Source organism: Bradyrhizobium sp. GCM10028915 (assembly GCF_042666195.1).
GTDB lineage: Bacteria > Pseudomonadota > Alphaproteobacteria > Rhizobiales > Xanthobacteraceae > Bradyrhizobium > Bradyrhizobium canariense_D.
Map to the genome: position 1 here is coordinate 664988 of NZ_JBHTFN010000044.1, position 51083 is coordinate 716070.

The following is a 51083-nucleotide window of genomic DNA, read 5'->3' on the forward strand; positions in this document are numbered from 1 at the left end:
GCTTGCCGGCCTGTTCGTGCCGGCCGCGATTTTCGTGGCTGCGATCCCGTTGGCCGGGATGTACGTCGCCTCGGCCCTGTACATCTTCGCGGTGCTGGCGATCCCCCGACAACAATCCGTGCCGCGCGCGCTTGGCATGGCGGCGGCGACAGCGCTTGCGCTCTACGTCGTGTTCGAGCGCCTGTTCCAGGTGAGCTTGCCGCACGGCGCGCTCGCCGCGGCGTTCGGCTTCTGACGGAGAGGCCGATGGACAATCTCGGAGAACTCCTTCACGGCTTCAGCATCGCGATCACGCTGCCGCATCTGGCGCTGATGGTGATCGGCGTGCTGCTCGGCATTCTCGTCGGCGTGCTGCCTGGGCTGGGTGCTCCGAACGGGGTGTCGCTGCTGCTGCCGCTGACCTTCGGCATGCAGCCGGTCTCTGCCATCATCCTGCTCTCCAGCATGTATTGGGGCGCGTTGTTCGGGGGATCCGTGACCTCGATCCTGTTCAACATCCCGGGCGAGCCGTCGTCTGTCGCCACCACCTTCGACGGCTACCCGATGGCGCGCGATGGACGGCCGACGACGGCGCTCGCCACCGCCTTCGGCTCGGCGGCATTCGGCGCGCTGATCGGCGTCATCCTGATCACCTTCCTCGCATCATGGGTGGCGCAAGTCGCACTCGCCTTCGGGCCGGCGGAATATTTTGCGGTCTATTTTCTTGCCTTCGCCAGCTTCGTCGGCATGGGCGGGGCTGCTCCGATCAAGACTGTCGTCGCGCTGGCGATCGGCTTTGCCATCGCCGCCATCGGCATCGACACCGTCTCCGGCAGCGTGCGCCTCACCATGGGCGTCGACGAGCTGGTCAAGGGCGTCAACTTCGTCGTCGCGGTGATGGGCCTGTTCGGCATCGGCGAGCTGCTCGTGGCCGTCGAAGAGGAGTTTCATGCCCGCGCGGTCTCGTCGAAGATAGAGTGGCGCGAGGTGTTTCGCGCGATCGGTCGCCTGCCGCGGCATAGCGTTGCGCTGTTGCGCAGCGCGGCGATCGGATGCTGGATGGGGATCACGCCCGGTGGCCCGACTGCGGCATCGTTCATGAGCTACGGCATCGCCCGGCGCTTCTCGCGCCGTGGCAGATATTTCGGCACCGGGGAGCTTGAAGGCATCATCTCGCCGGAGACGGCCGATCATGCGGCTGGCACCAGCGCGCTTCTGCCCATGCTCTCGCTCGGCATTCCCGGCTCGGCCACTGCGGCCGTCATGATGGGCGGGCTGATGATCTGGGGCCTCAATCCCGGGCCGATGCTGTTCGTCGACCAGAAGGACTTTGTCTGGGGCCTGATTGCCTCGATGTATGTCGGCAACATCGTCGCCGTCGCACTCGTGCTGCTGACCGTTCCGGTCTTCGCGGCCCTGATGCGGATTCCCTTCGTGATCATCGCGCCGCTGATCGTGATCATCTGCGTCGTCGGCGCCTATTCGGTATCGAACTCCTATCTCGATGTCGTCATGATGCTCGGCTTCGGCATCGTCGGCTATCTCTTCAAGAAGCTGTTCTATCCGCTGGCGCCGCTCGTGCTCGCGATCGTCATCGGGGACAAGGCCGAGGACGCGTTCCGGCAGTCGATGCTGATGTCCAAGGGATCGCTCGGGATCTTCTTCGCCAACAAGCTGGTGACATGCCTGATCGTGGCCGGCATCGCACTTTTGCTGCTTCCGCTCGTGCTGCAGCTTGCGCGCCTGCTGCGCAAGCCTGCGCCGTCCACCGACGAGACGACAGCCCAAGAGAGAACGCAAGAGAGAGCTCAAGAGACCGCTCAAGAGACCGCTCGGGAGAAAGTGATCATATGACCGCAAAGCCGCTCATTGCATTGGCAATGGGAGATCCCGCCGGCATCAGCCCGGAATTGACCGCAAAGCTCGTGGTGCAGGACGATATCCGCGCCCGCAGCCAGATTGTCGTGATCGGCGACCGCCGCATCTTCGACGCGGGCGCGCGCGTTGCCGGCGTCGAGCCGGAGCTGACAACAGTGGAGCAGGGGGCCGATCTGCGCGCGGCGGAGGGCGAGACTCTGTTCGTCGACCTCGGCCATCTCGATCCCGGCGACATCCAGCAGGGGATCGCGAGCCTTGCCGGCGGCAGGTTCGCGCTTGCCAACTACAAGCACGCGCTCGAGCTCGGCCGCGACGGCCGGGTCGATGCCGTCTGCTTCACGCCGTTCAACAAGCAGGCGATGCGGCTGGCCCGCGCCGAGTATGACGACGAGATCGCATTCTCCGCCGAAGTGGTCGGACTCAAAACCCCCGCAAGCGAGTTCAATGTGCTGGACCGGCTGTGGAACGCCCGCGTGACGTCCCACATCCCGCTCAAGGACGTCGCCGCGCGACTGTCCGGCGAACGCATCCATAGCGCGCTGAAGCTGACCGATGCCTGCATGCGCAACGCCGGCTTCGCACGGCCGCGCATCGCGGTCGCCGGTCTCAATCCGCATGCCGGTGACGGCGGCAATTTCGGCCGCGAAGAGATCGACATCATTGCGCCCGTGGTCGCCGCCGGCCAGCGCGATGGTATTGCCGCGGAAGGGCCATTTCCCGCTGACACCGTATTCCTGCGCGCCAAGGGCGGCGCCTTCGATGCGGTGCTGACGATGTATCACGACCAGGGCCAGATCGCGATGAAGCTGATGGGTTTTGATCGTGGCGTGACTTTGCTTGGCGGCTTCCCGTTCCCGATCTGCACGCCCGCGCACGGCACCGCGTACGACATTGCCGGGCAGGGCATTGCATCAATCGGGGCCAGCCGCGCCGCGCTGCTGCTAGCCGGAGAGATGGCGGCTCGTCGCGTCGCCTGATTTCTCCGAGGGCGCCTGCTTGTGCCCGCGGTGGCCGTGCGCAGCTTCGGGCCTCCGGGAAAAAGTGGAAACTTCCGCCGTCGTAACGAGTTGCTGTCCCATGAACGTCTCCATCTCGGAGTTGGAACATGGTAGACGACGACCCGCTGCGAACGGCGGTGGATATTGCTTGGTCCGTTTACCGCGCCCGGCATCGCCACGTCGATGCCGCAGATTGCCGTCGCTGCCTGCTCGAGCGTCATCTGCAAGGGAGATGGGAAGCGCGCGGGAGCGATGCCGAAGAACTCACGGGATTCGGGATTGCCTACCTCGATCGGCTTCCCGAGGACGAATGTTAAGGCTCGTGGAAGGGCTCGTCTGCCGGGTCGCGGCCGCAAGTGCCAGGCCGAATTGGACGCTGCTCGCGATTTCGAACCTTCTGTCCGCCGCGATCGTGCTGATCGTGCGTGCGGCGGCTTGACGGGTAGCCTGCCATGCGCATCGCTCAGCTTGCTCCCCTGGCCGAAAGCGTCCCTCCGAAGCTCTACGGGGGCACCGAGCGGGTGGTGGCCTGGCTGGTGGATGGGCTGGTCGAGCTCGGCCACGAAGTCACGCTGTTTGCGAGCGGCGATTCCAGGACGAATGGTGCGCTTCATCCTGTCTGGCCCCGCGCGCTGCGGCTCGGACAAAAGGGGGCGGACCCGACCGCCGCAGGCGCGATGCTGATGGAGGCAATCGCAAGGCGTGCGAAAGAATTCGACGTAATCCACGCGCATGTCGACTGGCTGTCCCTGCCGTTGCTCAGTCGTCTCGGCGTGCCGTTCCTCACGACCATGCACGGCCGCCTCGACTTGCCCGGACTACCCGACGTCGTCAGGCACTTCCCTGAAGCATGTTTCGTGTCGATTTCCGATCATCAGCGGCTGCCGCTTCCGGATGCGAAATGGATCGGAACCATCCAGCACGGGCTGCCGCCCGATCTGTTTCGGCCGTCCTACGAACAGGGGTCCTATTTGGCGTTTCTCGGGCGGCTCACCGCAGACAAGGGTCCGCAGGACGCGATCCGTATCGCGCGCGCAGTCCAGATGCCCCTCCATATCGCCGCGAAGGTCCCGCGCGCCGAGACGGCCTACTTCAGGAACCACATCGAGCCGAACGTCGACGGCAAGGATATCCGGCTTGTTGGTGAAGTCGATGACGCAAAGAAACAGCCCTTCCTTGCCGAAGCCGCTGCTCTGCTGTTTCCGATCGATTGGCCGGAGCCGTTTGGGCTGGTCATGATCGAAGCGATGGCATGCGGAACGCCCGTGATCGCCTATCGCTCCGGCTCCGTCCCCGAAGTCGTCGAGCATGGATTGACCGGCTTCATCGTCGAGAACGAGGAGCAGGCCGTCAAGGCGATCGGCGAACTGGGAAAACTGGATCGAAGGAAGGTGCGCGCCCGCTTCGAGGAGCGCTTCTCTGCGAGCCGAATGGCGAGGCAGTACGAACACCAATACCGCAAGCTCGCTAGCGCCGCGGCTCGGGAGTTGATCACTGAACCGTCGGAAACGTGAAAGGACCCGGCGATGTCGCTCGGAAAAGCGGGGCAGATTTGCATCTTTCTGGTCTTCGCTCTGGCTGCGCCGCCGGCGTTCGCCGCGGAGATCAACGCCGCTGCCATCAACGTCGCCGAGCCGTCGAAGAAAACCCTGTCGAACGATAAGCCGACCGCGGCCGGGGTCCGGTTGCAGGTCCTGCTGGACCGCGCGCACTTCTCGCCCGGCGCGATCGACGGCAGATTCGGCGAGAACGCCAAAAAGGCGTTGCGGGCCTATGCCGAAGCACGGCAGCTGCCGGTTTCGGACGCCGTGACGGACGATGTCTGGACCGCGTTACGGGCGGACGACCGGCCGGTGACGATGACCTATGCCATCACCGAGCAGGACGTGGCGGGTCCTTTCCTGAAAAAGCTGCCGTCGAAGATGGAGGACATGAAGGAGCTTACAAAGCTCGGCTTCACCAGTGCGCGCGAGGCCCTGGCCGAGAAATTTCACATGAGCGAGCAGCTCCTGGCCGCGCTCAACTCCGGGCGCCATTTCGATCGCGCCGGCGACACCATCGTCGTGGTGGACACATCAGGCGCAGGCGAGGGCATCCCCACCAAGGCCGAGAGGATCGAGGTCGACAAGGTCAGGCAGACCGTAAAACTGTTCGACAAAACGAATGCGCTGATCGGATTTTATCCCGCGACGGTCGGCAGCGAGGAGAAGCCGTCGCCCTCAGGCACGCTCAAGGTCACGGAAGTCAGCCGAAATCCGTACTATCGCTACAATCCCGCTTATCGCTTCAAGGGCGTCCATTCCCGCAAGCCCTTCACCATCAAGCCCGGCCCGAACAATCCGGTCGGCACGGTCTGGATCAACCTGTCTGCCGAGGGCTACGGCATTCACGGCACGCCCTCGCCGGAGAAGATTTCCAAGGCGGAATCTCACGGCTGCGTGCGTCTGACCAATTGGGATGCCGAGCGCGTCGCCGGGCGTGTCTCGAAAGGCACGCCGGTGGCATTCGTAGGCAGCCCCGGATGAAATCAACGCCTCGAGGTGGCAATGCCGCTCGCCGATTGTGCGCTATTTCGGGATCGGCATAGTCAGCTCCTTGTCGGCCGTATCCACCACGAAGACGGCCAGCAATTTTGCGGGTTCGGTCTCGCTGGCATTGGCGCTGACGGCATGGCGGTCGCCGGGCTTTTCGGAGAAGTTCTCGCCCTTGTGAAAGACCTTGACCGGGCCGTCATTGACCTGACTGCGGATCGCTCCTTCCAGGACGGTGGCGTAGATGAAAGCCGAGGGCGCGTGGATGTGGGCCGGCGAGGAGCCTCCGGGACCATACTCGACCAGCACGCCCTTCATGCTCTTGCCCGGGACATTGGGCAGCGCCTGGTCGAACACGACCGTCACCTTGGCCGTGGGCGTCGCCGTCTCGGCGGCATGGGCTGTCAGGAATGATGCGGCATAAACAGCGGTTGCGATCAGCAATCTGCGCATGGGGGTCTCCTCAAAGTCTCGCGAGCCATGTTGCGAGCGGCGTCGTGCCAAGCCGCGCCTCGCCAAGAGGGTTCAGCGATGTGTCGTCGATGGGAGCGCCGTAGTACGGCGCCTTTGGGTCTCCCACCACCGGTCGGGGGTCGCCGGACGCCTTCAGGCGGCGTGCGATGAATTCATTAAAGGGCGCCTTCTCAGGTCCTGCGATATCGATCGTGCCGTTAAGCGGCGGGCTAATCGCGACTTCTGCGAGGCGATCGGCCACGTCCTCGGCCGCGATGGGCTGAAACAATGCCGAGGGAACAACGATCCCACCCTCGGCCGCACCCATCTCGGCAATGGCGCTGAGGAATTCGAAGAACTGGGTGGCGCGGACGATCGAGTAGGGGACCGGCGAAGACTTGATGATAGTCTCCTGCGCCAGCTTGGCGCGAAAATAGGAGTTATCGGGCGAGCGCTCGGTTCCGACGATCGAGAGCGCCACATGATGCTTCACGGCCGCTGCGGCCTCAGTCGCAGCGAGGTTTTTGCTCGAACGCTCGAAGAATTCCAGCACGGCCGCGGGCTCCCAGGACGGCGCGTTGGCAACGTCGACGACGACATCGGTGCCCGCCAGCACTGCTGCGAGACCTTCCCCGGTCACCGCGTTCACGCCCGACTTCGGCGAAGCCGCGACCGCGTCGTGGCCTTGCTGCTTGAGCTTCGCCACCAGCTTGGATCCGATCAATCCGGTCCCGCCGATCACGACGATCTTCATGGCCTATCTCCTCGGCACGTTGCGGGCGCGAGCGTTTCAGGGTCGACGGCGCGCGCGTCGCGATGCGATGAGGCGACTCTTACCGGGGAAATGGGGCAGGCTCTTGCCTGTAACCGGCCCGCCTTGTCCAAAAATGATGAAGATGTTTATCGATCGCCGATAGATAAGTTGCATATCGAAATAGCCCGACGCGCGGAGCGCACCGCTGGCGCCAGCCACCACCAGCGGCGCGCGCTAGATTGCAGCACGTCCTTCGTGTCGGCGTTCGGTTACAGACGGCAATCGCACTACGCAGCGGAACCCGACATGGCTGGTCGAGGTATCGACCGGCTCGGCGTGCCGCGCGGCCGGGCGGTATCGGCGGCAATAGTTCGGCGCGCAGAGGTGCGAGCCGCCCTTGAGGACCTTGAGCGGAATCTGGATGTCGGGGAGGCGAGGGTCGTAGCTTGTGTGCTCACCGCCGCCGCGGGGATTTTTGGGGATGCAGCAGGGTTTTGCGGCGTCGGCGGCGTGTTTTGACGACCACCAGTCGGAGGTCCACTCCCAGACATTGCCGATCATGTCGTAGAGACCGTAGCCGTTCGGCGGGAAGGCCATGACCGGCGAGGTACGCTCGTACCCATCCTCGCCGAGATTCTGGACGGGGAAGTTGCCCTGCCAGATATTGGCCATGTGTTTGCCGCCCGGCATCAGCGCATCGCCCCAGGCGTATTCCTCCGCCTCGAGGCCGCCACGCGCCGCAAATTCCCATTCCGCCTCCGTCGGCAGGCCCTTGCCGGCCCAGTGGGCATAGGCTGCCGCATCGCTAAAGGAGACGTGGACGACGGGATGATCGTCGAGATCCTTGATGTTGCTGCCAGGACCATAGGGATGACGCCAGTTGGCGTCGCGCAGGAAAGTCCACCACTGGCTCCAGTCGGTGAGATCGGTGATGCGCGGCAGCGGTGAGAACACCCGCGATCCCGCGTAGAGCATCTCTGCCAGCGCGCCCGGATAGTCCTTCGGATCCGGAACGATCTGCGCCTCGGTGACATGGCCGGTTGCGTCGACGAACTGCTTGAACTGCCGGTTGGTCACGGGCGTGCGGTCTATCCAGAAGCCGTCGACAGGAACGCGATGGCTCGGCGCTTCCTCGGGATAATGATGGTCGGATCCCATGCGAAAGGTTCCGCCGGGAATGAAGACCATCTCGCCGGTCTTCAAATCATCCGGCAACCACTCGCAGTGATCCAGATCCGCTCGCAACATGGTGGAAGCTCCGATGCTCGTAGTCCACCTGATGCTACTGCGCCAACTCTGGCAGACGTCGACGATAGCTCTCTCCTCGGCCCATTAGACGCATTGTCTCGTCCCCATTTTTTGGCGCTCAGGGGAGAGGAGGACGCTGCATTGCGTCAACATCTCTTTCTTTTGCACGCACGTTTTCGACCACGCGGCAAATCCATGCCGCGTGCGCTCTGCCATCCCCAAAGCGCGTCCGCTCAATATCGCTAAGGTTGCAAACGGTACCCGAAGATTGGACGGCTGTGATGTGCAGTTTGTGCCAGTCTGCGGGGGAGTTGGTGAGGCCTCGCGTGCCGCAGAATTGTCGCGCTTCAGTAACACGGTACAGCCATGGGGCAAGTCCTCCTGGTTGATTCGCGCAAGCTGGACGGTTTCGAAGGACTTCAGCAGGCCGTCCACGGCTCGCATGTCGATGTGATGCAACTCGGCCGCGGTCGGTTGCGCGGAACGTTGTCCCATGTCGGCATCGGCGACTTCTCGCTCAGCATTGGTGCGTTCAACGTCGGCATGCGCACGCAGCGGGTTTCCAGCGACGACAAGCTGATCATCGGGATGCTGCTCGCGGCCGAAGAGCGCGTCGCCCACTGGTCGTTCGACATGCAGCTCAACGATGTGCTCGTCATTCCGCCGCTGCTCGAACATGACGGTGTTTTTCACGGCGGCTCCGCTTACGCCGCCATGCGGTTCGACCTCAACGAGGTCGCGACGCTGTTCGCCGGAAAAGCACGGCTGAGTGATCCTGACACCTGGCGCAGCCGCGGTCATTTCCGCGCGGACATCGAGAGCGGCGCGATCGCCTCGCGCCGCCTGGTCCGGATCATGTCGCACCTGCGCGACAACAAATACGGACTGACGCCATCAACAGCCGATTTCTGGAAACGATCGATCGCCGAATGCATGGCTGCCAACGTCGCGTCGTCGCTGCCACCCGACGGCAATGGCTGGCTCCCTTCCGCGCGACGGCTGATCCGCAAGGTCGAGGAGTTTCTCGACGACGCCGGCACCCGTCCGATGCACGTGTCGGAAATTTGCGCGGCGCTCGGCGTATCGCGGCGCACCCTACACCGCGCGTTTCAGGAGGTATTCGGTCTCGGCCCGGTCAGCTTCCTCAGGCACAAGCGTCTTTGCGCTGTTCATTCGATCCTGCACCAGAGCGCACCCGGCTCGACCACCGTGACAGCGGTCGCCATGCAGCAGGGCTTTTACGAACTCGGCCGGTTCTCGCAATACTACCTGGCAATGTTCGGAGAGCGTCCGTCGCAAACGCTCGGAATCGCGGCGGTGCAGGCCGCCGAAGACGAGATCGCCAGAGCCTCGCGCTTTGAGCCTGGACCGCGAACGACGCCATGATGGCATGCATGCCAGTGTTTTGCAGGCGTCAAACGGCGAAAAAACTGTCATGAAAACAACCGGATGGCTACCGTGTATGGGGTTGTTTTCACGGTTTTGAGTTGGATAGGCGAGCCGCCTCCAGCTTCAGGCCCCGCAGACGATCACGCCGTACCAGCCCAGGCCGCGATAGGTCTCGTAGCCGGGCGTCGCATGGAACGCGACCAGCGTGCCCGAGCCGTCCTGGTAGAAGCCGGAACGCTGGCCGTTGAGCGACAGCGAGATGCGTTCGCTGAGAATGCCTTGTCCGTCGGAAGCGGCGATCACGCGAAGATTGGAGTCGACCAGCAGCACGCGCGCCTTGTCGCTGTCGCCAACGCGCACGCCTTGCACGATGGCGCGGGCCTGCGCCTCCCAGTCGAAATGGATGGCGAGCACCCCGATCGGCGCGCCGTTGGCCTGGCCGCCGGCGCGGACGCTGGCGCAATAGGTCGCGACCTGGGCATTGCCGAGCAGCGGCTGGTTCTCGACGTCGCCGGCGACATAGTCGTCGCCGGAGCGCAGGGTCTTGGCCTCGCGAAACCATTTGGTGTGGGCGACGTTCTGGCCGACAGCGCGAAAGCGGTCGGCGCGGCCGTTGGCGATGACGTTGCCGTCGAGATCGCAGAGCCAGAGGTCGAGATAGACGGTGTAGGCTCCTAGGATCACACCGAGACGCTGCGAGGCATGGGACACGGCCGCGGCGTCGGGCGAGGCCGCGCAATCGACCAGCGCGGAATCGGTCGCCCACCAGCGCACGTCGCAGGTCCGTTCATAGAGGTTGCGGTCGATCAGCTCGATGGCGTTGAGCGAGAGGTCGACCATGCGCTCGCCGCGCGAGCGCTGGCTCATGCGGTCGATCGAGGCGACGAGGTCGCCGGTGCGCTTGGTCAGCTGGCTTTCGAGTTCGCGGGCGATAGTCTCGACCTGCTGGCCGACGCCGCGGACCTCCTGCGCCACCACCGCGAAGCCCGCGCCCTGCGCGCCGGCGCGCGAGCTTTCGATCAACGCGTTCAGCGCCAGCATCTTCATCTGGTTGGTGATCTGCTGGATCGCCTTGGTCTTGTCGACCGCGATCTGGTTGACCTCCGCCGTGAGGCGGTTGATCAGCGCGGAGATGTCGGAATCATCATCAGCGGGTTCATTGGCGATCGGCTTGGCTTTGAAACCCAGCGCAGCAGACATCGGGGGCTTCCCTTGGCAATGAGGTCTGATCTGCAACGAACCCGGAACAATCACTGACAGATCGAATACGATTCTTTTTCGGAGATTCCGCCTAACGCCTGCTTAATTTGCTGTTTTGCGGAATGCTCAAATGATAGTCAGTCCGGGTAGCAAAGCGGCAATCCACCGCTTTGTACCGCGCAGACGTTGCAAATCCCGAGGGATTGCGGGCCAATCGTCCGTCGGCCGGGCGATGCAATCCCTCCGGCTCCCAGGTTCCTCAAACCGACAGCTGTTCATGACGCCGCCCGCTACCGCCTTGCCCGTTGAAGCGCCCCAGGCGTTCCTGGGAGTGGCGCGCTCGCTCACCGACAAGCTTTGGCGCGACCGGCTGGATGCCCGCGGGGCGGCGAAAGCGCTTGCCATCGTGCAGCGCCAGCAACTGCCCGAGCTCCTGGCGCGGGTGCTGGCAGGCCGCGGCGTCGACAGCGACGCCGTCGCAGATTTCCTCGATCCCACCATCCGCAAGCTTCTGCCGGACCCGTTCACGGTGACGGAGATGGAGGCCGCCGCGAAGCGGATCGCGGATGCCGCAGCGAACGGCGAGAAGGTCGCGATCTTCGGAGACTACGATGTCGACGGCGCGACCTCGGCGGCGCTGCTGACCTGGCATCTGCGGCATTGCGGGCTCGATCCGCTGATCCACATTCCCGACCGCATCTTCGAGGGCTACGGGCCCAACACGGAAGCCGTGCGCGCGCTGGCCGAAAAGGGCGCCACGCTGCTCGTCACCGTCGATTGCGGCACCACCAGCATCGAGCCGCTCGCCGAAGCAAAACGTATCGGCATGTCCGTCGTCGTGATCGACCATCATCAGGCCGGCACGGAGCTGCCGGAGGTCGACGCGCTGGTCAATCCGAACCGGCTCGACGATCTCTCCGGCCTCGGCCATCTCGCCGCCGTCGGCCTCGTGCTGGTGACGCTGGTCGCGGTCAATCGTGAATTACGCCAGCGCGGCTTCTGGAATGCGGAGATGCCCGAGCCGGATCTGCTCGGCATGCTGCATCACGTCGCGCTCGGCACGGTTGCTGATGTCGCGCCGCTGATCGGTCTCAACCGCGCGTTCGTCGCCAAGGGCCTGATCGCGATGCGGCGGCGCGACCATGTCGGCCACACAGCGCTGATGGACGTGGCGCGGCTCAACGGCCCGCCGGAGGCCTGGCATCTCGGCTTCATGCTGGGGCCGCGCATCAATGCCGGCGGTCGCATCGGCCGCGCCGATCTCGGCGTGCGCCTGCTTTTGGAGGGTGACAGCGTCGAGGCCGCGCGGATCGCCGCCGAACTCGACCGCCTCAACAGCGAGCGCCGGGTCATCGAGCAGGCGGCCGAAGCGCAGGCCGAAGCCGAGGCGCTCGCCTCGATCGGGCTCGAGGACAAGATCGGCGTGATCGTCACGGCCTCCGAAGGCTGGCATCCCGGCGTGGTCGGTCTCGTTGCGTCCCGGTTGAAGGAGAAGTTCTCGCGGCCCGCCTTTGCGATCGCGCTGGAGCCCGGCGGCATCGGCACCGGCTCCGGCCGTTCGATTGCCGGCGTCGATATCGGCAAGGCCGTGCGGCAGGCGGTCGCCGATGGCATTCTGCTGAAGGGGGGCGGCCACGCGATGGCTGCGGGGGTCACGCTACGGAAGGAAAAACTCGCCGAGTTTCGCGCCTACCTCGAGAATGCGTTGGGGCGCGACGTTGCCGAGGCGCGCCACGTCAACGAGCTCTACATCGACGGCGCGGTCTCCGCGCGCGCGGTGACGACCGAGCTTGCAGCGACGCTCAACCGCGCGGGTCCCTTCGGCAGCGGCAATCCGGAAGTCGTGTTGGCGCTGCCGGCGCACCAGCTCGTCTATGCCGACGAGGTGGGACAGGCACATTTGAGGCTACGCTTCAAGTCGGGCGACGGCGCCATCGTCAACGGCATCGCGTTCCGTTCGATCGGACAGAAGCTCGGCAACGCGCTCGTTGCCAATCGCGGCCAGCAATTGCATGTCGCGGGATCATTGTCGGTCGATCGCTATCAGGGCGCCGAGCGTGTGCAATTCCGCGTCATCGACGTCGCGCTACCCGATCAGGGACCATCCATGATTAGATAGGCCCGGCAAACAACAAAAAAGCTAACAGCAAAACTGGGAGTGAACATGGCAGGGCAGGTTGAGGGTAAAGTGGCGCTGGTGACGGGCGGCGCCTCCGGCATCGGCGAAGCCGTCGTCGAGCTATTCGCGCGCGAGGGCGCCACCGTCATTGCCACCGACATCGACGAGCTGCGCGGCCCCGAGCTCGCCAATCGCATCACCAAGGCCGACGGCAAGGCGATTTTCCTGGAGCAGGACGTCACCAGCGAAGAGCGCTGGATCGAGATCACAGCCGAGATCGCGAAGCGCTTTGGCCGGCTTGATATTCTCGTCTCCAACGCCGGCATCGGCATCGCCGTGCCCTCGATCGTCGACATGACGCTCAGCGACTGGCGCAAGCAGAACGCGATCAACCTCGACGGCGTCTTCCTCTCGGTCAAGCATTGCCTGCCCTTGATGCGCAAGACCGGCGGCGGCTCGATCGTCATGATGTCCTCGCTCGCGGGCCTGCGCGGCGCGCCTGGGCTGTCGGCCTATTCGGCGACCAAGGGCGGCGTGCGGCTGTTCGCGAAGTCGATCGCGATGGAGTGCGCGGCCGCCGGCGACGGCATCCGCGTCAACTCCGTCCATCCCGGCATCATCGACACCCCGATCTGGGGCAAGATCCCGACCGGCGCGACCGGCAACCAGGGCAATGCACCGATCGATCCCGAGGAGCGTGCGCGCCTCGTCACGCCGCTCGGCCGCGCCGGCCATGCTTCTGAAATTGCCTCCGGCGTGCTGTATCTGGCCTCCGATGCCTCGCGCTACGTCACCGGCAGCGAGTTCGTCATCGACGGCGGCATGAATGCCGGCGGCGTGCCGCGGCGGCAATAGACCGCCTCGCGGGCTGCGAAGGGCAGGGTGGCGCGCGCGGGGGCTGACGCGCAGGCGTCGGACCTGTACAACGCGGGCGTCTTCCGAACGACAGAGGTGTCCTTCCGCCATGGCGCACAGCCTTCACTCTTCGTCCTCCACGCCGGCAACGTTCCGCTCGAACCGTCCGGACCTCGTCACCGACGCGATCCGCAGCGCGCGCGAGGATCTTGCCGCCTGCTTTCGGATGGCTGCGCGCAACGGCTTTGAGGAGGGCATCTGCAACCACTTCTCGGCCGTGGTGCCGGGCCATGACGATCTCTTCCTGGTCAACCCTTACGGCTACGCCTTCCGCGAGCTGACCGCGTCAAAGCTGCTGATCTGCGATTTCCACGGCAGCGTGCTCGACGGCGAGGGCGTACCCGAGGCGACCGCGTTCTACATCCATGCCGAGATGCACAAGCGCCTGCCGCGCGCCAAGGTCGCCTTCCACACCCACATGCCCTACGCCACGGCGCTGTCGATGACCGAAGGCGATCCGCTGATCTGGGCCGGCCAGACCGCGCTGAAGTTCTATGGTCGCACGGCCGTGGACCGCGACTACAACGGCCTTGCGCTCGACAACCGCGAAGGCGCGCGCATCGCATCCGCAGTTGGGGATGCCGATATCATCTTCATGAAGCATCACGGCGTGATGGTGCTGGCACCGACCATCGCGGAGGCCTGGGACGATCTCTACTATCTCGAACGCGCCGCCGAGGTGCAGGTGCTGGCGATGTCGACCGGGCGACAGGTGCTGCCGGTCGATCCCGCGATTGCAGCCGAGACCTACAGGCAGATGCGCGAGGGCGATTCCGAATCTGCACGGCTGCATCTTGCGGCGATCCGTCGCCAGCTCGATGCGGAGGAGCCGCACTACAGGCACTGAGGCCGCCTACGACCCTTGGCGTAGCTTCGCCAGCACCTTCAGCCCGCCATAGCCGTCCGCAGGCACGATACCGGCCCTCTGCTGAAAATCCTTGATTGCCTTCATCGTGTCGTTGCCGACGCGGCCGTCGGTGCCGCCGGTGTCGAAGCCCGCCTTGGTCAGGCGCGTCTGCATCTCCTGCACCTCGGCGAGTGTCAGCGCGCGCTCGGAGCCGGGGAACGGCTGGATGAAAGGCGGGGCGCCGAGGCAGCGGTCGCCGAGATGGCAGATCGCCAGGGCATAGTTCATCGAGGGATTGTAGCTCTTCACCGCGTTGAAATTCGGTCCCAGCAGAAACGTCGGCCCGCCCGCAACCGGCGTCCACATCTGCGCGGATGCGGAGGCTTGCGGGAATGGCTGGCCGTCGGCGCGGGTGACGCCGGCCGCCTGCCAAGCCGCATAGGTCCGGCTGCCGCTCATCTCACCGGGCGTGCGCACCTCGTAGCCCCAATGCTCGCCGCGGTGCCACTTGCCGCGATTGACGAGATATTTTGCCGTCGAGCCCAGCGCGTCGTCGGGCTTGCCGAACGGCGACACCTTGCCGTCGCCATCATAGTCGATGCCGACATTGAGCCAGACCTCCGGCATCCATTGCGAATGCCCCATCGCGCCGGCCCAGGAGCCCTGCATCTGCTCCGGCGTGCTCCAGCCCTTGTCGACGATGCGTAGCGCGTTGATCAACTCGGTCTCCCAATAGGCCTTGCGACGCGGCTCGTTCCAGGCAAGGGCGGCGAGCGAGGGAAACACCGGCGTCATGTGGTTCTGCTGCACCAGCGGATCGCCATAGGCGGACTCGACGCCCCACAGCGCCAGCAGCGTACCGCGCTCGACGCCGAAATCGCGCTCGATGCGCGCGAGCAGCGCCTCGTTGTTCTTCAGCGCGATCTTGCCGTTGATGATGCGCCAGTCGGAGACGCGACGGTTGATGTATTGCCAGACCTGCTCATGAAATTCGGGCTGGGTACGCATCTGCTTGAACACGCTCATGTCGGGCTCGACCCGCGCCATCGCACGCTGCCATGTCGCAGCCGAGATGCCCTTGGCCATGGCACGAGCGCGAAAACCCTCACGCCATTCGTCGAAGCCTGGAGGTGCGGCGAAGACATGCGTCGGGAAAGCGAGCAGGGTGGCGGCGCCGATCGTGAAGGCGCGGCGGGTATGATGGATCGAGGAATCAGCGTGTTTCATCGACTTATTGTAGCGGGAAATGCGGCTCCTGTGAGTCGGTTCCTGGAGGGTCGGGAACGGGACGTCCGTCCTGTTCCTTCCGGAACAAATTGTCGCACTCACGCATTCCCTCCGCATGCAATCGAGGAGGACGAGATGAGGAAATATCTGTTTGCGGCCGCCATGGTCACCGCTATCGCAGCCCCCGCATTCGCCGACGAAGTCGGTGTTCATGTTGGTCCGGTCGGCGCCGGCGTGACCGTCGGACAGTCCCCGGAATATCGAGAGCGTGACCGCGATCGTGATCGCACCACCGTGATCAAGGAGCGCGAGCCTGCCGACCGCACCACCGTCATCAAAAAGGAAGATGAATTCGGTAACCGCGAAAAGACCGTGATTCATCACGACAACGACTAACGGAGCGGGGCCCCGGCCGATGGTCGGGGCCCGCCTTCCGTCGAGAATTCGGGGTCGAATGAAGATACGCGCGCATGCAGAGAGCCACGTCGTCGAGCTCGACGACGGATCACAATGGCAGATTTTCCCTGGCGATCTCGCCACCACACTGAGCTGGAAGCCCGAAACCGATCTGCACCTGGAGCGAAGCGGCGAGCGGGTGAGTTCGCATGAGCTGGTGAACGACGCCGATCAAAGCCGCGTGCGGGTGATCGCAGCGGGCGAGACCTGGCCCGATGGCGAGGTTAAGAAAGTGTTGAAGGGCGGGTAGGGCGCGCCTGCAACGGGTCGGATATCCCCAATTTTGAGCCTGTCACTTTACGGTCGATTCGCTTCCGTCTGCGCACAATGCGTGAATGCAGGAGCTGTTCGACATCATCCGCGCCAAGCCCTGGCCGTTCGGCGCCGGGTTGTTCGTCGTCGTCCTGATGATCCTCGCGGAGAACTTTGGCGCGGTATTCAAGGCCACGGCGCCGTCAGTGACTTCCCGGATTCGGACGGTGGCGACGGCGGAGGCGGCGACTAGGTCCCGCCAGCGGCAAGCGCGCTTCGCCTAGTCCTCCTGCAAATCGGCCGCGATGCCTGCGAGCCAGCGGCGAATGCTTGCCTCGGCCTTGACATCGAGCCCGGCGGCCAGCCGCTTCTCCAACGCAATCACCCTTTCCCGGCACGCTTTCAAAAGCGCCGTGCCGCGCGGCGTCAGCGTCCATTGCTGGATGCGGCCGTGGACGGGATGCGGCGTCATCACAATCGCGCCGTCACGCTCGAGATTGCGGATGATGACGCCGACGGTCTGGGGCGTCAGAAAGGTGAGGCGGGCAACGTCGGCGCCCGAGAGGCCCGGATAGGCGTTGAGCATGGTCAGCACCGCGAATTGCGGTGAGGTGACACCGAGATCGGCGAGCGACCGCTCCATCGTCAGACGGACTGCGGCGTGGGCCTGGCGCAAGAGATAGCCGAGATAGCCTTGCTCGCCGCGCTTGCCTTCCCCTGGGGCTGGCACGCGCACGGCGTCAGGCTTGGCAGTCTTGCGCCGGGATTTCGATCTCGTGATACTGGGCGACTTGCGCAACATGTAAGTGCTCTTATAAGATGTAAGCGGTCTTACAATACCACGAGGTGAACGGCAATGTCACACGCCCGCAGCGAATACGAGGATTTCAAGAAGATCGCGCCGGATGCGTATGAGCTGGTGCTGGCGCTCGGCCAGGTGGCGGCCAAGGCCGGTCTCGACAAGCAGCTTCTCGAACTGGTCAAGCTCCGGGCATCGCAGATCAACGGCTGCGCCTTCTGCGTGCAGCATCACATCCTGCTTTCGGAGCGGATCGGCGTGCCCGTCGACAAGCTCAATTTGGTCGTGGTCTGGCGCGAGGCGCCGATCTTTTCCGCGCGCGAACGTGCCGCGCTGGCCTGGACCGAGGCGCTGACCTGCCTGCCCGACGGAGTCGGCGAGGGCGTGTATGCCGAGGCGAGCCGTGAATTCTCCGAGACCGAACTGACGTACCTGACCTCTGCGGTTGCCTCGATCAACGTCTGGAATCGTTTCGGTGCGGCGTTTCGCTGGACACCGGCGAAGCGACCGGTCGCAGCGAATGCGGCGGCATCCTGATTGCAACGAAGGGAGATCGTGATGACGGTAGTAAGTTTGCCCACCACATTGGCGCCATCGCGTTCGATGGCGATCGCCGTCGTCGGCGGGCTTGCGTGCGCGCTTGCGATCGGCAAGGCGTTGCCGGTGACGATGGACACCATTTCCGGCGCACTCGCGCCGCTCTGCGCCACCGCCGCCGAAAGCTCGCCGCTGGACAAGGTCGAGCCGATCGACTCCTACGCGCTGCCGAACGTGCCGGGCAAGCGCGTCACCATCGTGCGCGTGTTCTACGGCCCTGGCGGGTTCTCGCGGCCGCATCGTCACGCAGGATCCGTCACCGCCTACATCACCAAGGGCGAGATCCGCTCCCAGCTCGGCGGCGGCCCGGTCGAGACGTTCGGCGTCGGCCAGTCCTTCTTCGAGCCGCCCGGCTCGACGCATCTGGTCTCGGCCAATGCCAGCACCACGGAGCCGGCGGAATTGATTGCCGTGTTCGTGGCGGACGAGGGCGCGCAACTCACGACGTTGCTGGAGTAGCCGGCACCCGCAATCTGCAGCCGCTTTTGTTCAGGTCGGCTGCGATCGCTTCAGACGTTTCCATAGCGGTGAAAGACCGTATGTGACGGCCGGTGTCGCAACTGCGCCGACAAGGAGCCCAATAATGCCTGAAATGGCTGCCTCGACCGCCCATCCGACGGTGCCGGCAATGGAGGGAAGGAGGTGCGCGGCAGCCTCGGTCGCGGCATGAACCGTATGGCCGACCACCGGTGGGCCGTATTGTTCGATGCCGTGCAGGATGATGCCGCCACCGACCCAGATCATCGCGGCGGTGCCGATGGTGCTCAGCACCGCCAGGAAGACAGGCATGCCGCGGACCAGCGCACGTCCAAGCAATCGGATTCCGCCGCCAATAAGCGAGGCGCCGTCATACCGCGCAAGGGCCAGGCCGACATCGTCCGCCTTCACGATCAGGGCGACCACGCCGTAGACTCCAACAGTGATGAAAATGGCGACGAGTGCGAGCACGAGCGCCTGGGTCCAGATGCTGCCCGCCGGGACGGCCGCCAGCGTGATCGCCATGATCTCCGCCGACAGGATGAAATCCGTTTTGATGGCGCTTGCGACTTTCTCGTCCTCGACCGACCGCGCGTTCAATGCAATTGGCTGGGGCTGGGCTTCGTGGTGGCGCGCATCATGCGGCATCACGGCTTCGAGCACCTTCTCGGTGCCCTCATAGCACAGAAAGGCGCCGCCCAGCATGAGCAGCGGCGTGACCGCGGCGGGAAGGAAATAACCAAGCAACAGGGCAATGGGCAGCAGGATCAGCAATTTATTGCGCAGCGACCCAACCGCAATCTTGCCTACGATCGGCAGTTCGCGTTTCGAGGCAAAGCCGATCACGTAATTCGGAGTGACGGCTGCATCATCGATGACCACGCCAGCCGCCTTTGCTCCCGCCTTGGCCGTCTGGCCCGCGACATCGTCGAGCGAGGCTGCCGCCACCTTTGCAATCGCGGCGATATCATCGAGGAGACCAATCAGTCCGGCACTCATCAACCCAGTTCCTTCTGCCTTCAGTGGGCCGTGTGTGCGGCAACACGCTTTTGCGCTGCCTGGCATTGGAAAGAGCAAGCCGTCAGTTCTCGTCGCCGCCCGATCCCTCGCGCAGGTCCGGCTTGAGCACGTCCTCCGGCAGCGCATGCGCCACGGGCTGTGGCGTGCCGGCGATCTCCGGGCCGACCTCGCGGCCGCGGGCGCGGATCAGGCGCTCATAGGCCGAGACCAGCGTGACGTAAGGACTGACCCAGATCCAGCCGTCGCGGGTGAACACTTGCACGTCGAAATGCAGGTGCATCGAGGTGCCGGCGGGATGGTCGAGATAATTCGAGACCACGCCGATCTTCTCGCCCTCCGATACGATGCGGCCGTTGAGCAGGCCGTCGGCGTTCAGCGCCTGCGGGTTCATATGCATGTAGCGGAAACGGATGTGCTCGGTCCGGCTGTTGATTTGCAGCGTCACGGCCTGATCCTTGGCAGCGCGTATGACCCTCGCATCGCGCACGGCGACGACGGCGCGCTGCTTTGGATCGCAGGCGTGGCGGCCTTCACCAGGCGATGGGCACTCAGCCGCGCGGATGTCCTCGCCCTGATGGCCATAACCGCCGCCGCATTGCCAGACCTCGAAACTGCGGGCTTCGCAGAAATTGTCGCGCCAGGGGTAAGCGGTCGTGCTCTCCATCTTGTCGCGCTTGGCATAGGATTGCGAGTGTACGAACGCGGGCGCCTTCTCGAGAGGAAAGCGGATCTGTGCGTAGGCCATCACGTCGGGATGGCCGCCCTGCTTGCGATAGCCGGTGTTCGGGATGATGTCGCCGCTCGGCCTGTAGGTGAAGTCCGGGGAGCGCACCGTGGGACGATCGAGAATGTTGGAAGCGATGTCCGTGAGCGGCCGCATGCGCTGGCCGCCCGCCACGCGCAGCGCCTTCAGGAAGCGCTCGGCGACCGGATAGGCCTCCTTGCAGGCAAGCCGCCGCGGCTTGGCAACGCTGTCGAGGCATTGGATCGACACCACATAGGCGACGCCGAAACGGGTGAAAGCGTAGCGCATATAGCCTTCCCGGATGAACTTGCGCAGGTCCGGGTAGAGCGCCGCGAGCGGTTTGACCGGCTCGCCCTTGCCGCCCGAGGGATCGGCAATGTCATAGACCAGCGCCGAGCCCGTGATCTGCACCTCGACCGGCCTTGCGAAGACCCGGCTCGGCATGCCGTCTCCAGTACCAGGCTCGAACGAAAAGGTCGCGCTGTAGCCGGCGGGACCGGCATCGAACAGGTCGACGGAATTGAAGTCAGCCTGGTAGCGCGACAGCGCGACGGTCGCCGGCGCGCCATTGCGCCGAGCTTCGAGATACGCGGCAGCGTCGAACGGCAGCAGCACGGGCACGGAGCTGCGGGCGATGCCGGTGAAGAATTGCGAGGAGATCGCGTTGAGCTGCACCAGCGCCGGCATCGCGCGCGGATCGTAGCGCGGCACCGAACGACGGGGTGCGAAGATGAAGTCTTCCGCGGCCCGGGGATGGACGTTGATTTCGGTGCGGAGCTGGTCAAGCGCCGCGCGCCAATCGACGCGCAGCGCCGTGAGTGAGGGGCTGCGGAACTCATCCGCAGCAAGTGGAGAGGCAATGAGGAGCGAAAGCGACGCCAGAAGTTGCGAGACGAAGCGGAAACTTTTCCCAACCACTGTCTCGCCCCCCGGCGGCACCTGTTGCGCTCGCTTTGGTCCCGTCAGTCCTTGGCACGCTCGGAGTAGGAGCCGTCTTCGGTCATCACGACGATTCGGGTGCCGACGGCGATGTGCGGCGGCACCGTGGTGCGAACGCCATTCGAGAGCACGGCGGGCTTGTAGGACGAGGAGGCGGTCTGCCCCTTGGTCACGGGCTCGGTCTCGATCACTTCCAGCGTCACGCGCTGCGGCAGGGCGATCGATACCGGGTTGGAACCGTGCAGCGATAGCTTGACCGTCATGCTCTCCTGAAGATAGGCCGCCGCATCGCCGATCACATCCTTGGACACCTGGACCTGGTCATAGGTCTCCGGGTTCATGAAGTGATAGCCGTCACCATCTTCATACAGGAAGGTGTAGTTGCGCTCTTCGATTGTGGCCTTCTCGACCTGATCGGTGGTCTTGTAGCGCTCGGAGATCTTTACCCCGTCCGAGATTCGGCGCATTTCGATCTGGCTGACCGGGGTGCCCTTGCCGGGATGGATGTTCTCGGCGGTCACGACGACATATAGCTTGCCGTCTTGCTCGATCACGTTGCCCTTGCGAATAGAACTGGCGATGACTCTCAAAGCTGTATTTCCTGCTTGCTTGGCCCGGCTCGGGCCAGGACGTGGTCAAATTGATGGGGGACCTGGGGCCCCAAATCAGACCGCGGCACCCGTTTCGGGCCGCAACATACTGGTTTTGCCGTTGGATGCCAGCATTTTGCTGGCTTGCGGGACAGCCGGTTAATGGCTGGGGACAAGCCGATGTCGCCGTTCTGGTCCCCCTCGCGGCATCTCGACCGCCGGCCCTTCTTGCAGGCCAGGGGAGCCATCACTGGGGCTCTACGGGGATTTTTCGTCGAGCAGGGCTTCGTCGAGGTCGAAACCTCCGTTCTCCAGGTCTCCCCGGGCAACGAGACCCACCTGCACGCCCCCCGGACCGAGATCATGCGGCCCGACGGCAGCCGTGTGAGCCGATATTTGCGGACCTCGCCGGAATTCGCCTGCAAGAAGCTGCTGGCGGCCGGGGAGACCCGGATTTTCGAGTTCGCCCGGGTGTTCCGGGACCGTGAGCGCGGCGACCTGCATTTGCCCGAATTCACCATGCTGGAATGGTACCGGGCAGGCGCGCCCTATGACGCCATCATGGCCGACTGCGTCGTCCTCATCGCCCGCGCGGCCCAGGCGACCGGTATCGGCGCCTTCACCTTCCGCGGCCGGACCGCAGATCCTTTCGCCGAGCCGGAGCTTGTGACGGTTGCCAGCGCCTTCGAGCAGTTTGCGGGAATCGACCTGCTTGCGACCATTTCCGGCGGCGAGGGCGACCGCGCCGCGCTCGCGCGGTCAGTTGCCGGCAAGGTCCGCGTGGCCGAGGATGACATCTGGTCCGACATCTTCAGCAAGGTTCTGGTCGAGCATGTCGAGCCGCATCTGGGGCAGGGCCGTTTGACCATTCTGTTCGAATACCCATCTCCAGAGGCGGCACTGGCGCGCGTGAAGGCGGGCGATCCCCGAGTCGCCGAGCGGTTCGAGGTCTATGCCTGCGGTGTCGAGCTCGCCAACGGTTTTGGCGAACTGACCGACGCCGAGGAGCAGCGCAAGCGCTTCACGCTATCCATGGCAGAGAAGCAACGCCGCTACTGCGAAGCCTATCCGCTGGACGAGGACTTTCTGGCCGCGGTCGCGGCGATGCCGGAGGCGAGCGGCGTCGCGCTCGGATTCGACCGCCTGGTAATGCTGGCGAGCGGCGCATCGCGAATTGATCAGGTGGTGTGGACGCCGCCTGCAAATGAAACGTTGAGCGAGACATGATGAAGAGCAATCTTGCGCGCACATTGCGCGAGCCGGCCGAACTTGTGGCCGAGCAGCTGGTGTCAGCCACAGCGCTGCCGGTGCTCGATCGCATTGCCGCACGCTATGCGGTTGCGATCACGCCGGCGCTGGTCGATCTGATCGACAGGTCCGATCCCGACGATCCCATTGCGCGCCAATTCGTTCCGACTGCCGCAGAGCTGGAGATGCAGCCGGGCGAGAATGCAGATCCGATCGGCGATCATTCGCACTCGCCGGTTCCCGGGATCGTGCATCGTTATCCCGACCGCGTGCTGTTCAAGCTCGTTCACGTCTGCGCGGTCTATTGCCGCTTCTGCTTCCGCCGCGAGATGGTCGGACCCGGCAAGGAGAACGCGCTCTCGGACGCCGCCTATCGCGCGGCGATCGACTACATCCGCGCGCACAGCGAGATCTGGGAGGTGATCCTGACCGGGGGGGATCCCCTGATGTTGTCGCCTCGGCGGATGGGCGAGATCATGGCCGATCTGGCCGGAATCGATCACGTCAAGATCATCCGCCTTCACACCCGCGTGCCGGCGGCCGATCCCGCGCGCATCAGCGACGAGATGGTGGCGGCGCTCAAGGCCGAAGGCGCCACCACCTGGGTGGCGCTGCATGCCAACCATGCGCGCGAACTGACGGGGCCCGCGCGTGCCGCCTGCGCGCGGCTGGTCGATGCCGGAATTCCCATGGTAAGCCAGTCCGTGCTTTTGCGCGGCGTCAATGACAACGCAATCGCTCTTTCGGATTTGATGCGAGCTTTCGTCGAATGCCGGATCAAGCCCTATTATCTGCATCACGGTGATCTCGCGCCCGGCACGGCGCATCTGCGAACGACACTCGCCGAGGGGCAGCATTTGATGCGGCAGCTGCGCGGACGGGTGTCAGGACTGTGTCAGCCCGACTATGTCATCGACATCCCCGGCGGTGCCGGCAAGTCGCCGGTGGGGCCGAATTACGTGTTGCCGATGCAAAATACCGCACCTGATGCGGGTGATGCGGCATCGGAAACGCGCTATCGTATCGTGGATTATTGCGGCGACGTTCACCTCTATCCGCCCGAGACCTGATTGGTCGTGATGGAGATGCTGGCCCGAGGAATGGAGAAGCAAAATGAGAAGCATCATCCTAGCACTGTCGCTTCTGACGGTGTTCGGCAGCGCCGGCTTCGCGCAAACGGGAAGCAAGGGATCGACGACCTCGGGACAATCGGCGGGTTCTTTGCCGCCTGCGCCCGTCGGTCATCGGCAGCCGCGCGCTGGCGACGTGCCAAGTGAGAAGAACCTGAGCGACCCGAACGATCCCCTCAGCAAGGAAAATCAGGCGCTCGACAAGAAGATCAAGAGCATCTGCCGCGGCTGCTAGGCGCCGGGAAAGCGGGCAGGGTGCGACAGCCTCACCCCGCCCGCAATCGTTTGGTCAGGCGGAGCGCTCGTGCAGCCCTGCGCGCTTGATGTTGCGCCGGATCTCGACCGCGTCAGCGAGCTGCTTGAGCACGGTTGCCGTGGTCGCCCAGTCGATGCAGCCGTCCGTGATGCTCTGGCCATAGGTGAGCGGCTTGCCCGGCACCACGTCCTGGCGTCCGGCGACGAGATTGCTCTCGACCATCACCCCCATGATGCGGTTCTCGCCGCCAGAAATTTGCCCGGCGATGTCGGCCGTCACGAGCGGCTGGTTTTCCGGCTTCTTGCTCGAATTAGCGTGGCTCACATCGACCATCACGAGCGGTGCGACGCTTGCTTTCGCCAGATCGTTGCAGGCCGCCGCGACGCTTGCCGCATCGTAGTTCGGCGTGCTGCCGCCGCGCAGGATGATGTGACAATCCTCGTTGCCCGCGGTTGAGGCGATCGCCGAGCGGCCGAGCTTGGTCACCGCCATGAAATGATGCGGATTCGAGGCCGACTTCACAGCGTCCGCCGCAATTTGCACATTGCCGTCGGTGCCGTTCTTGAACCCGACCGGGCAGGACAGCCCCGAGGCCAACTCGCGATGGATCTGGCTTTCGGTCGTGCGCGCGCCGATTGCGGCCCAGGACACGAGGTCCGCAATGTATTGCGGCGTCGTCATGTCGAGGAATTCGGTGCCGGCGGGCAGGCCGACATTATTTACCGCCGAGAGCACGTTGCGCGCCAGCCGCAGGCCCTTGTTGATGTCGAAGCTGCCGTCCAGATCAGGATCGTTGATCAGGCCCTTCCAGCCGACCGTGGTGCGCGGCTTCTCGAAATAGACCCGCATCACGATCTCGAGTTGGTCGGCAAGCTCTTCGCGCAAGCTCGCGAGGCGCTCGGCGTATTCGAGCGCGGCCCTGGGATCATGCACCGAGCAGGGGCCGACCACGACCAGAAGCCGGTCGTCCTGGCCATTCAGGATCGCATGGATGGCGTTGCGTGCCGCCATCACCACGCGCGTCGCAGTGAGCGTTCGCGGGACTTCCCGCATCACCTCTTCGGGCGTGTTCAGCTCTTTCAGTTCGCGGATACGAAGATCGTCGGTCGTGCTTAGCACGGCGGGCTCCTGTCATTTTGAGACCCTGCCGGCCAATAAAAAAGCCGCCAGGTCTGGCGGCTTGTTCGGACGTTTGCTGCAATGTTTCAGATTGAGCGCGATCCTCCTGCCGCCAGCGAGCTGTCGTAGCTAAAGTACCAAAAATAGCTGGTGACGAGGGTGATCATGGCCCGTCATATAGCGTGCGATCGGCGGCTTGTCACCCCCCAATAGACGTGACGGCCACGCGGCGCCTCAACTGTTGCTTTTGCGTGCCGCCAGCGCCATGCCGATCAGGGTGGCGCCGCCGAACAGCAGGTTGATGCCGACGAGGATGCCGATCGCCCATTCCGCCGAGCTCGGCAATCCCGTGATCACCATGAACGAGATCGCGATGTCGACGAGGCCCGAGATCAGGAGCCACGACCAGCGGCCGCCCGGCTCGCGGCGATGCTCCAGCGCGTACATGATGGTGGCGACGCCCTCGGCGAGGAAATAGGCGCCGAGCACGATGGTCAGCGTCAGCACGGCCTGGATCGGCCGCGCCAGCAGCAGCATGCCTGCAAGCACGGCCAGCGCGGCCGAGATCAGCGACCACCAGAAGCCCGGCGTGCTGCGCGCCCAATAGGTGGCGATCAATCCGCCGATGCCGCTGATCAGGAACATCCAGCCGAGGAAGATCGCAATCGCAAGGCTTGCGAGCGGCGGCAGGATCAGCGCGGCGACGCCAAGCACCGCAAGCAGGATGCCTTCGAACAGAAAGGCCTTCCAATGTGCCTTGACCGTCCCGCTCATGGCGGATTGCAGCCGGGAAAAATCCTCAGGCGATGTCATGGGCAGGCTCCGGATCGAGAGGTGTGTCCTCAATCTAGTCTAGTACGTGCACACCGCGCTTGCCATCCCGCGGCTCAGCCGCCGCCGTGCGCCGACGAAAAACCTTCGCCGCTGGTGCGGATGCGGTTGCGGCCGAGAACATAGATCGCGGTCGTGACGATCAGAAGTGCGAGGCCGAGCAGGATCGAGACCAGGCCGATCGGGATCAGGGCGAGCGTCAGATTGCGCTCGGGATTGATGAGCCAGTGATGGATCGAGGTCAGCACGAAGGCGAGCCCGAGAAAGCCGACGCCGCCACCGGCAAGCAGCAGCGCCCACATCCGGCGGAGCTGGCTGAGGCGCTCGCGCGCGACGTCGGTTCGGGGCGCGTGATGGCGCGCGACGCGCCGTACCAGGCGGATAGCGAAGGCGATCGAGCTGAAGCCGATCAGCAGGCTCGCGCCGCCCAACCACATCCGCAGCGCCGGATCGAGATCCGGCATGCGCTGAAGCGTGAGCAGGGGGAAGTCGAAGGCCGAATGCAGGGCGAGCGGACCTGCGAAGATCAGCAGCCGGCTGGAGAGACGGGCCCAGTCGCGATGATGGCGGTTCGCACCCAGCGCCGTGCCGGCGCGCGCGATGGTCAGATAGGCGCCGGCGATAATGCCGAGCGCGCCGTGGAACGGCACGGTCAGCACGCTGCGCAAGGCGGCCAGCGAGCGCCACATCTCGGCGTGCTGGACGAGGTAGGCGAGATTCTCGTAGGCGGCGAAGCCCAGGCCAACCGCGGCGCCATAGACCACGGTGTCCATCGGATTGGCGAAGGTCCGCCGCTTGGTCGAGGCGACCAGCACGATCGCGATCACCTTGACCGCTTCCTCCGGCAGCGCGACGCCGAAGATCGAATGCATGGCCAGTGCCGCCCACGGGTTGTCCGGGGCCGCAACCATCTTGGCGAAAGGGGCGCGGGCCAGGCCCAGCAGCGAAATGCTGGCCGCGCCGAGCAGGAAAGCGGTCCAGACCTGGGCCGGCGGTCCGGGGCGTTCCTCGGCGGCAATGACGAGCCACAGCATCAGCAGCGCCGGGGCAATGGCGGCCGTTCCGATGACGGTGGGTAACGCTTCAATCAGGTACATCGGCGCCGAAAATAGGTTCCCTTGATCCGCTTATCTACATTCCCTGATGCGACCTTGTGTCATGCGCTTGCTGTCGCGTCTCTTAACAAGCGTGACAGCCTGCGTTCATCAGGACAGTCGCCGAGGTGCAGAATAACGAGCGCAATCAATTGCATGACAGAACCACCTCGTCATCCCATGACAACGGTCGCGCGCCCGTCATCGGATCGCGATTGGTAAGTCAGATCAAGGCAATGTGCAGGTTTCTTCGATTGACGATGCACGTGTCGCCGCGGCAAGTCCAGAGCCGGGATTGCCCCGTCCGGGCTACGCACGGCCGGCCGAGCCGGTCTAGTCACGCTTGATCGCGCGGGATGGGGACGCGGTGCGGCGGCCCCGGAGTTGCTCCACCTCCCAGAAGGCGCGGATAAGGCACGTACCAAGGCAGAGCACGATGAGCAACAGCAGAAAGGCCTGATCGAAGGCGGGGATGTGAGTCATGGCAATGATAAAGCAACGGGCGTGCCACGCGTTCCCGCCACGCGCCCTGCCGCGGCTTGCTGGCTGCCGATCGTAGCCCGCTTTGACTGTCTCAATGCGTGGTGAACGGCGGCGGCGCGTCGGGCGCGACGTCGAAGGCGCCGAGATGGAACTCCTCGCCGGTGGACGCGTCCGGCTCGGAATGCTGCGCCATCAGCGTGAACGCGGCCTGCGGGTATTGCTTCCAGATATCGAGATCGTCGGCGGTGATGGTGAGCCAGCCGAACGTGTACATGTAGCGTCCGGGCTCGGTGACCCGGCCGACCCTGTCCCAGGTGATCTTGTCGACTCTGACCTTATCGACTGTAATTTTCTCGACTGCCATTCGGTCCCCCGATCGCAAGTCTGCAAATGACGTCCGGAACGAGGCGCGGACCTTCAAAAGCTTATCTCGAAATAGGGCTGCGATAGGGCAGCGCGGCCGGAGGATCAGGCCGATTGCAGCATGGCCGTGCGGACGATCAGCCGGACGACGTCGTCCCGCGACTGCTTTTCGGCGAATTTGACAGCAAAGCCGTTTTCGAATTTGCGGATCACGCGCCCGACGCAAGCGCCGACCGCAAGCGGGGTTCCCACTGGCGGATCGTATTCGCAGGATATCGCGACACCGGCCGTGGAGACGTCGATGATGAAGCAGGCATGGGTGCTGCCGTCGGCGAGCGTCAGGAAGGTGTGCGCGACCTGCGGAACGAAGCGCGCGTCATTCCGCAGCTCCTGGACGCTGGCGTCCTTTTGCTTCTTCTCGAGCCAGGTCAGCTTTTCCGACATCCAGGCGCGCCGGGCCCGCGTCATGTCGAGCTCCATCAGGAAGCCCGATTTCAGCGTCGCGCTGATGGTGCATTGGAATTCGCCAAAATCCTGGAAGTAGGAGGTCACGCGCTCGCCGACCTTTCCGACTACGGGAACGTCGACCATCATGCGGAACGGTGAAACGCGGCTGGTGCGGCAGGCGAAGGTACGGAGCTTGCCCTCGCAATCGTACCAACGCGGCAGCGAGTAGCTGCCACTCACGGTGACATGCACGGCACGCTGTCTGAGGAACTCTGCGACGGACATGGGCGCCAATCGTGTTTCGGAGGTTTTCCGTATTTCCACGGTAGCAATCAAATTCTAAGCAAATGATACCGGCGCTCACGAGCAGGGGTAAATTTCCGGTAAATGCGCAGATCGGGGCGGGCGGCATAGCGCCGCGATTGTCAGGCCCGTGACCTCACGATCGCGTCATCCGAGCAGCACCAGCAGAGCCAGCACGCCAAGGGCCATAGCGAGCTTGATCGTCGCGCAGGCCAGGCCGCTCGGTCGCTCTCAAATCCGAACCACGGCAATGCATGCTGCATCGCGCGCGTTGCGAATGCTTCGACGATGGCGAACAAAAGAGCGATTCCGGCGAGCAAGGACCACGATGTGTCTGGAAGCATCCATGTCGCGAGCCAGGCGGGGACGGACGCTTTCAGCGATGCCAGCAGCGCGAACCATCCGAACAGGGATACGAAGCCCTTGATGATGTCGGGCCCGATCGTACCAAGCTCGAGACGGATGCCGATCTTTGCAAGAGCGAGTTCGATGCGCTCGCCATCGGTGAAGAAGAGAAAGGCGCCGAGGTAGAGAGGAACGCGCGACTGAAACAGCAGCGCGATGATGCCGAACAGGACGGCGTAGCCGCAGGCGTCCCCGAGAATGTTCGTGCCGGCCGTATGCGACGGCTCCAACGCAGGCGTTGCCCGAGGCAGCGACCTGGCGCGCGCCATGTGCTCCAGCATTCTGGCGCGCCGCTCCGGCACGTAGGCTGCCGTGCGGTGGATCCATGGCGGCAGCGCCGGCGAGGCAATCCCGGCCTGGTCGTCCGAGGGAGATTTGTGCTGCGCCATCGGCCTGCATCCGGTTCAGTCTGGACATTGGTCGGAGGCGAGGGGCAGGGAGGTTCATGCGGGGCGGCAGATTCGCCCTGTCATCTAACGCCGGATGATGGCGCTCCCTAGCGGAATCGAACCGCTCTCTCCACCGTGAAAGGGCTGTAACCATGTATTTCTGAATGCGCATAGGTTCTCCAAAACGCCTTTCTTTCTAGCAGTAAATGCACGTATGTGCGTATTTGTCTATTGACGTTCTCCTCCGTATATTGGACACTAATTGGACACGGGGGATTTGACCAAATGGCCAGAACAGTCCGCGATGCCAACCTTGAGACCCGCACTGCGCGCAGCCGCCTGAAGGCGAGGGGCAAGCCCTATTACCGGGTGTTGGAGCCCGGCCTTCACCTCGGCTACCGCAAGCCGCTCAGCGGGACCGGCAAGTGGGTGGCGCGCCACTACATCGGCGATCAGAAGTATGAGGTCGAAACGCTGCCGGCCGCCGACGACTTCTCAGACGCCGACGGTGTTGAGATCCTCAGCTATCAACAAGCGCAGGTGCTGGCTCGATCACGGATGGTGAAGCGGGCTCATACCGCCGCCGGCATCACTGGGCCCCTCACGGTGGCCGACGCCATCAAGTCTTACATCCAGTTTCTGGACTCGAACCGCAAGTCTGCGCAAGAGGCCCAATACGCGGCCGACGCGTTCATTCTCCCCAGCTTGGGGAAGGTTGAGGTTGAGGCCCTAACGACCGATCAAATCCGCGATTGGCATGTGAAGGTCTCGAAGACCCCCGCCAGGATCAGGACAAAGCCCGGTGAGAAGCAGAAATTCAGGGAGGTGGCGAACGACCCCGACGCGGCACGGCGCCGCAAGTCCACCGCCAACCGCATCCTGACCATGCTCAAGGCCGCGCTGAACCGTGTCTGGCGGGACGGCAAGGTTTCCTCAGACGCCGCTTGGCGCCGCGTTGAGCCCTTCGAGGGTGTGGAATCCGCGCGGGTTCATTACCTCTCGATGCCCGAGGCGGGCAGGCTGATCAACGCCTGCGACCCCGACTTCCGGCGCCTTGTCCGTGGCGCCCTCGAGACCGGCGCTCGCTACGGCGAGCTGTGCGCGTTCTTGGTCTCTGACTTCAACGCCGATAGCGGCACGCTGACGGTACGGCAGTCCAAGGCCGGCAAGCCCCGCCACATCATCCTGACGGCTGAGGGTATCGAGTTCTTGAAATCCATCACAGCGGGCCGGCCGGGTAGCGCCTCGCTGTTCGTGAAGGGCAACGGCGACATGTGGCTGCCTTCCCACCAAGCCGAGCCGATGGACGCCGCAAACGAGCGGGCCAAGATCGATCCGCCGATCAACTTCCACGGCTTGCGACACACCTGGGCGAGCCATGCCGTCATGAATGGCGTTCCGCTGATGATCGTGGCTAAGAACCTTGGGCACTCCGACACTCGGATGGTTGAAAAGCACTATGGGCACTTGGCGCCGTCCTATGTCGCGGATGCAATCAGGGCAGGAGCACCGCGTTTTGCTGCCGACGATGCAACAAACATCGTAGCGCTGCGGGGCTGACATGGAGGATGCGTACGGGCACTATTTGTCGGCGCTCGAGGCCGCCTCAGAGATTTACAAAGCCGACCGGGCGAGGGGGCGTATCGCTGCGGTGAAGGTGGCCGTGCAATACCTCCGTGAAATGAAGGCCGATCTGACGCTCGTCGCGCCATTCTATGACGTGATCGGACAGCTTGAAGATGAGCGGATCGGGCGGACGGGTAATTCAGAGTTTCAGAGCGCCAACATGGCGATGGCCTCGATCGCCGTTACGTTCGCGAACAAGGCCGGGCGCAATCTGAAGCAATCGGGAGCGTATGTCGCGAAGGCAACCGGAATGGATGCTAAGCAACTACTCCAGCACCGCAAAAACCTCATGGACGAAAGGGCACCGAGGGACGAGATTGAGCTTTATAACCGGCTCATTGATGCGGCAAACGCATCCGGCAAGACGGCGGCCGAGTTGGCAGAACACACCTTGGCCCGCCTTCGTGAGAAGATGACCGCGAAGTCCTAACCAACCCGGTCGAATTAGGATCGCTGTTCCTTCAAATACATACGCACTCCACAAGGTGCGAAGCGACTTCTAGCAGCGCACCTCAGCAAAAGGTGCGACAGATGTCCTACACGATCGACGAGTTCTGCAACCGTCACAAGTTCTCCCGCAGCACGTATTACAAGCTCCAGCGCGTAGGTAAGGGCCCGCGCACCATGCCGGTGCTCGATTGCGTTCGTATTAGCGAGGATGCTGAACGCGAATGGGTTGCGGCCCGCGAGGCGGAAACCCGCCAGCCGGTGGCTGCGTAATCACATGATTGAAAAAGAAGAGGGGGGCGCAAAGGCCCCCCAGGAGATTCTGTGTGTCCGCCAAGACGCTACGGAATCTATAGCAACGCTCAACAAACTGCAAGCGTCGTCCCTTTTGCGTCGCTGCGCCATCGCAGCGTCGCTGGCTGAGGCGCTCGCTCCGTTCGTGTACGGGGGTGCGCGATGAAAGCTGTGAGGGTTAAGTTTGCGCCGTTATCGGACATGTCCTTTGAAGCAGCTCGGGCGGAAGTTAAGCGCACCAAGCAGCTGCTGCTCGGCCACGATCCTCTGGCAACCGTCACCATACTGAAGGCTCTTGCGGCTCGCTTCCAGCGCCTCAGAATCCATGGCCTGTTGGTCGATGAGGATATCGAAGGCGCACTTTGGGAGGGCGCAGAGGCCAGCGGCCTGATTGACCATCTGAGCGATGGCGCGGTGCATGAACTCATCACCAGCGGCATGTCAGACGCCATGGAAAGCCCGGATGCGGACCCGGATCGTGCCCGAGCCGTTGCGGCGACGCCGTATGAATGGCGGCCCGCCGAAGAGATCGCCCGCCGCGAATGGATTTACGGCAGCCTTCTGCTTCGAAAATTCGTCACCGCAACGGTTTCGCCTGGCGGCGTCGGTAAGTCGTCGCTCATCGCGGTGGAGGCGCTCGCCAAGGTCTCAGGGAAGAACCTGCTAGGTGTCACTCCACCGAGGCAGCAGCGCGTCTGGCTCTGGAATCTAGAGGACCCCCAGGAGGAAACGGAGCGCAAAATCCAGGCAGCTGCCCTGCATTATGGCCTATCGGCTGACGACATTGGCGACCGGCTGTATGTGGACAGCGGGCGCGACCAGCGGCTAGTCATAGCTACCACACAACGCAATGGCGTCATGATTGTGCGCCCGGTAGTTGACGCGCTGGTCGCCGAGATCGTTCAACATCAGATTGATGCGGTCATTATTGACCCTTTCGTGTCCTGCCACGAGGTCGCCGAGAACGACAACACGGCTCAGGACATGGTGGTCAAGGAATGGGGCAGGGTCGCGGACAAGGGCAATTGCGCCGTTCACCTCGTGGATCATACGCGCAAGATGGGCGGCATCGAGAGTGAGGTGACCACCGAGAGCGCTCGCGGGGCCAAAGCTAAGACCGATGCCTGCCGCGTTGTGCGCGCCGTCAACCGAATGTCCAAGGATGAGGGGGAGCGGGCAGGGGTCGAGAATCATCGGCTCTATTTCCGCTCCTATAACGACAAAGCTAACCTGCATCCGCCAGCTGACAAATCGGATTGGTACAGGCTGCAGAGCGTTGATCTAGGCAACGGCCATCTAGGCGGGCCGGGAGACAGCGTGGGCGTTGTCGTGCCCTGGCAATGGCCGGACCCATTGGCCGGCATGACCGGGGCTGATTTCGACAAGGTGGCTGCGGTCATCAGGAGCGGCAGTTGGCGCGAGAACGTCCAGGCAGCTGCATGGGTCGGTAAAGCCGTAGCGCGCGCCCTGGAGCTTGATGCGAACAGCAAGGCCGACAGAGCGAAGATTACGGCGATGCTCAACGTGTGGCGCTCCTCTGGCGCCCTGCGAGTGGTCGAGCGTCAGGACGAAAAGCGCGAGGTGAAGAAGTTCATTGAGGTGCGGGAAGATGATTGATTTGCCGTACCTGACTTCCCCACGCATTTCTGCCGTGCCCCACCCCACACCCCTAAGGGGGTGGTGGTGCGGCAACTGCATTGCCCTACTTGCCGGACCTATGCCGGACTTTAGGTACGGCAGGTGCGGCAGAATAGTTGGACGCCGGCCGGTTCTCACAGCTGTTCGATGGTGTGGGGCGCGCAAAACCGGCCGGCGATCCTCGCTGCATTCGTGCAAGCTCGTGCGGATTTTTTCTCGCGTGATTTTGGCGCAGTCCCGCTCCGAGCGCCGCTCGTGCGGATGCATGAATCAGTGCTTTCCGAATGCTATCCGCCTGCACAAGGTGGCATATAGTGTCGATACGCACACCAAAAAACTAATAAATACAGTGAGTTGATGCATGCGCCGTAGTATCGTGTCCAACAAATGACCGATAAGCCATTCGGAGCGACCAAAGTTGATGTGCGATCGTAGCCACCTCGAAAAGCCTCCGTCTAAAACTCGCAGCCGCATCAGCAACGGTTCTGCCGTGCTCGAAGGCGTGGACGGTCGCAGCGCGCCCGCGCGCCGTTATCGCGATGTCCTGGCCGAACTAATCAGCGACCTTGGCGGCGATCCCTCAGGCGCTCAGAGCGCAATCGCTCGCCGCGCCTCTGCGCTCTGCGTGGTCTGCGAGCAGGCTGAGGCTGAGATGGTTGCGGGCGGCGTGCTCGACCTCGCGGAGTTCACCACCGCCGCGAACAGCCTGCGCCGGCTTCTAAGCGACCTGGGGCTCGAGCGGCGTGCTCGCGATGTCACCCCCTCGCTTGCGTCCTATCTGGCCTCCAAAGCCACAGAGCGCGCCAAGGATTCGTTCGCGCCATTACCCGCCATTAGCCAGCGTGCGCCGGCAAGCCCCTCCAGCGGACTCGCTGAGCCCGCCGAGAGCCCATCCACCACCAGCCAAGAGGAAACACAACTATGAGCAATCCCAAGCCGCCGCGTCCGCCGCACGGCGACGACTACCTGATGCCCGGCCGCGAAGGCGGCAAGCAGTCTGCCGCTGGTGGCGGCAGCACGCACCGTGAGCCCAGCAAGCCTGCTGTCAAAACGAAGTAGACAACCGGCTGACCGCCTTGAACATCATCGACGCCATCGACGATCCCAATCTCTACGGGCCCTGGTTCCCCGGCGCGTCCTGGAATCCATGGAAGATCGTGCTCAAGGCCATCTTCGCAATCCCCATGACGGATGCGGAGAAAGTCTTCTTTCACTCCATTGCCGAGCGCGAGCCGCCTGCCGAACCCGTCAAAGAGGTTTGGATCATTGCAGGCCGCCGTGCCGGCAAGGACTCCGTGGCGTCTGTTCTGGTCGCCCACATGGCCGCGATGTTCGATGGCGGCTCCAGGCTACGCCCCGGCGAGCGGCCTGTCGTGCTGTGCCTCGCAACGGACCGCGATCAGGCCAAGATCATCTTTGGCTACACTCAATCCTATTTCCAGGACATCCCGCTACTCGCGGGCCTCGTGCAGCGTGAGACGGCGAGCGGCCTGGAGCTGAGCAACCGCGTTGACGTGACCATCGCCACCAACAGCTTTCGCAGCCTGCGTGGTCGCCCGGTGCTGGCTGCAGTCCTGGACGAATGTGCGTTCTATCGCGACGACAGTTCCGCCTCGCCAGATATCGAGACTTACGACGCCATCAAGCCCGGTACGGCGACGCTTCCCAATTCAATCATCATTGGCATCAGTTCGCCCTATCGAAAATCGGGGCTTCTGTACAACAAGTACCAGGAGCATTTCGGCAAAGACAGCAAGGTGCTGGTGATCAAGGCGCCTTCGCTGGTCCTCAATCCGACGCTGGATCCGCAGATCATCCAGGATGCGCTTCGCGATGACGTTGCGGTAGCCAGCGCTGAATGGCTCGGAGAGTTCCGAAACGACATCAGCTCCTACATTCCGATCGAGGCCGTGCGCGCCTGTGTCTCGAGTGGAGTGGCCGAGCGCAAGCCCGAGCGGCTAAATCACTATGTGGCGTTTACGGACGTTGCCGGCGGCAGCGGCAAGGACTCGATGACGCTCGCCATCGCCCACAAGACCGGCGCTGACGAGAGCGCGACAGTGATCCTGGATGCTATCCGCGAGGTTCGGCCGCCGTTCTCGCCTGAAGCCATCGTGCAAGAGTTTTGCGACTTACTGCGGTCCTATCGGGTCAGTCGCGTGGTCGGGGACCGCTTTGGGGGGGACTGGCCCCGCGAGAGTTTTCGAAGGTTTGGCGTTCACTATGAGACGGCCGATCGCTCGCGGTCCGACTTGTATGTCGCGCTGCTGCCTTTGATCAACTCGCGCGGGGCCGATCTCCTCGACCATGATCGGCTGATTACACAACTAGCGCTGCTCGAGCGGCGCGCCACTCGCGGCGGCAAGGATGCGATCGACCACGCGCCCGGCGCCCATGATGACGTTGCGAACGCGGTTGCGGGGGCATTGGTCCTTGCCACGACAGCGAAGCGAAGAAAACCCGGTCCTGTGAGTCACGAGTCGTCGGGCCGCTATAACCCTCACCAAGGAGCCTACAGTTGAGCGATACGATCGATACGGGCGCAGCCGAAGCCTGGATGGCTGGCGACATGCAGGGCGCGCAGGCGCTTTCACAGCCCATTCCTGATGAGCATTCGGCCTCTTCGGAGCCGCTTCAGCCTTGGTTGGAGAACCACCTGGCCGCCGGCAAGCTCCAGGACGGCCAGCGACCAGAGCCCGCAGCACACCAGGCGGCAGCCGAAACCGCGATGATCACGAATGCAGCCAGCAAGCTGAGCGAGCTCGGTGCGGAAGGTCAGGCGCTCGTGCAGGAATGGGGCGGGCATACGTCTCCTGATTTCAAGGAAAATCTCGCCTATGCCAAATCGGCGTTTGCCGACATTGCAAAGACTCGGCCCGACCTGATCGCCAAGGTCGATGCAAGCGGACTGGGCAATGATCCGGCGGTTCTCAAGATTCTCTCGGAGCTTGGCCGGCAAAAGGCACACACCTACGGAGACAACACGGTGAGCAGCAGACGCTTCAACGATGAGCCGAGCCGTGCGCTCCCGGCCGGCACCAGCGCGGCGCAACGCGAGTTGGACACCATCTACAAAAAGACCCCGCCAGGCACCGAGGGCTACAGGACGCGAGAAGTTCAAACGCGAGTCCAGCAGCTGCAGGAGATGATCCACGGCACCGGGCCTGCTGTTGGTATGGGCGGGAGGCTCGTCTGATGTCTGATATTCACGACCTCGTTGCCATGGACCTTTACGGCTTCTCGCTCGCAATCCAGGCCATGCCCTGGAATACGTTCTTCTACAAAACCGATCACGCGCTTGGCGACATTCTCGACAGCCCCGGATATTTCAACCAGGTTGCTGAGAACCTGCGGCGGAACGACCGGATCGAGATCACCGCGAGCGCTGACGGCGCGCCTGAGGCGGCCACTCTCGTGGTCAGCTCTGTCACCAATCGCCGGGGTGGCGACAAGTCTGTTGTGGTCACCAAACTGAGGCGGAAGTGATGAGCCGCGCCATCCGCATTCCGGGCGAAGGCGGCAAGATCGAAGCGAGGGCAGCGCGGCTACGTGCTGCCGTTGCTGCGGAGCTAACGCGCGTCGAGGAGCAGAAGAAGCCCAAGCCGCAGAAGCCGGCGCAGAAAACCTTTGCGCATATTCGGCACTACAGTGACCATTCCGCCAGCCGCGGCTGGAAATGATCGTTGAGAGTGAGACTCTGTTTAGGGAGCTAAAAATGAGAGCTACGGTTTCTTTGGTCGCTGCCGCTCGATCTGCCGCTGCCGCTTTTTGGTTTGGCGTTCTTTGTAGCGCCGTTGCTGTCTGCTCGGCTCTGCTTTGCTTTCAGTTTCTGACGCACTCGATCCTGATTGTCCAAGTCCCGGATAGGGCGCAGCTCCTGTCCGGTAGACATGAACCTGATCGACAAGCTGATTCCAGTCCAGTCTTGTGCTCATCGAGCAGCTGGCTAGCAAGGCAAACAGCAAGGTCCCAAGAAGCGGCTTTCCAGCAGACCCAATCGTTTTTCGAATTGCGCTAGCAAGCTCGGGGGAAGCACGTTCAATTTTCGAAATGGCTTCATCGGTGGGCTTCCCGCGTTCGACGTCCTGAAGCGCCTCTTGAAGGACAGTCAAGATTGCGAGTGTACGCGGCGGAGCACGCCTGACGCGAACAGCGTGCCCAACGAAGTCGAAATTTCCCTCAATAACTCTGGCTGTACCGCCACATCCCTGTATCGGGCAGCGCTCCTGAATATTACCGATTGTAATATCATCGGAATTGTCGATGGAAATTACATTCGATGGAAATATGGCGCCGCACTTCGGGCAGTGTGCTGGAAGTGGTGGCATTGTTTGAACCTCAGATTTGCTAGTCGGCGTAGTTGCCGTGGAGGCAAACATTCATGATCGGCTTGCCATCGTCGTCTACTTGAGGATTTGACGCGTCATATTCGAAGCAAAACGCCGTTCGATGCACCTCGTCTACCGTGCGGTAAACGAAGCATCCATCGACCAGAATTAGATCCGCTCCAGCAATCACAGGCTCTGTGATCAGATTACTATCTTTCTTGATTTGATATGGTGCGAAAGTGCCTCTTCCGGGGAAGATTGTCATTTGCTCGTCGCGCGGTTGCCTAGCCATGCACCGAGCAATGTGTCGCCTCGCACGCTCCGCTACGTCTCCCGTCATGTCTTTTCTGTACGCGTAGCTGTCGGGCTCGTAAAACACATCTCGAGCTGGCTGTCGGCCTGTGTTTTGGAATTCGAGGTAGAACCGTAAATCCCTCCCGACTGCCGGCTTTTCGCCAAGGCGCATTGTTGTGGCGCCCACCCAAGCGCGGTCTGCCCTGTGTGCGTTGTCCCAGCTTTTGTACGATACGATTGCGGCTCCGGCGGAGATCACGATTGCAACCACGCTCGCACAGAATGCCCAGCGCTGATATCGCGTGTCTCTCTTGTGAAGCCAATCGCGGGCATCCCTTAGCTTGCTCGCAGAAAAGATACTTCCATCGGCCAGCCGGCGGACGTCATATGCGCCGGTCTGTTCGAATTCCTTGAAGTTTTCGCAGCGCTCCCAATAGCGCTTCCAGCGCGCGGCCAACCAAGACACGAATCGCAAGCCTCCCCGAGATCTGCGATCCAACCGGAACCGGAGAGCGAGAGCAAGCTGCGCTAGCGGTGGATTGAATCTAATCGGACGGTTTTTCCGGTTTTTGGATATCCCCGGCGTCTAGATGCTGGAGCCAATCAAGCAGGTGGAAAATGATGGATTTTGTTCGGTACTACGCTGGTCGTGCTCGCTTCCGGTTCGCGATGATCGTAGCGACTTGGGCAGCCGGTGAGATTGAGCGGACTTTGGGGCGCTGACCTTCACGGCCTGCCGGTTCGCGCTGGGGGCCGGGCCGATCGCAATATGCACTCCACAGGGCTTTCAGTTCCCAACTACTTAACAGATATAAAGGATTCCCGACCCCCTTTGATAACGAGTGTTGCAGGCGAGCTACAGCAACGTGCAGGCGTACGACGTACTATTCTTTGGTAGGTGGGCGAACGCGCCGATTCATTGAACTCGTTATCTCTGGGGAGAGACTCGAATGAAGAAACTTATTGCGGCTGCGGCCGGAACACTGGCTCTCGGTTTAGCAGCTCCTGCCAGTGCGGCGGATCTCGCGGCCCGACCGTATACGAAGGCTCCGCCGATGGTTGCGGCGATGTACGACTGGAGCGGCTTCTACATCGGCATCAACGGCGGCGGCGGCTCAAGCCATACGTGCTTGGACTTTGTCACGCCGGTAACCGGTACCCTGGTCGGTGAGGGCTGCCACAACGCAACGGGCGGCACGATCGGCGGCCAGATCGGCTATCGCATGCAGTCGGGCCAGTGGGTGTACGGCATCGAAGGTCAGGGCAACTGGGCCGACTTCCGGGGCGACAACATCAGCACCGCCTTCCCAGGCAGTGCCCTGGTGACCGGTGACCGCAACCGTACCACCATCGATGCTTTCGGGCTCATCACCGGCCAGGTCGGTTACGCCTGGAACAACGTGCTGCTTTACGTGAAGGGCGGCGCCGCCGTCGTCGGTGACAAGTACGACATCTACGCCGCAGCAGGCACGCCGCTCGCGGGCACACGGCTGGCTTCGGCGAGCGAAACGCGCTGGGGCGGAACTGTCGGGGTCGGTCTGGAGTACGGCTTCGCGCCAAACTGGTCGCTGGGCCTGGAGTACGACCACATCTTCCTTGGCGATCGCACGATCGGCTTCACAACGCCCGTGGGTGGGGTATTCGGCAGCGACCGGATTCGCCAGGACGTCGATATGGGCTTGGTGCGCCTGAACTACAAGTTCGGAGGCCCGTCGCTCGCTAGATACTGAGCAGCAACAGGCAGATCCATAAGGGGCCGGCTCTTCGAGCCGGCCTTTTCTTTTGGGAGACTGAAATGACGAAATCGTACCGACCGATTGTCCCTTTAAGGATGGCCAAGGAGCTAAACATTGCGCTCGCTTCGGCTGAACCCAAGATAATTTGCAAAGCCATCGGCAAAGCCCTTGGCGACTTCAACATCGCCGAGGTGGCAAGGCAGACGGGGCTACAGCGACCGAGTATTTATCGGGCCTTCAAATCCAACACACAGCTTCCGAATTTCTCAACGGTTCTTGCAGTGCTCTCGGCAATGGACTTGCAGCTACAGGTAAAACCCAAGCGCGAGCGCTCCACGGCTGCTTAAAGCTGAGCCGGCCCGCCGGTTCACGCTCGCGGCCTTTATGCGTTGGTGCCCATTTTGGGAGGGGCGAAGTCAGGCCGCACATCGGCGCCGCGACTACCGCAGCCCTGGCAGACGAAACGCGGCTCAAGGTCAGATAGCCTCATACTGTCAGGCCAGCGGTCGGCCTCCAGAGCGACGTGATGGCCGCAATGGCAATAGACCAGCACGCGGCGCGGTCCCATCTCTCGCATCTCGCCGAAGGTAATCTTCATCTGCCGGCCGTCGGCGTGCGTAGGTGTGTGGCGTCTTACAGGAGGCATGCCGCCATCAAAGCGGCACCGTAAGTACCTCGCAAATTATCGATTCCTGGTAGGTCCGGGCAGGCGAACTACTGCGCGTCGTGGGTCGGGAAAAAGTCGCTTGAAGCTCACGCTGGCAGGTGCTCGCCTGAGCGATAAGCCAAAATTGCGCCGCCGGGCAAACAATACCTTGTCCCGGCGGCGATGGGTTTAGTCCAGCCCCGAGAGGGATCAACAAAATCCCGGATACTGATACTACGGACAGAAGCGCGCGAAGTTTCAGTGCACCTCTCCGTGCATTGCAATTCCAGGACCCGCCGGTTCACGGTGGCGGGCCTAATCTTCCTAGAATGTTTCGGGGGCGCCTAAGTTCGTTCCGCCCTTGGAACTGAACCAAGGTTTTCTAGTTTTGGAGTCGTTGTTGATGGCCCGAGGAAAGCGCCATGACGGAGCGCCGCCGACTGAAGCAGACCTACTCTCTTGAGGAACGATTGGCCGAACTGGCAACAAGGTACAAGGAGCAGGCCAGCGCATTACCGGCAGGCGCGGAACGCGAGGCACTTCTTAGGAAGGCTAGGCTAGCCGATACCGGCGCGCACATCAGCGATTGGCTGACCTCTCCCGGCCTGCAATCTCCGAAATAGGCCGCCGCAGGTGGCGGCCTCAGTTGCCAGTTTCCGTTTTGTGCCGACCCTCGAGATACCTCAAGGAATTTGGTCCGCCGTGAACACGTGGCGAACGGGAGCGTATCTCCGGACGCAACGAGCCGCATTGGTCTATTTTGCGTTGTCGCATCGCCCAGCTTGCCCAAGGCGTCCACCATATAGCCAGACTTCCGGAGCTCCCGCTTGCTATCAGCCAGGGTCCGGTAGCTCCGTTCCATGCTTTCGAGATGCTGGCGCGCGAACGAGTCCTTCACCGTCTCCAGTGCTTTCCGGTATCGCTCCGCCAGTTTGAGATATTCGTCGGGGGTCATCGGTGGAAATCCTTGGAACAAGTGTACACTATGGCACTTAGAGTCGCTCAACGGCTTGGTGATAGTAGTGGACCGCGATTTTAAGAACGAAGTGTTTTCGAGCTTTGACCCTAGCCCGGTGAAGCCCTGCGGCGAGTGTGGCAGAAAGCCCCTGTCCGTGTTGAAAATGCTAAATCCGCAAAACGGGAAAATCGTTCGCATGTTCAGGTGCCAGTGCGGTGAGCAGACTTGGACCGAGAACAACGAGTAAGGCCGCCTCAGTTGGCGTTGCGCTGGCGGCCCCGTTGTTCTCCGGGCGAGAACAGATTGCGCTAATAATCAATCTTCGTTTGTTCCTTGCGCGTGTATTTATAAGCGGAACACGTAGAAGTACGTTGCCTCAGTTGGCGGCGTTCTTGCCGTAGTTCTCTGCGATCTCCAGCAGCGCGGCGCGCTCTACCGGGTCAGTGGCAGCCTCTGCCAACTCGCGGCAGATAGCCTCCAACTCGACGGCTGTGTGCATTCGTTTATTGGACAAACGTTGGACATGCGGGCGGGTGAGGGAGGTAAGCCATTGAAAAGATTGGCGCTCCCTAGCGGAATCGAACCGCTCTCTCCACCGTGAAAGGGTGGCGTCCTAACCGATAGACGAAGGGAGCAAACCCAGGGCCCCGCCGCTTTTCGCGGCACGGCCGCTGGCCGCCCGAGTCATGCCCGGCGGCTGCAGCGGGCGAACCTATAATGGCCTTTGGCGCCCTGGGCAAGCCGTTCGGGAACGGTCTTTTGGCACCGGTGGATAGCATCCCACCCAAGGATCGGTCGGCCGAATTCAACGGTTTCTTAGGTTCCCTGAGCTAGCGCTGGACTGGGAGAATTTAAGCCGATGCCACCGCCCAAGAAGCGCGCAGCCCGCAAGTCGCTGTCGCAGCATGCCTGGATCACGCTCGACGGCGGATTCGCAGCGCGGCAATGCCTGGTCCAGGACATCTCCGCCACGGGCGCCAAGATCACGCTGGACGAGGATGCGAGCCAGCTCCCGGGCGTGATCCGGATGGCGTTCGCGCGCGATGCGCGGACCGGGCGGAGCTGCCAGGTGGTGTGGCGCCGCGGCAAATCGGCCGGCATCAAGTTCATCTGATCCCCGGGCAAAGCGACCCCGATGGCGCGCGACGCCGGTCCGGGCTAGAACGGCCTGCATGCGTGCGCCGCTCCTCATCCTGATCTCGTTGCTGACGACGGCCGCGGCCGCGGCGGAAGCCTTGCGTCTGCCGCCTCCGGAGCGCCCACAGGCCGGCAAGGCCTTGCCGCTGAACGGTGCCGGCGGGAGCGCGAAAGCGGGCTCCTGCGCCGCCTATGGCCGCGGCTTCCATCTGGTCGAGAGCACCGGCACCTGCGTCAAGATCGGCGGCTCGATCAGCGTCGAGACCACGGTCAGGCGCTGAGCCCCCATGCCGCCGGACATCATGCGGCCCGAGATCATCGTCCCGTTCGTGATGTATTGCGCGCTGCTGTGGTGGGTCGGCCGCGGCCTGAGCTGGACCGCGCGGCTCGCCACTGCGGCGGTCACGCTCGTGCTGATTTTCTGCGTACTGCTGTTCGAGCGCGACTGGCCTTAACAAAAAAACGCGAAAACAACCCCATGCACAGTAGCCGCCACCTCCCGGCGCCGCGCGGCAAAATGCCGATTCATCGTGCTCGTAACGGACTTTAAGCCGCGCCACCGCTCACGACATCGGCGGTGCCACAAATTGCGCAAAACCGGGCCGTTTGCCGAGTTCGGCGAGCCAGCGCGTCAGATGCGGCTGCGCGGGCCGGGTGATGCCCTCGACGCCGAGCCAGCGCCGCGCATAGGCGCCAACCGCGATGTCGGCGAGCGTGAACGCATCGCCGTCCATGAACGGACGCGTGGAGAGCAGGCGGTCCGCGATGGCCCAGACCTCGGCGGCGGCATCGGCATCCTTTTGCACCTGGATCATCTCGCGCTCGGCGGGCGGCGTGCGCACGATGCCCCAGAACACCGGGCGGTCGACCGGCTGCACCATCGACAGCGTCCAGTCGAGCCAGCGGTCGACGCTGGCGCGCAGCCTCGGCGCCTCGGGATAGATCGGCGTGCCGCGCCCATGCGCGAGGCAGAGATAGCGCATGATCGAATTGGATTCCCACAGCGTGAAGTCGCCCTCAACCAGCGTCGGGATCCGCGCATTGGGATTCATCGCGAGATAGTCGGCGTCGCGGGTCTTGCCGAACGCCATGCCGGCGTCGATGCGCTCGTAAGCCAAGCCGAGCTCGGTGAGGCACCACAGCACCTTTTGCACGTTGACCGAATTGGCGCGGCCCCAGATCGTCAGTTTTTGGTCCGGCACATCATCCTCCCGCGGCGCTTCTTTCGGCGCGGGTAATAGCGGAATTCACTGCGGCGAGCGACGGGCGATTGCGCCGATCCTCTCATGCAAAAGGTCCGCATGCAAAAGGTCCGCATGCAAAAAGCTCCGCCCGAGGCGGAGCTTTCATTGCAAGGCAAAGCCTGGTCAGGCGATCAGCGGCCGAAGAACAGCCACAGCAAGATGATCACCGGGATCGGCACGCCCAGCATCCACAACAAAATTCCGCGTCCCATCGCGTCCTCCTCCAATTGCATTGTCGAAGAGAGAACGCTTAGGAGAGGGGCTGGTTCCGGCAAAAAGGCCTACCAATGGCCGATGTTGGGCATCGACGACCACGGCTCCTGCGGCGGCTTCGGATCGCCCTTCTGCAACAGCTCGATCGAGTGCAAATCCGGCGAGCGGACGAAGGCCATGTTGCCGTCGCGCGGCGGACGGTTGATGGTGACGTCGGCCTTCATCAGCTTCTCGCAGGTCGCGTAGATGTCGTCGACTTCATAGGCGAGATGGCCGAAGAAGCGATCCTCGCCGTATTTTTCCTCGTCCCAATTCCAGGTGAGCTCGACCAGCGGCGCGCCGCGCGTCTGTGGCTGCTTCTTCAGCGCCTCGAGATCGTCCGACGAGCACAGGAACACCAGCGTGAAACGCCCCTTGTCGTTCTCGATCCGCCGAACCTCCTTCAGCCCCAGCGCATCCTGGTAAAACTTCAGCGCGACATCGAGATTGCGCACGCGCAGCATGGTGTGGAGGTATCGCATGGTTGTTGCTCCCTGGGTGGATGGAGGGTTTTTGGTTCGGCCGAGCCGAAGGGAGTAGGAGATAGCAGGAAAATCCGGGGAGGGGCAGGGGGCGGGTGCACATGTGCATGAGGGTGAAGCCGGCTGATGAAGTAAATCAGCCGGCGAAATTTCAATGCACTTTCACCGAAAATCCAGTGCCGCACACGCGCCATTGGCTGTGTGTGCGGGGCGGTCTGCTGCCGCGACCTATTGCGCCGCGAGGCGGTGTCCGGCCTGCTCGATCGGCGGCATGAAGAGCGATACCGCCGTGCCTTCGGGGTCGCGAAACTGGAACGTCCTGTTGCCCCATGGCATCGTTTTCAACTCGTGCACCAGCGTAACCTTGTCTTTCAGGCGCTGATAATCCGCATCGATGTCTTCAACCTGAAACTCGATCACGGCGGTGCGGTTCGCGCCGGGCTCGGCACTGTTTTCTTTCCAGAGCGTGACCGTCTCGGCTGCGCCGATTGCGAGGTTGGCGCCCGGCGTCACGATCTTGGCGAACACCGGCGCGAGCCATTCGGCGGAACATCCGGTCACCATTTCGTAGAACGAAACCATGATTTTTAATGTCAGTAGCGATCAGGCGAGTGGAGGCGAACTTCATGGCATGTCCTTTGGTTGACCGCAGATTTGAGCGGCATCGCGGGGCTCGTCGCACACCGCTGCTGCCACCCTGATGTCAGCAGTCACGATGCCGCGCCGAGCGCGCCGTGAATGGCGATGGCATTGCTCAAGCGCTAGAAAACGAGCCCTTCACGAAGCCCCACAGCGCTAACCGGGTCCTCAGAACGTGACGCAAATCGCAGAACTGGGCCACCTCACTCACGGGGGACACGGGGTTGTTTAGCCGTTGGCAGATGAACTCCCCGCGGAACTGACGCGACTAACCGCTATGGCCAATATTCTAGGCGAGCTTCTGTTTGCACTTATCCGCTCGATTGTTGCCGGATGGGCGTATGCGCTCTGGGTCAAACTGGCGACATGGCTCGAGCCGAAAATTCAACGGCGTTGGGTGAAGATTGCCGTAGGAGGCCTCCTCGGCCTGGCAGCCTTTTTTATGATTCCGATCGTGATGGCGCTGTTGGGCCTTTGAAGACAATGAAATCCGTTCTCACCGTCGCACTGGCAATCGGGGCCCTCGTCTCGACGGTGCTGCTCGTCATGGAGCAGCTAACCGACTACTCCACCCCTGTGATGGCATGGGAGATGCCGGGTATATCCGCAGCTTACCTTTTCTGGGGAGCTGTCGGCAGTTCCGTTTTCTTGGGCGTCGCCATCACTTGGGCCGTGAACGCCATCGTTTACGGGGCGCCCGCTTTCGTTGTCCTTACAGTCATCAAGCTGGCAATCCGCGATCTGCCGAAGTGACAGAACTGAGCTCGGCGCGGAGCCGATGCTCAGCGCGCTCAAGAAAATGAGCGGCAGCAGGTCATGCAAGGCGCCTGACGCGCCTTGCATGATCGTCTGAAATTTCGCCTGCCGGCGAGCGGCCGGACGGCCGACATCATGAACCACGACGGAGTTCGAGGCGACGAATGCCCGTAAACGAAGGTCTCTCGTCGTGAAATGGTTTAGACGATACGCAGTTGGCTGCCCGATCGCGGTGCTCCTGTTCTCGGGCCGAGACAGTTACAAACGGCCCGGCGAAGACATGCGCTACGGGGCCATCCTTATGGTAGCCGCCGGTTGGCCTGTTGTTGCCGCGATTGTCGTGGGAAGCACCATCGGTGACATCGTACATGACGTGAAGCAAGGCAAAGCAGGATGAGTGCCCGGCTCGCAAAGCGACAGGCCGCGATCCCGGCATTGAAGTTGTGGAATCGACATTGCGGGATCGTGCGCTCAATCGACGCTGTCTGTGCCCGACGAAATGCAGCGCGCTCAACGTTTGTGAATGCAGCGTTGGCCGAACGCCTGCAACCTTCCCGCGACACTTCTGATCATCGGTGAGTCATGTTCTTCCGTCTCGCAGGGGCGGGGCGTACATGCCCGCTGTCTACTTCTCGAGCCCGGCCTTTTGCCGCATCGTGTCGATCAGCTCTGACGCCTCTGCCTTGGTCAGATCCTTCTTGGGGAGGGGCTTGTGCGCCTGCTCGGCGAGGGTCTTGAGGTAGGATTCCTGGGCGCCGGTCATCGGGTCGTCGCCGGAAACCCAATCCTTCGGATCCTTTTGTGTGTTGTCCCCGGTGTTGTCAGCTGTCTTGTCAGCCATCGCGATCTCTCCTTTTCCACCTAACGTCGGCGCGCGCTTGTCGTTCCTCATTTGTTCGTCAGTCGAAAACGTGCGGAAATTGAACGTCTCGAGATCTGCCATGAAGAACCGACCTACTGGCCAGCGCGGAACAAGCGCTCCCGCCAAGCGTAGGTTCTGCATGAGTGAGAACCTGTCCCATCTCATCGAACATTCCGTGCAGATCGCCTGGGATTATCTGGAGCGCACCGGACAAGTCAGCGACGCGCCGTTCACCAGCCGCTTTCTCTCGGCCGCCGTCGAAGAGATGGTCCGCAAGGGCGAGCACAGACGCCTCATGCTGGCCAACCGGGCCATCACGGCGTTCGAGCGGCTTTCCAATAGGCAAGCTGCATAGATCGGTCCCCGGCCTTCGGTCGTCACTGCGCGGCGGTCCTGCAGTTCTCCGAGTGCAATTTGTTGAACCCCGGCGAAGCCCGGCGCGACCAACCGCCATGCTGCAAAGCCTGCTCGGCATCGGAATTGGCTTCGCGGCCTATGTGCTGAGACACCAAAGAGGAAAGTCGTGAAGGCGATCACACTGCTCGCGGTGGCGGCCATGCTGCTGGTGGAAATCTTCGGGTCGAAGGCGAGCGTCGGCGGCTCGATGAGCTTCATGCTGGTCTTTGTGCTCGTGATGCTGGCTGTCGCGATCTACGAGGCTTGGTCGAACGAGCGCGGCGCGATCGGATGGATCGTCAACCTGCTCGCTTCGGCGGTTGGCGGGCTGGTTGCGGTTGCCCTGATCGGGATGGCCGTGGAGGCGATGCTGCCATACCTTCACCTCGAAGGTTCGCTCGCGTCCTCGCAACATCCCCTGAAATACGTCCTAGTCGCAGCCATTGCGATCTGCATGGTGCTGGGATCATGGCTGCCGCTGTTGGCCGTCAACCGGTTTCGTCACTGAAGGGCACCCGGCGTCGCGCTCCCTAGCGCTTTGCTTCCTGCTTGCCACGCCTGATTTCCTCAGCCTCGTCCACCAGCTTCAAGGCGGCGCCGTCGTAGCTCAGCTTGAGCCCACGGCCGACAGTCCATATCCATCCGTCCCGGGCGTCCCTGGTTGGCTGGGCGTTGAACTGGTCGGAGATCGATTTGACGGCAGCGTCTTGGGGACCCGGATTGTTCAACTCCGCAATGACGCGCCAGATGGGATGTTTGGGATCAGGATTCCCAGGGTCAACGTCGTCGGCAAAGATCGTGACCTTGGCGCCGTCGACTGCGCACTCCAGGACGTAGGAATCGCGAATCTGACGGCAGCGGTAGCGACGTTGCGTGACGAGCTTGTTGATTTCGTCGAATGTCATCCCTGGCGAAAAGCCGAGGATGTCGGACTTCTTCACGAGTGCCATAGACGCAGGCTTTAGAAAGCCGGGCTGTACCGCCACGAGAACGGCGGCAACAACAACGATCAAGCCGGCGACAACAATGGCAATCTTCATCAGCCCCTCACAAGAAACGTTCGACCATACAACAGCCGGAGCGTTCTACCAGCCATCGCCCTGCATGCTTCGAGCCTCCGGCTATTTTTGTAGGACTGCACCTTCGGAGGATCACAGCTTTGGAAGATCGCATGGGCACGTATCGGCTGGTCATGAACGTGAAAAACCGCCCCTGACATGACCAGGGGCGGCTTTCACCAAACGGGGTTTCGAACGCGATCTAGTGACCGGTGCCCGGCTTCGTCGTCTTCGGCGGCTTGCCGTCTTCGATCCGGCCTTCGTTGCGCAAGTCGCGACCTTCCTGGGCCTTCTTCTGGCTCTCGGGGGACTTGCCGTGTTCGTTCATCTCTTCTTTGATGAATCCGGCGCCTTCCTTCACTTTACCTTCAACGCTCATGACGATCTCCTTGCTGGAGATGGGGCAACTCGCGGCAAGACCTGACCGTTCCGGTGCGCGCACGATTGTGAGGAGTGCATTCGACAGGTTCCAAAGACCCTTCTCATGAAATGGCCGCGCCGCTTGTGGAAGCGACGCGGCCGAGAAGCGAGCCGTACAGGAAACCGGCTTACTTCTTGTTGCTGCGGGTCTTGGTACCGCCCTGGTCGCTGCCCGGGCCGGAGCCGCCCTGGCCGGAGGCGTCGGGCCTCACCATTCCGCCCTTGCTCATGCCGTCATGGCTCACGCCGGTCGTGCCGCTGCTCATCGTGCCCTTGTCCGTGTTGGTCATGCCGGGCTTCTGCATGTTGTCGGACTGCGCGGCGGGGCCGGTCTGGGTCTGGGCCAAGGCAGAGCCGCACATGAGGCCGAGGGCGGCGGTCGCAATGACGAGCTTCTTCATCTCAAACTCCTGGTTGGTTGTGTGGGCCAACGGGAGCGCAGAAACCGTGTTCCTAAAACAAGGCGTTCCGGAGTGCAAAAATTCTCGTCTGCAACGAGGCGTTGTCGGTTCTGCTTGAATCAGAACCGCTCCAGATTGTTGTGACGCGTTTTCGTCGCGCGAACTTGAAAACGCTCTAAGCCGCAAGCCGCTGATCGGCCGGGCCCGTCAGGTGCTTGAGCACTTCCGCGTGCTCCAGGTCGGGAACCGCAATGGCCGTGTGGCTGTAGCTCGTATTGGTTCGTGAGTTTGCAATCCTGTCCAGGATCTCGCCGCCCTTGATGACGTGGAGACCCATGCCCTCTCCCGACGGGAAGATCGCGAGCACCACGTCATAGGCTGTGATGACGGCGCGAAGCGCTTCGGCCTTGTCTTCGGCAATGTCGACGAACACGCGAACATCGGCCGCGAGTTCACGCAGCTCGTTAAAATCCAGCACTGTGGGGTACTCCAACGCAACGATACTAAGAGGAGCTTGGAGGCGTTAGGTTACCGAAGTCTCAACGGCGCATGCCCAGCCAAAGGTTTATCGACCAGGCGCTCCCGTCCAGCCGATAGGACGCGCGGGCGTTGCCGCTTGCTCGGCAAGGCGCCGGCACGGAAAGAACCTATGGAGCGGGAGGGACGAAGCGCGCCTCATACCCATACGGGCGTCACGCGATACGCGCGTGACTCATGCGCGGTTTACTTGGCGTATCCCTGGGAGCGGAGCCACGCGATCTTGCGGTCGCCATTGATCCAGTCGTCGGCGTCTGCCTTGCTGGTGAAGCCCTTGATTTCGCGCTGTTCGCTGTCCGGGTAATCCGCCAGGATTTTCCAGTCGTTGTCTGCAATGCGGACGGTTTTGAAGGTCACTTTTGTTTTTGCCATGCCGCATTATGCAGGAGATGGCCGGAAAAGAGAACCTGCCTTGTGACGGTCACCGGGGTGGCCGGGCGCAGACCTCGGGGGCCAGCCTGATCGGCAGTGCGGGGCCGGGTCCAGGCAAAGACGAAAGCCCCGCCTGGGGGAAGCGGGGCTCTCTGATGGGGGGTGAAGCTTGGGGACTTCAAAGAGTTAGACGCCTCGGGGAGAAAATGGTTCAACGCGAAAACGGCGGAAGCTGCGGCATCTTTGCCGGGGCGTCCGGCCCTCCGCAGAACCCCTGCTTGCGTTTTGGGCGTCGATGGGTTCTAAGCCCCGTCACTTCATGAAAGTTGGCATGAAACAGAAGCGCGTTGCGCGGTCGGACCGCGTCCTGAGCAAAGCCTGCTCGCGCGCACAGAAGGAAATTCAGACATGGCGAAGATGACGAAGACTCAGTTGATCGATGCAATTGCCGAGGGCACGCAGCTGTCGAAGAACGACGTGAAGTCGGTCATCGAGTACATGGCGACGGTCGGCTACAAGGAGCTCAACGAGTCCGGCGAGTTCGTCATTCCCGGCTTCGTGAAGATGTCGGTGGTGAACAAGCCGGCGACCGAAGCCCGCATGGGCGTCAATCCCTTCACCAAGGAGCCGATGCAGTTCGCCGCGAAGCCGGCGAGCAAGTCGGTGAAGGCCTCGCCGCTGAAGGTGGCCAAAGACTCCGTCTAAGGGCTCGCGTTTTCGTTGCGGAGGCTTCTTTTCGCGGAGCGCTGCAATGATTGCTTGCTTGTGCTGAACCAATAAGGAACTCTCTTAAGGAACTCTAGGGCGTCGTCAGGCTTTGCTTCCGAAAGGGAGAAATCACATGACTGGTCTCAGCGAAGAAGAGATTCGAAATCGGGCCTATCACCTCTGGAAGGAGGCTGGCGAGCCCGCAGGCACGATGGACACCTTCTGGTACGAGGCCGAAAAGGAGCTTCTCGCCGAGCGGACCGAGCAAGGCGAAGTCCCGCCCGGGATGACCGACAATCTGCCGGTCTGACTTTGCTGGTCCATGAGGCGGACAGAGGCGAGCGTCGACAGTTCTCAAAGCAGCCATTCGG

At 62.7% G+C, this 51083-nt stretch carries 67 protein-coding genes, 1 tRNA gene and 1 pseudogene (1 of these 69 cut by a window edge); 40 read left to right on the top strand and 29 right to left on the bottom strand.

Annotated features, from left to right (window positions below; genetic code table 11):
- From ACFQX9_RS23240 to ACFQX9_RS23265, 6 genes are all read left to right on the top strand, one after another.
- Window positions 1–235: the 3' portion of a tripartite tricarboxylate transporter TctB family protein gene (locus tag ACFQX9_RS23240; protein ID WP_085353478.1), read on the top strand. Its footprint begins 248 nt before the window's first position; the window shows 235 of its 483 coding nt (coding positions 249–483); its start codon lies off the left edge, out of view; its stop codon occupies window positions 233–235.
- A gap of 11 nt (window positions 236–246) precedes the next feature.
- Window positions 247–1833 carry a tripartite tricarboxylate transporter permease gene (locus ACFQX9_RS23245; protein ID WP_018454418.1) on the top strand — a complete coding sequence of 529 codons (1587 nt, stop codon included), beginning with the start codon at window positions 247–249 and terminating at the stop codon, window positions 1831–1833.
- Complete coding sequence (locus ACFQX9_RS23250; RefSeq protein WP_247390541.1) at window positions 1830–2834, top strand: 4-hydroxythreonine-4-phosphate dehydrogenase PdxA; 1005 nt, start codon at window positions 1830–1832, stop codon at window positions 2832–2834. The genes ACFQX9_RS23245 and ACFQX9_RS23250 overlap by 4 nt, the downstream gene beginning before the upstream one ends.
- Window positions 2835–2962: 128 nt before the next feature.
- Complete coding sequence (locus tag ACFQX9_RS23255; RefSeq protein ID WP_083926364.1) at window positions 2963–3172, top strand: hypothetical protein; 210 nt, start codon at window positions 2963–2965, stop codon at window positions 3170–3172.
- Between the two features lie 135 nt (window positions 3173–3307).
- Window positions 3308–4369: a glycosyltransferase family 4 protein gene (locus ACFQX9_RS23260; protein ID WP_377790723.1), complete on the top strand. Its 1062-nt coding sequence runs from the start codon at window positions 3308–3310 to the stop codon at window positions 4367–4369.
- Window positions 4370–4381: 12 nt separating this feature from the next.
- The gene (locus ACFQX9_RS23265; protein WP_085353475.1) at window positions 4382–5380 is read left to right on the top strand and encodes a L,D-transpeptidase family protein; all 999 of its coding nucleotides are present in this window, start codon (window positions 4382–4384) and stop codon (window positions 5378–5380) included.
- 42 nt (window positions 5381–5422) lie between these two features.
- Here ACFQX9_RS23265 and ACFQX9_RS23270 read toward each other — a convergent pair whose 3' ends face one another.
- From ACFQX9_RS23270 to ACFQX9_RS23280, 3 genes are all read right to left on the bottom strand, one after another.
- A complete protein-coding gene (locus tag ACFQX9_RS23270) occupies window positions 5423–5839 on the bottom strand; it encodes a cupin domain-containing protein (protein WP_085353474.1) in 417 nt (138 codons plus the stop codon).
- 10 nt (window positions 5840–5849) lie between these two features.
- Window positions 5850–6593 (bottom strand): SDR family oxidoreductase, encoded by a 744-nt coding sequence (locus ACFQX9_RS23275; RefSeq protein ID WP_085353473.1) that lies wholly within the window; start codon window positions 6591–6593, stop codon window positions 5850–5852.
- 234 nt (window positions 6594–6827) lie between these two features.
- Window positions 6828–7841 (bottom strand): formylglycine-generating enzyme family protein, encoded by a 1014-nt coding sequence (locus tag ACFQX9_RS23280; protein WP_377790726.1) that lies wholly within the window; start codon window positions 7839–7841, stop codon window positions 6828–6830.
- A gap of 366 nt (window positions 7842–8207) precedes the next feature.
- On the opposite strand from ACFQX9_RS23280, the gene ACFQX9_RS23285 reads away from it, so the two are divergent.
- Window positions 8208–9227, top strand: coding sequence for a helix-turn-helix domain-containing protein (locus ACFQX9_RS23285; protein WP_247371072.1), 1020 nt, complete (start codon window positions 8208–8210; stop codon window positions 9225–9227).
- A 126-nt stretch (window positions 9228–9353) separates the two neighbouring features.
- Here ACFQX9_RS23285 and ACFQX9_RS23290 read toward each other — a convergent pair whose 3' ends face one another.
- Window positions 9354–10430 (bottom strand): methyl-accepting chemotaxis protein, encoded by a 1077-nt coding sequence (locus ACFQX9_RS23290; protein ID WP_377790728.1) that lies wholly within the window; start codon window positions 10428–10430, stop codon window positions 9354–9356.
- Window positions 10431–10707: 277 nt separating this feature from the next.
- Here ACFQX9_RS23290 and recJ point away from each other — a divergent pair, with 277 nt between their 5' ends.
- The 3 genes from recJ to ACFQX9_RS23305 all read left to right on the top strand — a co-directional run bounded on the left by recJ (window position 10708) and on the right by ACFQX9_RS23305 (window position 14311).
- Window positions 10708–12549, top strand: a complete 1842-nt coding sequence (gene recJ, locus ACFQX9_RS23295; protein ID WP_247390557.1) for a single-stranded-DNA-specific exonuclease RecJ — start codon at window positions 10708–10710, stop codon at window positions 12547–12549.
- Window positions 12550–12594: 45 nt separating this feature from the next.
- Window positions 12595–13404 (top strand): SDR family NAD(P)-dependent oxidoreductase, encoded by an 810-nt coding sequence (locus ACFQX9_RS23300; RefSeq protein WP_377790730.1) that lies wholly within the window; start codon window positions 12595–12597, stop codon window positions 13402–13404.
- 109 nt (window positions 13405–13513) lie between these two features.
- On the top strand, window positions 13514–14311 hold the full coding sequence (locus tag ACFQX9_RS23305; RefSeq protein WP_377790732.1) for an aldolase: 798 nt from the start codon (window positions 13514–13516) through the stop codon (window positions 14309–14311).
- A 6-nt stretch (window positions 14312–14317) separates the two neighbouring features.
- Here the strand turns inward: ACFQX9_RS23305 and ACFQX9_RS23310 are convergent, their stop codons facing one another.
- Complete coding sequence (locus ACFQX9_RS23310) at window positions 14318–15538, bottom strand: lytic murein transglycosylase (protein WP_247297384.1); 1221 nt, start codon at window positions 15536–15538, stop codon at window positions 14318–14320.
- 135 nt (window positions 15539–15673) lie between these two features.
- Between ACFQX9_RS23310 and ACFQX9_RS23315 the strand changes: the two genes are divergently transcribed.
- The 3 genes from ACFQX9_RS23315 (at window position 15674) to ACFQX9_RS23325 (ending at window position 16530) form a co-directional block, all read left to right on the top strand.
- The gene (locus tag ACFQX9_RS23315) at window positions 15674–15934 is read left to right on the top strand and encodes a hypothetical protein (RefSeq protein ID WP_007591459.1); all 261 of its coding nucleotides are present in this window, start codon (window positions 15674–15676) and stop codon (window positions 15932–15934) included.
- A 58-nt stretch (window positions 15935–15992) separates the two neighbouring features.
- On the top strand, window positions 15993–16244 hold the full coding sequence (locus tag ACFQX9_RS23320) for a hypothetical protein (RefSeq protein ID WP_018454404.1): 252 nt from the start codon (window positions 15993–15995) through the stop codon (window positions 16242–16244).
- Window positions 16245–16329: 85 nt separating this feature from the next.
- On the top strand, window positions 16330–16530 hold the full coding sequence (locus tag ACFQX9_RS23325; protein ID WP_377791061.1) for a hypothetical protein: 201 nt from the start codon (window positions 16330–16332) through the stop codon (window positions 16528–16530).
- Here ACFQX9_RS23325 and ACFQX9_RS23330 read toward each other — a convergent pair.
- Window positions 16527–17048 (bottom strand): MarR family winged helix-turn-helix transcriptional regulator, encoded by a 522-nt coding sequence (locus tag ACFQX9_RS23330; RefSeq protein ID WP_018454402.1) that lies wholly within the window; start codon window positions 17046–17048, stop codon window positions 16527–16529. The two genes, ACFQX9_RS23325 and ACFQX9_RS23330, sit on opposite strands and share 4 nt — an antisense overlap.
- Window positions 17049–17102: 54 nt before the next feature.
- Here ACFQX9_RS23330 and ACFQX9_RS23335 point away from each other — a divergent pair, with 54 nt between their 5' ends.
- Together ACFQX9_RS23335 and ACFQX9_RS23340 are read left to right on the top strand one after the other, a co-directional pair.
- Entirely contained in the window at window positions 17103–17582 is a 480-nt protein-coding gene (locus tag ACFQX9_RS23335; RefSeq protein ID WP_018454401.1) for a carboxymuconolactone decarboxylase family protein, read from the top strand.
- Window positions 17583–17603: 21 nt separating this feature from the next.
- The gene (locus ACFQX9_RS23340; RefSeq protein WP_085353466.1) at window positions 17604–18101 is read left to right on the top strand and encodes a cupin domain-containing protein; all 498 of its coding nucleotides are present in this window, start codon (window positions 17604–17606) and stop codon (window positions 18099–18101) included.
- Window positions 18102–18131: 30 nt separating this feature from the next.
- Here the strand turns inward: ACFQX9_RS23340 and ACFQX9_RS23345 are convergent, their stop codons facing one another.
- From ACFQX9_RS23345 to efp, 3 genes are all read right to left on the bottom strand, one after another.
- Complete coding sequence (locus tag ACFQX9_RS23345; RefSeq protein ID WP_377791056.1) at window positions 18132–19118, bottom strand: DUF808 domain-containing protein; 987 nt, start codon at window positions 19116–19118, stop codon at window positions 18132–18134.
- Between the two features lie 82 nt (window positions 19119–19200).
- Complete coding sequence (locus ACFQX9_RS23350; protein WP_377790735.1) at window positions 19201–20823, bottom strand: M23 family peptidase; 1623 nt, start codon at window positions 20821–20823, stop codon at window positions 19201–19203.
- A 23-nt stretch (window positions 20824–20846) separates the two neighbouring features.
- Window positions 20847–21413 (bottom strand): elongation factor P, encoded by a 567-nt coding sequence (gene efp, locus ACFQX9_RS23355; protein WP_026232726.1) that lies wholly within the window; start codon window positions 21411–21413, stop codon window positions 20847–20849.
- A gap of 162 nt (window positions 21414–21575) precedes the next feature.
- Here efp and epmA point away from each other — a divergent pair, with 162 nt between their 5' ends.
- From epmA to ACFQX9_RS23370, 3 genes are read left to right on the top strand one after another with little or no spacing between them, the layout of a single operon-like run.
- Window positions 21576–22640 (top strand): EF-P lysine aminoacylase EpmA, encoded by a 1065-nt coding sequence (gene epmA, locus ACFQX9_RS23360; protein WP_377790737.1) that lies wholly within the window; start codon window positions 21576–21578, stop codon window positions 22638–22640.
- Entirely contained in the window at window positions 22637–23731 is a 1095-nt protein-coding gene (locus ACFQX9_RS23365; RefSeq protein WP_026232725.1) for a lysine-2,3-aminomutase-like protein, read from the top strand. Before epmA ends, ACFQX9_RS23365 begins: the two co-directional genes overlap by 4 nt.
- 43 nt (window positions 23732–23774) lie before the next feature.
- Window positions 23775–24026: a hypothetical protein gene (locus tag ACFQX9_RS23370; protein ID WP_018454394.1), complete on the top strand. Its 252-nt coding sequence runs from the start codon at window positions 23775–23777 to the stop codon at window positions 24024–24026.
- A 54-nt stretch (window positions 24027–24080) separates the two neighbouring features.
- Here the strand turns inward: ACFQX9_RS23370 and ACFQX9_RS23375 are convergent, their stop codons facing one another.
- The 6 genes from ACFQX9_RS23375 to ACFQX9_RS23400 all read right to left on the bottom strand — a co-directional run bounded on the left by ACFQX9_RS23375 (window position 24081) and on the right by ACFQX9_RS23400 (window position 29481).
- Window positions 24081–25166 (bottom strand): 3-deoxy-7-phosphoheptulonate synthase, encoded by a 1086-nt coding sequence (locus tag ACFQX9_RS23375; protein WP_377790740.1) that lies wholly within the window; start codon window positions 25164–25166, stop codon window positions 24081–24083.
- A gap of 234 nt (window positions 25167–25400) precedes the next feature.
- Window positions 25401–25979, bottom strand: a complete 579-nt coding sequence (locus ACFQX9_RS23380; protein WP_026232724.1) for an HdeD family acid-resistance protein — start codon at window positions 25977–25979, stop codon at window positions 25401–25403.
- Between the two features lie 74 nt (window positions 25980–26053).
- Window positions 26054–27094, bottom strand: coding sequence for a PrsW family glutamic-type intramembrane protease (locus tag ACFQX9_RS23385; protein ID WP_018454391.1), 1041 nt, complete (start codon window positions 27092–27094; stop codon window positions 26054–26056).
- A gap of 571 nt (window positions 27095–27665) precedes the next feature.
- Complete coding sequence (locus ACFQX9_RS23390; RefSeq protein ID WP_247297369.1) at window positions 27666–27938, bottom strand: hypothetical protein; 273 nt, start codon at window positions 27936–27938, stop codon at window positions 27666–27668.
- 104 nt (window positions 27939–28042) lie between these two features.
- The gene (locus ACFQX9_RS23395; protein WP_018454388.1) at window positions 28043–28669 is read right to left on the bottom strand and encodes a pilus assembly protein PilZ; all 627 of its coding nucleotides are present in this window, start codon (window positions 28667–28669) and stop codon (window positions 28043–28045) included.
- Between the two features lie 140 nt (window positions 28670–28809).
- The gene (locus ACFQX9_RS23400) at window positions 28810–29481 is read right to left on the bottom strand and encodes a hypothetical protein (RefSeq protein WP_377790743.1); all 672 of its coding nucleotides are present in this window, start codon (window positions 29479–29481) and stop codon (window positions 28810–28812) included.
- A gap of 285 nt (window positions 29482–29766) precedes the next feature.
- Between ACFQX9_RS23400 and ACFQX9_RS23405 the strand changes: the two genes are divergently transcribed.
- From ACFQX9_RS23405 to ACFQX9_RS23450, 10 genes are all read left to right on the top strand, one after another.
- On the top strand, window positions 29767–31041 hold the full coding sequence (locus tag ACFQX9_RS23405) for a tyrosine-type recombinase/integrase (RefSeq protein ID WP_377790745.1): 1275 nt from the start codon (window positions 29767–29769) through the stop codon (window positions 31039–31041).
- 1 nt (window position 31042) lies between these two features.
- Window positions 31043–31537: a hypothetical protein gene (locus ACFQX9_RS23410; protein WP_377790747.1), complete on the top strand. Its 495-nt coding sequence runs from the start codon at window positions 31043–31045 to the stop codon at window positions 31535–31537.
- A 101-nt stretch (window positions 31538–31638) separates the two neighbouring features.
- Entirely contained in the window at window positions 31639–31827 is a 189-nt protein-coding gene (locus ACFQX9_RS23415) for a transcriptional regulator (RefSeq protein WP_377790750.1), read from the top strand.
- 183 nt (window positions 31828–32010) lie between these two features.
- Window positions 32011–33465 (top strand): AAA family ATPase, encoded by a 1455-nt coding sequence (locus ACFQX9_RS23420; protein WP_377790752.1) that lies wholly within the window; start codon window positions 32011–32013, stop codon window positions 33463–33465.
- Between the two features lie 511 nt (window positions 33466–33976).
- The gene (locus ACFQX9_RS23425; RefSeq protein ID WP_377790754.1) at window positions 33977–34411 is read left to right on the top strand and encodes a hypothetical protein; all 435 of its coding nucleotides are present in this window, start codon (window positions 33977–33979) and stop codon (window positions 34409–34411) included.
- Complete coding sequence (locus ACFQX9_RS23430) at window positions 34408–34545, top strand: hypothetical protein (protein WP_377790756.1); 138 nt, start codon at window positions 34408–34410, stop codon at window positions 34543–34545. Before ACFQX9_RS23425 ends, ACFQX9_RS23430 begins: the two co-directional genes overlap by 4 nt.
- Window positions 34546–34643: 98 nt before the next feature.
- The gene (locus tag ACFQX9_RS23435; protein WP_377790757.1) at window positions 34644–36008 is read left to right on the top strand and encodes a hypothetical protein; all 1365 of its coding nucleotides are present in this window, start codon (window positions 34644–34646) and stop codon (window positions 36006–36008) included.
- Window positions 36005–36682 (top strand): hypothetical protein, encoded by a 678-nt coding sequence (locus ACFQX9_RS23440; RefSeq protein ID WP_377790759.1) that lies wholly within the window; start codon window positions 36005–36007, stop codon window positions 36680–36682. The genes ACFQX9_RS23435 and ACFQX9_RS23440 overlap by 4 nt, the downstream gene beginning before the upstream one ends.
- Window positions 36682–36972 (top strand): hypothetical protein, encoded by a 291-nt coding sequence (locus ACFQX9_RS23445; RefSeq protein WP_377790761.1) that lies wholly within the window; start codon window positions 36682–36684, stop codon window positions 36970–36972. Before ACFQX9_RS23440 ends, ACFQX9_RS23445 begins: the two co-directional genes overlap by 1 nt.
- Window positions 36972–37166 carry a hypothetical protein gene (locus ACFQX9_RS23450; RefSeq protein WP_377790763.1) on the top strand — a complete coding sequence of 65 codons (195 nt, stop codon included), beginning with the start codon at window positions 36972–36974 and terminating at the stop codon, window positions 37164–37166. The genes ACFQX9_RS23445 and ACFQX9_RS23450 overlap by 1 nt, the downstream gene beginning before the upstream one ends.
- Window positions 37167–37208: 42 nt before the next feature.
- On the opposite strand, the gene ACFQX9_RS23455 is transcribed toward ACFQX9_RS23450, so the two are convergent.
- Both ACFQX9_RS23455 and ACFQX9_RS23460 read right to left on the bottom strand, forming a co-directional pair.
- Complete coding sequence (locus tag ACFQX9_RS23455) at window positions 37209–37814, bottom strand: hypothetical protein (RefSeq protein WP_377790766.1); 606 nt, start codon at window positions 37812–37814, stop codon at window positions 37209–37211.
- Window positions 37815–37833: 19 nt separating this feature from the next.
- Window positions 37834–38574 carry a hypothetical protein gene (locus tag ACFQX9_RS23460; RefSeq protein WP_377790767.1) on the bottom strand — a complete coding sequence of 247 codons (741 nt, stop codon included), beginning with the start codon at window positions 38572–38574 and terminating at the stop codon, window positions 37834–37836.
- 484 nt (window positions 38575–39058) lie between these two features.
- Between ACFQX9_RS23460 and ACFQX9_RS23465 the strand changes: the two genes are divergently transcribed.
- Both ACFQX9_RS23465 and ACFQX9_RS23470 read left to right on the top strand, forming a co-directional pair.
- A complete protein-coding gene (locus tag ACFQX9_RS23465; RefSeq protein WP_377790769.1) occupies window positions 39059–39838 on the top strand; it encodes an outer membrane protein in 780 nt (259 codons plus the stop codon).
- Window positions 39839–39903: 65 nt separating this feature from the next.
- Complete coding sequence (locus ACFQX9_RS23470; RefSeq protein ID WP_377790771.1) at window positions 39904–40191, top strand: DNA-binding protein; 288 nt, start codon at window positions 39904–39906, stop codon at window positions 40189–40191.
- A gap of 35 nt (window positions 40192–40226) precedes the next feature.
- On the opposite strand, the gene ACFQX9_RS23475 is transcribed toward ACFQX9_RS23470, so the two are convergent.
- Entirely contained in the window at window positions 40227–40490 is a 264-nt protein-coding gene (locus ACFQX9_RS23475) for a hypothetical protein (protein WP_377790773.1), read from the bottom strand.
- A 422-nt stretch (window positions 40491–40912) separates the two neighbouring features.
- On the opposite strand from ACFQX9_RS23475, the gene ACFQX9_RS23480 reads away from it, so the two are divergent.
- Window positions 40913–41113 carry a hypothetical protein gene (locus ACFQX9_RS23480; protein WP_377790775.1) on the top strand — a complete coding sequence of 67 codons (201 nt, stop codon included), beginning with the start codon at window positions 40913–40915 and terminating at the stop codon, window positions 41111–41113.
- Window positions 41114–41824: 711 nt separating this feature from the next.
- Here ACFQX9_RS23480 and ACFQX9_RS23485 read toward each other — a convergent pair.
- Both ACFQX9_RS23485 and ACFQX9_RS23490 read right to left on the bottom strand, forming a co-directional pair.
- Window positions 41825–41947 carry a hypothetical protein gene (locus ACFQX9_RS23485; protein WP_377790777.1) on the bottom strand — a complete coding sequence of 41 codons (123 nt, stop codon included), beginning with the start codon at window positions 41945–41947 and terminating at the stop codon, window positions 41825–41827.
- Window positions 41948–42008: 61 nt separating this feature from the next.
- Window positions 42009–42083: transfer RNA gene (locus ACFQX9_RS23490), tRNA-Glu, on the bottom strand.
- Between the two features lie 224 nt (window positions 42084–42307).
- On the opposite strand from ACFQX9_RS23490, the gene ACFQX9_RS23495 reads away from it, so the two are divergent.
- From ACFQX9_RS23495 to ACFQX9_RS23505, 3 genes are read left to right on the top strand one after another with little or no spacing between them, the layout of a single operon-like run.
- On the top strand, window positions 42308–42562 hold the full coding sequence (locus tag ACFQX9_RS23495) for a PilZ domain-containing protein (RefSeq protein ID WP_007591415.1): 255 nt from the start codon (window positions 42308–42310) through the stop codon (window positions 42560–42562).
- Window positions 42563–42620: 58 nt separating this feature from the next.
- Window positions 42621–42866 (top strand): hypothetical protein, encoded by a 246-nt coding sequence (locus tag ACFQX9_RS23500; protein WP_018454386.1) that lies wholly within the window; start codon window positions 42621–42623, stop codon window positions 42864–42866.
- Between the two features lie 6 nt (window positions 42867–42872).
- A complete protein-coding gene (locus ACFQX9_RS23505) occupies window positions 42873–43040 on the top strand; it encodes a hypothetical protein (protein ID WP_377790780.1) in 168 nt (55 codons plus the stop codon).
- Window positions 43041–43148: 108 nt separating this feature from the next.
- On the opposite strand, the gene ACFQX9_RS23510 is transcribed toward ACFQX9_RS23505, so the two are convergent.
- The 3 genes and pseudogenes from ACFQX9_RS23510 to ACFQX9_RS23520 all read right to left on the bottom strand — a co-directional run bounded on the left by ACFQX9_RS23510 (window position 43149) and on the right by ACFQX9_RS23520 (window position 45191).
- Entirely contained in the window at window positions 43149–43787 is a 639-nt protein-coding gene (locus ACFQX9_RS23510) for a glutathione S-transferase family protein (RefSeq protein WP_085353458.1), read from the bottom strand.
- A gap of 323 nt (window positions 43788–44110) precedes the next feature.
- Window positions 44111–44563 (bottom strand): VOC family protein, encoded by a 453-nt coding sequence (locus tag ACFQX9_RS23515; RefSeq protein WP_247338024.1) that lies wholly within the window; start codon window positions 44561–44563, stop codon window positions 44111–44113.
- Between the two features lie 228 nt (window positions 44564–44791).
- Window positions 44792–45191: pseudogene (locus tag ACFQX9_RS23520) on the bottom strand (VOC family protein).
- A gap of 246 nt (window positions 45192–45437) precedes the next feature.
- On the opposite strand from ACFQX9_RS23520, the gene ACFQX9_RS23525 reads away from it, so the two are divergent.
- Entirely contained in the window at window positions 45438–45680 is a 243-nt protein-coding gene (locus ACFQX9_RS23525; protein WP_245288382.1) for a hypothetical protein, read from the top strand.
- Window positions 45681–45685: 5 nt separating this feature from the next.
- Window positions 45686–45955, top strand: a complete 270-nt coding sequence (locus ACFQX9_RS23530; RefSeq protein ID WP_018454380.1) for a hypothetical protein — start codon at window positions 45686–45688, stop codon at window positions 45953–45955.
- 628 nt (window positions 45956–46583) lie between these two features.
- Here the strand turns inward: ACFQX9_RS23530 and ACFQX9_RS23535 are convergent.
- A complete protein-coding gene (locus ACFQX9_RS23535) occupies window positions 46584–46799 on the bottom strand; it encodes a DUF3072 domain-containing protein (RefSeq protein ID WP_026232720.1) in 216 nt (71 codons plus the stop codon).
- Window positions 46800–46959: 160 nt separating this feature from the next.
- On the opposite strand from ACFQX9_RS23535, the gene ACFQX9_RS23540 reads away from it, so the two are divergent.
- Together ACFQX9_RS23540 and ACFQX9_RS23545 are read left to right on the top strand one after the other, a co-directional pair.
- The gene (locus ACFQX9_RS23540; RefSeq protein WP_018454377.1) at window positions 46960–47175 is read left to right on the top strand and encodes a hypothetical protein; all 216 of its coding nucleotides are present in this window, start codon (window positions 46960–46962) and stop codon (window positions 47173–47175) included.
- A gap of 168 nt (window positions 47176–47343) precedes the next feature.
- Window positions 47344–47724, top strand: a complete 381-nt coding sequence (locus ACFQX9_RS23545) for a hypothetical protein (RefSeq protein WP_247368487.1) — start codon at window positions 47344–47346, stop codon at window positions 47722–47724.
- Between the two features lie 22 nt (window positions 47725–47746).
- Here ACFQX9_RS23545 and ACFQX9_RS23550 read toward each other — a convergent pair whose 3' ends face one another.
- The 5 genes from ACFQX9_RS23550 to ACFQX9_RS23570 form a co-directional block, all read right to left on the bottom strand.
- Entirely contained in the window at window positions 47747–48256 is a 510-nt protein-coding gene (locus ACFQX9_RS23550; RefSeq protein WP_377790783.1) for a hypothetical protein, read from the bottom strand.
- A gap of 220 nt (window positions 48257–48476) precedes the next feature.
- A complete protein-coding gene (locus ACFQX9_RS23555) occupies window positions 48477–48653 on the bottom strand; it encodes a hypothetical protein (protein ID WP_007610124.1) in 177 nt (58 codons plus the stop codon).
- A gap of 169 nt (window positions 48654–48822) precedes the next feature.
- Window positions 48823–49095: a hypothetical protein gene (locus tag ACFQX9_RS23560; RefSeq protein ID WP_247368482.1), complete on the bottom strand. Its 273-nt coding sequence runs from the start codon at window positions 49093–49095 to the stop codon at window positions 48823–48825.
- Window positions 49096–49270: 175 nt separating this feature from the next.
- Window positions 49271–49573 carry a hypothetical protein gene (locus tag ACFQX9_RS23565; RefSeq protein ID WP_018454373.1) on the bottom strand — a complete coding sequence of 101 codons (303 nt, stop codon included), beginning with the start codon at window positions 49571–49573 and terminating at the stop codon, window positions 49271–49273.
- 245 nt (window positions 49574–49818) lie between these two features.
- Window positions 49819–50004: a hypothetical protein gene (locus ACFQX9_RS23570; protein WP_007591378.1), complete on the bottom strand. Its 186-nt coding sequence runs from the start codon at window positions 50002–50004 to the stop codon at window positions 49819–49821.
- Window positions 50005–50412: 408 nt separating this feature from the next.
- Here ACFQX9_RS23570 and ACFQX9_RS23575 point away from each other — a divergent pair, with 408 nt between their 5' ends.
- The gene (locus ACFQX9_RS23575) at window positions 50413–50709 is read left to right on the top strand and encodes an HU family DNA-binding protein (RefSeq protein WP_007591377.1); all 297 of its coding nucleotides are present in this window, start codon (window positions 50413–50415) and stop codon (window positions 50707–50709) included.
- A gap of 136 nt (window positions 50710–50845) precedes the next feature.
- Window positions 50846–51022: a DUF2934 domain-containing protein gene (locus ACFQX9_RS23580; protein ID WP_247390577.1), complete on the top strand. Its 177-nt coding sequence runs from the start codon at window positions 50846–50848 to the stop codon at window positions 51020–51022.
- Window positions 51023–51083 lie beyond the last annotated feature (61 nt).

Coding starts and splice junctions, on each gene's coding strand:
- ACFQX9_RS23245 (WP_018454418.1), top strand. CDS start 247: ATGGACAATCTCGGAGAACTCCTTCACGGCTTCAGCATCGCGATCACG.
- ACFQX9_RS23250 (WP_247390541.1), top strand. CDS start 1,830: ATGACCGCAAAGCCGCTCATTGCATTGGCAATGGGAGATCCCGCCGGC.
- ACFQX9_RS23255 (WP_083926364.1), top strand. CDS start 2,963: ATGGTAGACGACGACCCGCTGCGAACGGCGGTGGATATTGCTTGGTCC.
- ACFQX9_RS23260 (WP_377790723.1), top strand. CDS start 3,308: ATGCGCATCGCTCAGCTTGCTCCCCTGGCCGAAAGCGTCCCTCCGAAG.
- ACFQX9_RS23265 (WP_085353475.1), top strand. CDS start 4,382: ATGTCGCTCGGAAAAGCGGGGCAGATTTGCATCTTTCTGGTCTTCGCT.
- ACFQX9_RS23270 (WP_085353474.1), bottom strand. CDS start 5,839: ATGCGCAGATTGCTGATCGCAACCGCTGTTTATGCCGCATCATTCCTG.
- ACFQX9_RS23275 (WP_085353473.1), bottom strand. CDS start 6,593: ATGAAGATCGTCGTGATCGGCGGGACCGGATTGATCGGATCCAAGCTG.
- ACFQX9_RS23280 (WP_377790726.1), bottom strand. CDS start 7,841: ATGTTGCGAGCGGATCTGGATCACTGCGAGTGGTTGCCGGATGATTTG.
- ACFQX9_RS23285 (WP_247371072.1), top strand. CDS start 8,208: ATGGGGCAAGTCCTCCTGGTTGATTCGCGCAAGCTGGACGGTTTCGAA.
- ACFQX9_RS23290 (WP_377790728.1), bottom strand. CDS start 10,430: ATGTCTGCTGCGCTGGGTTTCAAAGCCAAGCCGATCGCCAATGAACCC.
- recJ (WP_247390557.1), top strand. CDS start 10,708: ATGACGCCGCCCGCTACCGCCTTGCCCGTTGAAGCGCCCCAGGCGTTC.
- ACFQX9_RS23300 (WP_377790730.1), top strand. CDS start 12,595: ATGGCAGGGCAGGTTGAGGGTAAAGTGGCGCTGGTGACGGGCGGCGCC.
- ACFQX9_RS23305 (WP_377790732.1), top strand. CDS start 13,514: ATGGCGCACAGCCTTCACTCTTCGTCCTCCACGCCGGCAACGTTCCGC.
- ACFQX9_RS23310 (WP_247297384.1), bottom strand. CDS start 15,538: ATGAAACACGCTGATTCCTCGATCCATCATACCCGCCGCGCCTTCACG.
- ACFQX9_RS23315 (WP_007591459.1), top strand. CDS start 15,674: ATGAGGAAATATCTGTTTGCGGCCGCCATGGTCACCGCTATCGCAGCC.
- ACFQX9_RS23320 (WP_018454404.1), top strand. CDS start 15,993: ATGAAGATACGCGCGCATGCAGAGAGCCACGTCGTCGAGCTCGACGAC.
- ACFQX9_RS23325 (WP_377791061.1), top strand. CDS start 16,330: ATGCAGGAGCTGTTCGACATCATCCGCGCCAAGCCCTGGCCGTTCGGC.
- ACFQX9_RS23330 (WP_018454402.1), bottom strand. CDS start 17,048: ATGTTGCGCAAGTCGCCCAGTATCACGAGATCGAAATCCCGGCGCAAG.
- ACFQX9_RS23335 (WP_018454401.1), top strand. CDS start 17,103: ATGTCACACGCCCGCAGCGAATACGAGGATTTCAAGAAGATCGCGCCG.
- ACFQX9_RS23340 (WP_085353466.1), top strand. CDS start 17,604: ATGACGGTAGTAAGTTTGCCCACCACATTGGCGCCATCGCGTTCGATG.
- ACFQX9_RS23345 (WP_377791056.1), bottom strand. CDS start 19,118: ATGAGTGCCGGACTGATTGGTCTCCTCGATGATATCGCCGCGATTGCA.
- epmA (WP_377790737.1), top strand. CDS start 21,576: ATGGCTGGGGACAAGCCGATGTCGCCGTTCTGGTCCCCCTCGCGGCAT.
- ACFQX9_RS23365 (WP_026232725.1), top strand. CDS start 22,637: ATGATGAAGAGCAATCTTGCGCGCACATTGCGCGAGCCGGCCGAACTT.
- ACFQX9_RS23370 (WP_018454394.1), top strand. CDS start 23,775: ATGAGAAGCATCATCCTAGCACTGTCGCTTCTGACGGTGTTCGGCAGC.
- ACFQX9_RS23380 (WP_026232724.1), bottom strand. CDS start 25,979: ATGACATCGCCTGAGGATTTTTCCCGGCTGCAATCCGCCATGAGCGGG.
- ACFQX9_RS23385 (WP_018454391.1), bottom strand. CDS start 27,094: ATGTACCTGATTGAAGCGTTACCCACCGTCATCGGAACGGCCGCCATT.
- ACFQX9_RS23390 (WP_247297369.1), bottom strand. CDS start 27,938: ATGGCAGTCGAGAAAATTACAGTCGATAAGGTCAGAGTCGACAAGATC.
- ACFQX9_RS23395 (WP_018454388.1), bottom strand. CDS start 28,669: ATGTCCGTCGCAGAGTTCCTCAGACAGCGTGCCGTGCATGTCACCGTG.
- ACFQX9_RS23400 (WP_377790743.1), bottom strand. CDS start 29,481: ATGGCGCAGCACAAATCTCCCTCGGACGACCAGGCCGGGATTGCCTCG.
- ACFQX9_RS23405 (WP_377790745.1), top strand. CDS start 29,767: ATGGCCAGAACAGTCCGCGATGCCAACCTTGAGACCCGCACTGCGCGC.
- ACFQX9_RS23410 (WP_377790747.1), top strand. CDS start 31,043: ATGGAGGATGCGTACGGGCACTATTTGTCGGCGCTCGAGGCCGCCTCA.
- ACFQX9_RS23415 (WP_377790750.1), top strand. CDS start 31,639: ATGTCCTACACGATCGACGAGTTCTGCAACCGTCACAAGTTCTCCCGC.
- ACFQX9_RS23420 (WP_377790752.1), top strand. CDS start 32,011: ATGAAAGCTGTGAGGGTTAAGTTTGCGCCGTTATCGGACATGTCCTTT.
- ACFQX9_RS23430 (WP_377790756.1), top strand. CDS start 34,408: ATGAGCAATCCCAAGCCGCCGCGTCCGCCGCACGGCGACGACTACCTG.
- ACFQX9_RS23445 (WP_377790761.1), top strand. CDS start 36,682: ATGTCTGATATTCACGACCTCGTTGCCATGGACCTTTACGGCTTCTCG.
- ACFQX9_RS23450 (WP_377790763.1), top strand. CDS start 36,972: ATGAGCCGCGCCATCCGCATTCCGGGCGAAGGCGGCAAGATCGAAGCG.
- ACFQX9_RS23455 (WP_377790766.1), bottom strand. CDS start 37,814: ATGCCACCACTTCCAGCACACTGCCCGAAGTGCGGCGCCATATTTCCA.
- ACFQX9_RS23465 (WP_377790769.1), top strand. CDS start 39,059: ATGAAGAAACTTATTGCGGCTGCGGCCGGAACACTGGCTCTCGGTTTA.
- ACFQX9_RS23470 (WP_377790771.1), top strand. CDS start 39,904: ATGACGAAATCGTACCGACCGATTGTCCCTTTAAGGATGGCCAAGGAG.
- ACFQX9_RS23475 (WP_377790773.1), bottom strand. CDS start 40,490: ATGCCTCCTGTAAGACGCCACACACCTACGCACGCCGACGGCCGGCAG.
- ACFQX9_RS23480 (WP_377790775.1), top strand. CDS start 40,913: ATGACGGAGCGCCGCCGACTGAAGCAGACCTACTCTCTTGAGGAACGA.
- ACFQX9_RS23485 (WP_377790777.1), bottom strand. CDS start 41,947: ATGCACACAGCCGTCGAGTTGGAGGCTATCTGCCGCGAGTTGGCAGAG.
- ACFQX9_RS23495 (WP_007591415.1), top strand. CDS start 42,308: ATGCCACCGCCCAAGAAGCGCGCAGCCCGCAAGTCGCTGTCGCAGCAT.
- ACFQX9_RS23500 (WP_018454386.1), top strand. CDS start 42,621: ATGCGTGCGCCGCTCCTCATCCTGATCTCGTTGCTGACGACGGCCGCG.
- ACFQX9_RS23505 (WP_377790780.1), top strand. CDS start 42,873: ATGCCGCCGGACATCATGCGGCCCGAGATCATCGTCCCGTTCGTGATG.
- ACFQX9_RS23515 (WP_247338024.1), bottom strand. CDS start 44,563: ATGCGATACCTCCACACCATGCTGCGCGTGCGCAATCTCGATGTCGCG.
- ACFQX9_RS23530 (WP_018454380.1), top strand. CDS start 45,686: ATGAAATCCGTTCTCACCGTCGCACTGGCAATCGGGGCCCTCGTCTCG.
- ACFQX9_RS23535 (WP_026232720.1), bottom strand. CDS start 46,799: ATGGCTGACAAGACAGCTGACAACACCGGGGACAACACACAAAAGGAT.
- ACFQX9_RS23540 (WP_018454377.1), top strand. CDS start 46,960: ATGAGTGAGAACCTGTCCCATCTCATCGAACATTCCGTGCAGATCGCC.
- ACFQX9_RS23550 (WP_377790783.1), bottom strand. CDS start 48,256: ATGAAGATTGCCATTGTTGTCGCCGGCTTGATCGTTGTTGTTGCCGCC.
- ACFQX9_RS23555 (WP_007610124.1), bottom strand. CDS start 48,653: ATGAGCGTTGAAGGTAAAGTGAAGGAAGGCGCCGGATTCATCAAAGAA.
- ACFQX9_RS23560 (WP_247368482.1), bottom strand. CDS start 49,095: ATGAAGAAGCTCGTCATTGCGACCGCCGCCCTCGGCCTCATGTGCGGC.
- ACFQX9_RS23570 (WP_007591378.1), bottom strand. CDS start 50,004: ATGGCAAAAACAAAAGTGACCTTCAAAACCGTCCGCATTGCAGACAAC.
- ACFQX9_RS23575 (WP_007591377.1), top strand. CDS start 50,413: ATGGCGAAGATGACGAAGACTCAGTTGATCGATGCAATTGCCGAGGGC.
- ACFQX9_RS23580 (WP_247390577.1), top strand. CDS start 50,846: ATGACTGGTCTCAGCGAAGAAGAGATTCGAAATCGGGCCTATCACCTC.